General features: G+C 70.4%; 55 protein-coding genes and 1 pseudogene (1 of these 56 cut by a window edge). 17 read left to right on the top strand and 39 right to left on the bottom strand.

Features of this window, described 5'->3' with window-relative positions; genetic code table 11:
• The 5 genes from ACFFCA_RS05500 to ACFFCA_RS05480 form a co-directional block, all read right to left on the bottom strand.
• Nucleotides 1-335, bottom strand: the 5' portion of a protein-coding gene (locus ACFFCA_RS05500) for an NAD(P)-dependent oxidoreductase (RefSeq protein ID WP_375482604.1). Its footprint begins 523 nt before the window's first position; 335 of the gene's 858 nt are visible here — the first part of the coding sequence; the start codon lies at nt 333-335; its stop codon lies off the left edge, out of view.
• The gene (locus ACFFCA_RS05495) at nt 332-1,063 is read right to left on the bottom strand and encodes an ABC transporter ATP-binding protein (RefSeq protein ID WP_375482602.1); all 732 of its coding nucleotides are present in this window, start codon (nt 1,061-1,063) and stop codon (nt 332-334) included. Before ACFFCA_RS05495 ends, ACFFCA_RS05500 begins: the two co-directional genes overlap by 4 nt.
• Entirely contained in the window at nt 1,060-1,890 is an 831-nt protein-coding gene (locus ACFFCA_RS05490) for an ABC transporter ATP-binding protein (protein WP_375482600.1), read from the bottom strand. Before ACFFCA_RS05490 ends, ACFFCA_RS05495 begins: the two co-directional genes overlap by 4 nt.
• A complete protein-coding gene (locus ACFFCA_RS05485) occupies nt 1,887-3,971 on the bottom strand; it encodes an ABC transporter permease (protein ID WP_375482598.1) in 2,085 nt (694 codons plus the stop codon). The genes ACFFCA_RS05490 and ACFFCA_RS05485 overlap by 4 nt, the downstream gene beginning before the upstream one ends.
• Before the next feature lie 61 nt (nt 3,972-4,032).
• The gene (locus tag ACFFCA_RS05480; protein ID WP_375482596.1) at nt 4,033-5,253 is read right to left on the bottom strand and encodes a cytochrome P450; all 1,221 of its coding nucleotides are present in this window, start codon (nt 5,251-5,253) and stop codon (nt 4,033-4,035) included.
• Between the two features lie 206 nt (nt 5,254-5,459).
• Here ACFFCA_RS05480 and ACFFCA_RS05475 point away from each other — a divergent pair, with 206 nt between their 5' ends.
• Together ACFFCA_RS05475 and ACFFCA_RS05470 are read left to right on the top strand one after the other, a co-directional pair.
• Nucleotides 5,460-5,801: a hypothetical protein gene (locus tag ACFFCA_RS05475; RefSeq protein WP_375482594.1), complete on the top strand. Its 342-nt coding sequence runs from the start codon at nt 5,460-5,462 to the stop codon at nt 5,799-5,801.
• A 5-nt stretch (nt 5,802-5,806) separates the two neighbouring features.
• Entirely contained in the window at nt 5,807-7,357 is a 1,551-nt protein-coding gene (locus ACFFCA_RS05470) for a class I adenylate-forming enzyme family protein (protein ID WP_375482592.1), read from the top strand.
• Nucleotides 7,358-7,372: 15 nt separating this feature from the next.
• On the opposite strand, the gene ACFFCA_RS05465 is transcribed toward ACFFCA_RS05470, so the two are convergent.
• Nucleotides 7,373-8,605 carry a CaiB/BaiF CoA transferase family protein gene (locus ACFFCA_RS05465; protein WP_375482590.1) on the bottom strand — a complete coding sequence of 411 codons (1,233 nt, stop codon included), beginning with the start codon at nt 8,603-8,605 and terminating at the stop codon, nt 7,373-7,375.
• Nucleotides 8,606-8,655: 50 nt separating this feature from the next.
• Nucleotides 8,656-9,561 (bottom strand): acyl-CoA thioesterase, encoded by a 906-nt coding sequence (locus tag ACFFCA_RS05460; protein WP_375482588.1) that lies wholly within the window; start codon nt 9,559-9,561, stop codon nt 8,656-8,658.
• 89 nt (nt 9,562-9,650) lie between these two features.
• Here ACFFCA_RS05460 and ACFFCA_RS05455 point away from each other — a divergent pair, with 89 nt between their 5' ends.
• Genes ACFFCA_RS05455 through ACFFCA_RS05445 form a run of 3 tightly spaced genes read left to right on the top strand, consistent with a single transcriptional unit; the run spans nt 9,651 to nt 11,415 of the window.
• Complete coding sequence (locus tag ACFFCA_RS05455) at nt 9,651-10,427, top strand: crotonase/enoyl-CoA hydratase family protein (RefSeq protein ID WP_375482586.1); 777 nt, start codon at nt 9,651-9,653, stop codon at nt 10,425-10,427.
• Between the two features lie 59 nt (nt 10,428-10,486).
• A complete protein-coding gene (locus ACFFCA_RS05450; RefSeq protein ID WP_375482584.1) occupies nt 10,487-10,768 on the top strand; it encodes a hypothetical protein in 282 nt (93 codons plus the stop codon).
• Nucleotides 10,765-11,415 carry a cysteine hydrolase gene (locus tag ACFFCA_RS05445; protein ID WP_375482582.1) on the top strand — a complete coding sequence of 217 codons (651 nt, stop codon included), beginning with the start codon at nt 10,765-10,767 and terminating at the stop codon, nt 11,413-11,415. Before ACFFCA_RS05450 ends, ACFFCA_RS05445 begins: the two co-directional genes overlap by 4 nt.
• 30 nt (nt 11,416-11,445) lie before the next feature.
• On the opposite strand, the gene ACFFCA_RS05440 is transcribed toward ACFFCA_RS05445, so the two are convergent.
• Together ACFFCA_RS05440 and ACFFCA_RS05435 are read right to left on the bottom strand one after the other, a co-directional pair.
• Nucleotides 11,446-12,279 carry an SDR family NAD(P)-dependent oxidoreductase gene (locus ACFFCA_RS05440; protein ID WP_375482580.1) on the bottom strand — a complete coding sequence of 278 codons (834 nt, stop codon included), beginning with the start codon at nt 12,277-12,279 and terminating at the stop codon, nt 11,446-11,448.
• A gap of 37 nt (nt 12,280-12,316) precedes the next feature.
• Nucleotides 12,317-13,225 (bottom strand): TIGR03619 family F420-dependent LLM class oxidoreductase, encoded by a 909-nt coding sequence (locus ACFFCA_RS05435; protein WP_375482578.1) that lies wholly within the window; start codon nt 13,223-13,225, stop codon nt 12,317-12,319.
• A gap of 96 nt (nt 13,226-13,321) precedes the next feature.
• On the opposite strand from ACFFCA_RS05435, the gene ACFFCA_RS05430 reads away from it, so the two are divergent.
• Complete coding sequence (locus ACFFCA_RS05430) at nt 13,322-14,806, top strand: aldehyde dehydrogenase family protein (protein ID WP_375482576.1); 1,485 nt, start codon at nt 13,322-13,324, stop codon at nt 14,804-14,806.
• Nucleotides 14,807-14,808: 2 nt separating this feature from the next.
• Nucleotides 14,809-15,273, top strand: a complete 465-nt coding sequence (locus ACFFCA_RS05425; RefSeq protein ID WP_375482574.1) for a nuclear transport factor 2 family protein — start codon at nt 14,809-14,811, stop codon at nt 15,271-15,273.
• 26 nt (nt 15,274-15,299) lie between these two features.
• Here the strand turns inward: ACFFCA_RS05425 and ACFFCA_RS05420 are convergent, their stop codons facing one another.
• The 5 genes from ACFFCA_RS05420 to ACFFCA_RS05400 all read right to left on the bottom strand — a co-directional run bounded on the left by ACFFCA_RS05420 (nt 15,300) and on the right by ACFFCA_RS05400 (nt 20,902).
• A complete protein-coding gene (locus ACFFCA_RS05420; RefSeq protein ID WP_375482572.1) occupies nt 15,300-16,919 on the bottom strand; it encodes a class I adenylate-forming enzyme family protein in 1,620 nt (539 codons plus the stop codon).
• Nucleotides 16,920-16,942: 23 nt separating this feature from the next.
• Entirely contained in the window at nt 16,943-17,800 is an 858-nt protein-coding gene (locus ACFFCA_RS05415; protein WP_375482570.1) for a mycofactocin-coupled SDR family oxidoreductase, read from the bottom strand.
• 91 nt (nt 17,801-17,891) lie between these two features.
• On the bottom strand, nt 17,892-18,797 hold the full coding sequence (locus ACFFCA_RS05410) for an SDR family NAD(P)-dependent oxidoreductase (protein ID WP_375482568.1): 906 nt from the start codon (nt 18,795-18,797) through the stop codon (nt 17,892-17,894).
• 46 nt (nt 18,798-18,843) lie between these two features.
• Entirely contained in the window at nt 18,844-19,689 is an 846-nt protein-coding gene (locus ACFFCA_RS05405) for an acyl-CoA thioesterase (RefSeq protein WP_375482566.1), read from the bottom strand.
• A gap of 55 nt (nt 19,690-19,744) precedes the next feature.
• On the bottom strand, nt 19,745-20,902 hold the full coding sequence (locus tag ACFFCA_RS05400) for an amidohydrolase family protein (RefSeq protein WP_375482564.1): 1,158 nt from the start codon (nt 20,900-20,902) through the stop codon (nt 19,745-19,747).
• Nucleotides 20,903-21,030: 128 nt separating this feature from the next.
• Here ACFFCA_RS05400 and ACFFCA_RS05395 point away from each other — a divergent pair, with 128 nt between their 5' ends.
• Nucleotides 21,031-21,489 carry an acyl-CoA thioesterase gene (locus ACFFCA_RS05395; protein WP_375482562.1) on the top strand — a complete coding sequence of 153 codons (459 nt, stop codon included), beginning with the start codon at nt 21,031-21,033 and terminating at the stop codon, nt 21,487-21,489.
• On the opposite strand, the gene ACFFCA_RS05390 is transcribed toward ACFFCA_RS05395, so the two are convergent.
• The 4 genes from ACFFCA_RS05390 to ACFFCA_RS05375 are packed head-to-tail and all read right to left on the bottom strand — an operon-like array spanning nt 21,486 to nt 24,522.
• Entirely contained in the window at nt 21,486-22,001 is a 516-nt protein-coding gene (locus tag ACFFCA_RS05390) for a nuclear transport factor 2 family protein (RefSeq protein ID WP_375482560.1), read from the bottom strand. The genes ACFFCA_RS05395 and ACFFCA_RS05390 overlap by 4 nt on opposite strands.
• A 7-nt stretch (nt 22,002-22,008) precedes the next feature.
• The gene (locus tag ACFFCA_RS05385; RefSeq protein ID WP_375482559.1) at nt 22,009-22,860 is read right to left on the bottom strand and encodes a mycofactocin-coupled SDR family oxidoreductase; all 852 of its coding nucleotides are present in this window, start codon (nt 22,858-22,860) and stop codon (nt 22,009-22,011) included.
• Nucleotides 22,861-22,914: 54 nt separating this feature from the next.
• Entirely contained in the window at nt 22,915-23,673 is a 759-nt protein-coding gene (locus ACFFCA_RS05380) for an SDR family oxidoreductase (protein ID WP_375482557.1), read from the bottom strand.
• A 3-nt stretch (nt 23,674-23,676) separates the two neighbouring features.
• Entirely contained in the window at nt 23,677-24,522 is an 846-nt protein-coding gene (locus ACFFCA_RS05375; RefSeq protein WP_375482555.1) for an enoyl-CoA hydratase-related protein, read from the bottom strand.
• 253 nt (nt 24,523-24,775) lie between these two features.
• On the opposite strand from ACFFCA_RS05375, the gene ACFFCA_RS05370 reads away from it, so the two are divergent.
• Nucleotides 24,776-25,570, top strand: a complete 795-nt coding sequence (locus tag ACFFCA_RS05370; protein WP_375482553.1) for a FadR/GntR family transcriptional regulator — start codon at nt 24,776-24,778, stop codon at nt 25,568-25,570.
• 38 nt (nt 25,571-25,608) lie between these two features.
• Here ACFFCA_RS05370 and ACFFCA_RS05365 read toward each other — a convergent pair whose 3' ends face one another.
• The 9 genes from ACFFCA_RS05365 to ACFFCA_RS05325 all read right to left on the bottom strand — a co-directional run bounded on the left by ACFFCA_RS05365 (nt 25,609) and on the right by ACFFCA_RS05325 (nt 35,042).
• Nucleotides 25,609-26,445 carry a mycofactocin-coupled SDR family oxidoreductase gene (locus tag ACFFCA_RS05365; RefSeq protein ID WP_375482723.1) on the bottom strand — a complete coding sequence of 279 codons (837 nt, stop codon included), beginning with the start codon at nt 26,443-26,445 and terminating at the stop codon, nt 25,609-25,611.
• A 31-nt stretch (nt 26,446-26,476) separates the two neighbouring features.
• Entirely contained in the window at nt 26,477-27,616 is a 1,140-nt protein-coding gene (locus tag ACFFCA_RS05360; RefSeq protein ID WP_375482551.1) for an acyl-CoA dehydrogenase family protein, read from the bottom strand.
• Nucleotides 27,617-27,652: 36 nt separating this feature from the next.
• Nucleotides 27,653-28,393, bottom strand: coding sequence for a 3-oxoacyl-ACP reductase FabG (fabG, locus tag ACFFCA_RS05355; protein WP_375482549.1), 741 nt, complete (start codon nt 28,391-28,393; stop codon nt 27,653-27,655).
• 67 nt (nt 28,394-28,460) lie between these two features.
• Entirely contained in the window at nt 28,461-29,237 is a 777-nt protein-coding gene (locus ACFFCA_RS05350) for an enoyl-CoA hydratase/isomerase family protein (protein ID WP_375482547.1), read from the bottom strand.
• 17 nt (nt 29,238-29,254) lie between these two features.
• Entirely contained in the window at nt 29,255-30,739 is a 1,485-nt protein-coding gene (locus ACFFCA_RS05345) for an aldehyde dehydrogenase family protein (protein ID WP_375482545.1), read from the bottom strand.
• On the bottom strand, nt 30,736-32,355 hold the full coding sequence (locus ACFFCA_RS05340) for a class I adenylate-forming enzyme family protein (protein ID WP_375482543.1): 1,620 nt from the start codon (nt 32,353-32,355) through the stop codon (nt 30,736-30,738). The genes ACFFCA_RS05345 and ACFFCA_RS05340 overlap by 4 nt, the downstream gene beginning before the upstream one ends.
• 40 nt (nt 32,356-32,395) lie before the next feature.
• On the bottom strand, nt 32,396-32,809 hold the full coding sequence (locus ACFFCA_RS05335) for a nuclear transport factor 2 family protein (RefSeq protein ID WP_375482541.1): 414 nt from the start codon (nt 32,807-32,809) through the stop codon (nt 32,396-32,398).
• Nucleotides 32,810-32,901: 92 nt separating this feature from the next.
• Nucleotides 32,902-33,882, bottom strand: a complete 981-nt coding sequence (locus ACFFCA_RS05330; protein ID WP_375482539.1) for a MaoC family dehydratase — start codon at nt 33,880-33,882, stop codon at nt 32,902-32,904.
• Between the two features lie 2 nt (nt 33,883-33,884).
• Nucleotides 33,885-35,042, bottom strand: coding sequence for an acyl-CoA dehydrogenase family protein (locus ACFFCA_RS05325; protein ID WP_375482537.1), 1,158 nt, complete (start codon nt 35,040-35,042; stop codon nt 33,885-33,887).
• A 109-nt stretch (nt 35,043-35,151) separates the two neighbouring features.
• Here ACFFCA_RS05325 and ACFFCA_RS05320 point away from each other — a divergent pair, with 109 nt between their 5' ends.
• The 3 genes from ACFFCA_RS05320 (at nt 35,152) to ACFFCA_RS05310 (ending at nt 39,088) form a co-directional block, all read left to right on the top strand.
• Complete coding sequence (locus ACFFCA_RS05320; protein ID WP_375482535.1) at nt 35,152-36,402, top strand: acetyl-CoA hydrolase/transferase family protein; 1,251 nt, start codon at nt 35,152-35,154, stop codon at nt 36,400-36,402.
• A gap of 61 nt (nt 36,403-36,463) precedes the next feature.
• Entirely contained in the window at nt 36,464-37,660 is a 1,197-nt protein-coding gene (locus ACFFCA_RS05315) for an acetyl-CoA C-acetyltransferase (protein ID WP_375482533.1), read from the top strand.
• A gap of 108 nt (nt 37,661-37,768) precedes the next feature.
• A complete protein-coding gene (locus ACFFCA_RS05310) occupies nt 37,769-39,088 on the top strand; it encodes a MaoC family dehydratase N-terminal domain-containing protein (RefSeq protein WP_375482531.1) in 1,320 nt (439 codons plus the stop codon).
• An 83-nt stretch (nt 39,089-39,171) separates the two neighbouring features.
• Here the strand turns inward: ACFFCA_RS05310 and ACFFCA_RS05305 are convergent, their stop codons facing one another.
• The 4 genes from ACFFCA_RS05305 to ACFFCA_RS05290 are packed head-to-tail and all read right to left on the bottom strand — an operon-like array spanning nt 39,172 to nt 43,469.
• The gene (locus ACFFCA_RS05305) at nt 39,172-40,308 is read right to left on the bottom strand and encodes an acyl-CoA dehydrogenase family protein (protein WP_375482529.1); all 1,137 of its coding nucleotides are present in this window, start codon (nt 40,306-40,308) and stop codon (nt 39,172-39,174) included.
• 10 nt (nt 40,309-40,318) lie between these two features.
• Complete coding sequence (locus tag ACFFCA_RS05300; RefSeq protein WP_375482527.1) at nt 40,319-41,278, bottom strand: acyl-CoA dehydrogenase family protein; 960 nt, start codon at nt 41,276-41,278, stop codon at nt 40,319-40,321.
• Nucleotides 41,275-42,300 (bottom strand): acyl-CoA dehydrogenase family protein, encoded by a 1,026-nt coding sequence (locus ACFFCA_RS05295; RefSeq protein WP_375482525.1) that lies wholly within the window; start codon nt 42,298-42,300, stop codon nt 41,275-41,277. The genes ACFFCA_RS05300 and ACFFCA_RS05295 overlap by 4 nt, the downstream gene beginning before the upstream one ends.
• Complete coding sequence (locus ACFFCA_RS05290; RefSeq protein WP_375482523.1) at nt 42,297-43,469, bottom strand: acyl-CoA dehydrogenase family protein; 1,173 nt, start codon at nt 43,467-43,469, stop codon at nt 42,297-42,299. Before ACFFCA_RS05290 ends, ACFFCA_RS05295 begins: the two co-directional genes overlap by 4 nt.
• Before the next feature lie 68 nt (nt 43,470-43,537).
• Between ACFFCA_RS05290 and ACFFCA_RS05285 the strand changes: the two genes are divergently transcribed.
• From ACFFCA_RS05285 to ACFFCA_RS05275, 3 genes are all read left to right on the top strand, one after another.
• Nucleotides 43,538-44,983: an AMP-binding protein gene (locus tag ACFFCA_RS05285; protein WP_375482521.1), complete on the top strand. Its 1,446-nt coding sequence runs from the start codon at nt 43,538-43,540 to the stop codon at nt 44,981-44,983.
• Nucleotides 44,983-46,017 (top strand): LLM class flavin-dependent oxidoreductase, encoded by a 1,035-nt coding sequence (locus ACFFCA_RS05280; RefSeq protein ID WP_375482519.1) that lies wholly within the window; start codon nt 44,983-44,985, stop codon nt 46,015-46,017. Before ACFFCA_RS05285 ends, ACFFCA_RS05280 begins: the two co-directional genes overlap by 1 nt.
• 152 nt (nt 46,018-46,169) lie before the next feature.
• Nucleotides 46,170-46,475 (top strand): acyl-CoA thioesterase, encoded by a 306-nt coding sequence (locus tag ACFFCA_RS05275; protein ID WP_375482517.1) that lies wholly within the window; start codon nt 46,170-46,172, stop codon nt 46,473-46,475.
• Between the two features lie 4 nt (nt 46,476-46,479).
• Here ACFFCA_RS05275 and ACFFCA_RS05270 read toward each other — a convergent pair whose 3' ends face one another.
• Genes ACFFCA_RS05270 through ACFFCA_RS05260 form a run of 3 tightly spaced genes read right to left on the bottom strand, consistent with a single transcriptional unit; the run spans nt 46,480 to nt 49,237 of the window.
• Nucleotides 46,480-46,974 (bottom strand): MaoC/PaaZ C-terminal domain-containing protein, encoded by a 495-nt coding sequence (locus tag ACFFCA_RS05270; RefSeq protein WP_375482515.1) that lies wholly within the window; start codon nt 46,972-46,974, stop codon nt 46,480-46,482.
• Nucleotides 46,975-47,034: 60 nt separating this feature from the next.
• Entirely contained in the window at nt 47,035-48,012 is a 978-nt protein-coding gene (locus tag ACFFCA_RS05265; RefSeq protein WP_375482513.1) for an NAD(P)H-dependent flavin oxidoreductase, read from the bottom strand.
• A 49-nt stretch (nt 48,013-48,061) separates the two neighbouring features.
• Complete coding sequence (locus tag ACFFCA_RS05260; protein WP_375482511.1) at nt 48,062-49,237, bottom strand: thiolase family protein; 1,176 nt, start codon at nt 49,235-49,237, stop codon at nt 48,062-48,064.
• Nucleotides 49,238-49,339: 102 nt separating this feature from the next.
• Between ACFFCA_RS05260 and ACFFCA_RS05255 the strand changes: the two genes are divergently transcribed.
• Entirely contained in the window at nt 49,340-50,113 is a 774-nt protein-coding gene (locus tag ACFFCA_RS05255) for an SDR family NAD(P)-dependent oxidoreductase (protein WP_375482509.1), read from the top strand.
• Between the two features lie 107 nt (nt 50,114-50,220).
• Here the strand turns inward: ACFFCA_RS05255 and ACFFCA_RS05250 are convergent, their stop codons facing one another.
• A complete protein-coding gene (locus ACFFCA_RS05250) occupies nt 50,221-51,489 on the bottom strand; it encodes an ABC transporter substrate-binding protein (protein ID WP_375482507.1) in 1,269 nt (422 codons plus the stop codon).
• Between the two features lie 127 nt (nt 51,490-51,616).
• Between ACFFCA_RS05250 and ACFFCA_RS05245 the strand changes: the two genes are divergently transcribed.
• A complete protein-coding gene (locus ACFFCA_RS05245) occupies nt 51,617-52,438 on the top strand; it encodes an HpcH/HpaI aldolase/citrate lyase family protein (RefSeq protein WP_375482505.1) in 822 nt (273 codons plus the stop codon).
• An 18-nt stretch (nt 52,439-52,456) separates the two neighbouring features.
• On the opposite strand, the gene ACFFCA_RS05240 is transcribed toward ACFFCA_RS05245, so the two are convergent.
• The 4 genes and pseudogenes from ACFFCA_RS05240 to ACFFCA_RS05225 form a co-directional block, all read right to left on the bottom strand.
• On the bottom strand, nt 52,457-53,464 hold the full coding sequence (locus ACFFCA_RS05240) for a phosphotransferase family protein (RefSeq protein WP_375482721.1): 1,008 nt from the start codon (nt 53,462-53,464) through the stop codon (nt 52,457-52,459).
• A 56-nt stretch (nt 53,465-53,520) separates the two neighbouring features.
• A complete protein-coding gene (locus ACFFCA_RS05235) occupies nt 53,521-54,816 on the bottom strand; it encodes an acyl-CoA dehydrogenase family protein (protein ID WP_375482503.1) in 1,296 nt (431 codons plus the stop codon).
• 21 nt (nt 54,817-54,837) lie between these two features.
• Nucleotides 54,838-55,596, bottom strand: a complete 759-nt coding sequence (locus tag ACFFCA_RS05230) for an SDR family NAD(P)-dependent oxidoreductase (protein WP_375482501.1) — start codon at nt 55,594-55,596, stop codon at nt 54,838-54,840.
• A 21-nt stretch (nt 55,597-55,617) separates the two neighbouring features.
• Nucleotides 55,618-55,858, bottom strand: a pseudogene (locus tag ACFFCA_RS05225) (gfo/Idh/MocA family oxidoreductase); the annotation flags it as partial.

Here is a 55,858-nt window from a genome sequence, read left to right as displayed (position 1 = left end):
GGCGAGCCGGTGGTGTGCGACGCGAACACCGACCCCGGGGCCAGGACGTCCGCGATCTCGTCCTCGATCGAGCTGAACTGGGCATCGGAGAACAGGCACGAGATGACCACCTCGTTGTCCCGGCCCAGGTCGGCGATGTCCGCGACGGCTCGGCAGCCCGGGCCGGCCAGGGCGTCCCGGACGGCCTCCCGTCGCGCCTGGACGGTGACCTCGGCACCACGACCGACGAGCATCTGCACCATGGGCGAGCCGATCCGACCGGCACCGATGAACCCGACCCGGCGGCCGGCGAGCGAAGCGGTGGCGGACGGCGCCCGCCGTGGCGCGGCCGTCATGCCGCTGCTGCGCTGCCGAGGTACCGGCTCAGGACCTCTTCCCTCGCGTCGGCGGCCGGACCGGACCACACCGCACGACCCCGCGACATGACGACGCAGTCGTCGGCGAAGGCGAGGGCGCGGTGCACGAACTGCTCGACGATGATGATCGTGACGCCTGCATCACGGGCTCTCGCCAGCCCCTCGAACACGGCGTCGACCATCAGCGGCGCGAGTCCGAGCGACATCTCGTCGGCGATCACCAGCTTCGGGTCCAGGATCAGGGCGCGGGCGAGCGACACCATCTGCTGCTCACCGCCGGACAGCGTGCCCGCGGTCTGCTTGCGGCGCCGGCCGAGGACCTCGAACATCGTGTACGCCTTGTCGATGGCCGCCTGACGCTCGGACCGGGGCAGCGTGCCCGCGGCCATCCGCAGGTTGTCCGAGACGCTCAGCCCGGTGAACACGCCGCGGCCCTCCGGCAGGTGGAGCAGCCCGCGGCGCCGGATCTGGTAGGGCCTACTCCTGGTGATGTCCCTGCCGTCGAACTCGATGCGCCCCTGCTTGACCGGGACCAGGCCGCTGACGGCCCGGGCGATGGTGCTCTTGCCTGCGCCGTTGGGCCCGAGCACGGTCAGCACCCTGCCGCGCCCGACCTCGAACGACAGCTCGGACAGCGCGAGCGCAGGCCCGTACCGGACCTCCAGATCGGTTACCCGCAGGATCGCGTCGGTCTGTGTCCCGGTCACGCCGTCACCTCCACCGCGGGCGCCGCGGGGGGCGCGTCGATCTGCTCGCCCAGGTAGGCGGCGCGCACGTCGGCATTGGTGCGGATCTGCTCGGGCGTCCCCTCGGCGATCAGCGAACCGAAGTCCAGCACGTACACGTAGTCGGCCATGCCCAGCACCATCTCGACGTCGTGCTCCACCATCAGCAGCGAGACACCGCGACGTTCGACCATCTGCCGCAGCACACCCTGCAGCTCCTCGGTCTCGGCCGCGTCGAGACCGGACGACGCCTCGTCCAGGAGCAGGAAGCGTGGTTCACGCGCGAACGAGCGGGCCAGTTCGACCAGCCGGGCGAGCCCCAACGGCAACCCGACGGCCGGACGGTGCTGGATGTCGGTGAGGTTCAACCCCGAGATGATGAGGTCCACACGCTCGTTCTCGGCGCGCGAGGACGGGCGGAAGCCGCCGGCGGTGACCATGTCGGTCCAGATCCGCCGCGGCGTCTGGGCGACCCGGTAGGCGAGCACGACGTGCTCGCGCACGGTCAGGCCCAGGAACAGCTCGGGGTGCTGGAAGGTGCGGGCCATGCCCCGGTGGGCCCGCTGCTGCGGGGAGGCGTGCGTGACGTCCTCGCCGTTGATCAGCACCTGTCCGCTGCGGGGCCGCAACAACCCGGACAGCACGCTGAACAGGGTGCTCTTGCCCGCTCCGTTGGGCCCGATCAGGCCGACGATCTTCCCGCTCATGATCCGGATGTCGACGTTGTTCACCGCCGTCAGGCCGCCGAAGGTGACGGTGATTCCGTGCGCCTCGAGCGCCGGGACGGCGTCGCGCTCCTGCTCGGTCATCGGACCGGCTCCGCGTGCGCGCCCGCCGAGGCGGCCACCGGGCCGCCGGTGTCGTCGGCCCGGGTGTCCTGGCCCGGTCGCAGCACCGCGTCGGTGTCCACGTCGCCCAGGGTGTCGGCGGTCAGGACGGGCGCACTGCCGCCGAAGATCCTGGCGAGACCGCCGAAGATCAGCGACTGCAGGCCACGGGCGTACATCGCCACGGCGCCCTCGGGGTTGGTGGCCAGGCCGATCGCGCCGAGACCGAACAGCACGGACGGGATCTGGAGCCAGGTCGGACCGTGCAGGTAGGTCTGGAAGACCGCGGGCAACACGGTGAAGGCGATGCCCGCGAGCAGGGCCGCCGTCAGCGACCGCACCCCGATGCTGACCAGCACGGCCAACCAGACCAGCCCGCCGAACGTGCCGTACGTGGTGGGGTCACTGCTCTGGTCGTACATCGACAGCATGGCGCCGCCGAGACCGGCGACGAACGCGGCGATGCCCGACAGCACCAGCTTGACCCGCACGACGCTGATCCCCAGCGTCCGCGCGGCCGTGGGGCTGAAGCGGATCGCGCTGATCGCGAGGCCGGACGACGACCGGCGCAGGTTGACGATGACCACGCCCACGATCAGGAAGACGGCCAGGGCGAAGTAGGCGAACTGGTGGTCGGTGACCGCGAACGTCGGGCGCCCGATCCGGACACCGCCCAGCCCCGGGCTGAAGCGTTGATCGGTGAACACGACCTGGTCGACCAGCAGCCCGAAGGACAGCGTCACCAACGCGACGTACAGGTCGCCGAGACGGATGGTCAGCGCGCCGATCAGCACCCCGACGGGCGCCATGATCACGGCGCCGATCAGCGCGGCGACGATCGGATCCATGCCCTGGTTGAGCCACAGCTCGGCGGCGATGAGTCCGCCACCGCCGGCGAAGGTGATCTGACAGAGCCAGATCATGCCGCCGTCGCCGGTCACCAGGCTGAAGGACAGGAAGATGATCGCGAGGGCGAAGCCGCGGGCGATGAGGCCCAGCCAGAAGTCCGAGAAGAACTCCGGCAGGAACAGCAGGACGACCAACGGCACCATCGACGTCAGCGAGCGCGGCGAGAACCACCGCGAGCGTGCTGCCGAGGCCCCGAACCTCGCCGACGCCGACAGGTTGTCCGCCCCCTCGGCCCGGATCGCCGCGTCGAGGGCGCCGCCGCCGGTGCGCTCCTGGCCCAGCTCGCCGCCGCGGATGAGGTAGTAGACGAGGAACCCGACCAGGATGATGAAGGGCACGCTCTGCACCAGGTCGGTGGCCCACTGGGAGTTGCTCGGCAGCCAGTACTGGATGAGGTCGGTGACCACGCCCATGAGCAGGGCCACCGCCACGGCGACACCGAGGTTGCGCAGGCGGGCCGCGACAACCGCGGCGAAGGCGCTCGCCATGAGCAGCGTCATCGAGGAGGTGCTGACGCTGATGGTGGGCGCCGCCATGATGCCCGCGGCGCCCGCCAGCACGCCGCTGACGGCCCACACGCCGAGAGCCACCCGGCTGGGGTTCGTCCCGGACAGCGAGGTCAACGCCTCGCTGTTGACCATGGCCCGGACCCGCAGCCCGACATCGGTGAACTTCATGACGATCGTGCCGAGCACGACCACACCCACGAGGAACGCGTAGATGATGATCTGGTCCAGCGACACCGCGGCCCCGAACACCGTCCAGTGCGCCACCGGGATGGGCGCGAGGCCCGGAGCCTGGTTGATGGAGTCGTTGCCGAAGATCATCAACGCCACGGCCGGCAGGGCGACCGACACGCCGATGCTCGCCACGATCTTGATCAGGGTCGATCTGGTTCGCAGGAACCGGAAGATCCCGAGATAGAGGATGACCCCCACCGCGGGCGCGACCCCACAGAGAGCCACGATCGCCGCAACGGCCAGGTTCCAGTGGTGCGTCTGGTTCGCCCAGTAGAAGAACTTCGCGCAGAAGAACGCCATCGAACCGAAGGCGAAGTTCAGGATGCCCGCGGACTCGTAGGTCACGACCAGACTGGCCGCCGCCAACGCGTAGATCGATCCGAGCGCCAGCCCGATGAAGATGTAGGACAGCATTCAGTCAGTCGACTCTCTCGTGGACGTATCGACAGCAGGGGCGGGTGACGAGCCGAACGGTTCAGACGTCCCAGACCAGCGGCAGGTTCGACAGGCCGATCTGCCCGCCGTGCTCACGGATGGGGATCGAGGTGTCGATGCGGTAGTTCGGAACCCGCTTGTGCCACTCCTCCATCGCGACGTTCATCTCCAGACGGGCCAGGTGCGCTCCGAGGCACCGGTGCGGTCCCGCGCCGAAGGCGATGTGGCGGTTCTCCGCCCGGTCGATGATCACTTCGTTCGCATTCGGGAACTCGCCCTCGTCGCGGTTGGCCGCGACGATCGGCAGCCAGACCATCTCACCGGCCTTGACGTCCACGCCCGCCAGGCAGGTGTCCTGCATGACCTTCCGTCCCGGCGTGACGAAGGCGTAGTACCGCATGAACTCCTCCATCGCCGGACCGATCAGCGACGGGTCCTCGTTGATGCGACGACGGTCCTCGTCGTGCGTGGCGAGGTGCTGGAAGGAATAGGTCAGCTGCGTGGCGACCGTGTCCAGGCCGGCCATGAACATGAGCAGGCAGAACGCCATCATGTCGTCGTTCGAGATCGGCTCGCCGTCGATGGTCCAGCTCAACGCCTTGCTGATGATGTCGCTGCGCGGGTCCTCCCTGCGCTGTGCGATGACGTCGGTGAAGTAGGCATGCACCCCGCCCATCGCCTCCAGGGCCCGGCCCGAGGCCGAGGAGCCCTCGTGCAGGATGGCGGTCTCCCACTCCTGGAACTGGTCCGCGTCGGTGATGGGCATGCCCATGATGTCCATGAAGATCTGGTTCGGGAACTTCAGGGCGACGTCCTGCACGAAGTCGCACTCACCGCGCGGTGCGACCTCGTCGATGATGACGCCGAAGCGTTCGCGGATCTTCGGTTCGAGGGCCTCGACGGCGCCCGGCGAGAAGAGCGGACCGAGCAGCTTGCGCCACTTATTGTGCTTCGGTGCGTCCAGCATCTCCGGGATCCACAGGTACGGCGGTTCCGGGGTGTCGGGCAGGACGGCGGTGCTGGAGAACAGCTGCGGGTTCTGCAGGGCCTCACGGATCGGCTCCATCGCCGTGACGGCCCAGAACGGGTGTCCGGACGCGTCACCGAAGTGGATGTCGTCGGTCTCGCGCAGCTCGTCGATCTTGTCGAAGTGCTCGAAGGGCTTCCGCGCGACCGGACACTGCATCAGGTCGGCGAAGTCGACGACAGGGCCGGTCGCGCGCTTGGTGGTGTTCTTCGAGGAGTCAGCGACTGCAGTCATCGGCGGTAACCTTTCGACTTTTCGGACACGTGAGACAGACCTGGAAGCGTGCTCTCGAGGCGTGGGTCACAGTAGAACAGTTATCTTATTAAGACAACGAGATCCGGCGAGCCGCGTTGTCGTTCACACCCCGCGGCAAGGTTGGCAGGCTTCGTCTAACTGATTAAGCTTTTGGTGGACGTGCGCGAAGCGCGACAGGACCCGACATGGACACACGAGACAAGGGGAACCACACGGTGCGTACGGCAGTCGGTCAGACCCTCAGCAGCGTCACGGACTCAACGACGGTCATCGTCGTGCGGTCACCCGGCGCGGACGTCGAGATCACATGCGGCGGGCGGCCGATGGTCGACGCCAAAGCCGGCGCGTCCGTCGACCGTGTCGAGGCCGATCCGGGATTCGCCGACGGATCGTTGCTGGGCAAGCGGTACGAGGACGCGTCGTCGACCATCGAGCTGCTGGTCACCAAAGGTGGGACCAGCTCGCTGGCGGTCGACGGGCAGCTACTGGTCGTCAAGTCCGCGAAGCCACTGCCCGCCTCGGACTGAACCCGATGAACCTCGCACTGCTGCTGGACATGGCTCGAGACGGCTTCGCGGACCGGGTGCTGCTCGGATCGCACCTCGACGGCATCACAACCGAGGACCTGCACCGGCGCAGCGTGCGAGGTGCGGCAGCACTGCGCAACGCAGGCAGCACCGCACTGATCTATCTCGGTGTCAACGGTCCGGCGTTCCCCGTCTCCATGTTCGCAGCGGTGCGCGCGGGTATCCCGCTCGTGCCGCTGAACTACCGCCTGGGCGACGAACAGCTCGAGACCCTGCTCGCGCACCACCCCGGCGCGCTGGCCGTCACCGAGCCCGAGCGGCTCGACCGCGTACGGACGCTCGGGATCGAGGCCATGACGATCGACGACTGGCTGGCGCGCACCGCCGGGCAGGACCGGGGTGACCTCCCGGACGGCGAGGCCGGTCACGACACCGGTGGCGGCATCGGTGACGACGGTGACGACGACGCCTCGGAGGCAGCGGTCATCATCTACACCAGCGGCACCACGTCCGCACCGAAAGGTGTGGTCGTCAAGCACTCGAACCTGCTGTCCTACGTGTTCGGGACGGTGGAGTTCGGCTCCGCCGACCCTGCCGAGGCCGCGCTGGTCAGCGTGCCGCCGTACCACATCGCCGCGGTGGCGAACACGGTCACCAACCTGTACGCCGGGCGGCGCACCGTCGTGCTCGAGCAGTTCTCGCCGGACCAGTGGCTGGCCGTCGCGCGGCAGGAGCGCATCACGAATGCGATGGTCGTCCCCACCATGCTCGTCCGGATCATGTCGGCCTCCGGTGAGCTGCAGGTCCCGTCGCTGCGGGCCATCGCCTACGGCGGTGCCGCCATGCCGCTGCCGGTCATCGAACGTGCCCTGCGGGCCTGGCCGGACGTCGACTTCGTCAACGCCTACGGTTTGACCGAGACGAGTTCGACCATCGCCGTCCTCGGCCCGGCCGACCACCGCGAGGCGCTGGCGAGCGCGGACGCCGAGGTCCGCGCCCGGCTGTCCTCCGCCGGGCGGGTCGTCCCGGCGATCGAGCTGCAGATCCGCGACGACGACGGCGCGGTTGTCCGGGACGGGCGCACGGGCCGCATCTTCGTCCGGGGCGATCAGGTGTCGGGGGAGTACACCGGTTCGGGCTCGGTGCTCGACACCGAGGGCTTCTTCGACACCCGCGACGTCGGTCACCTCGACAGCGGCGGTTACCTGTTCGTGCACGGCCGCGCGGACGACACCATCATCCGGGGTGGCGAGAACATCGCGCCCGCCGAGATCGAGGACGTGCTGCTGAACCACCCCGACATCGTCGACGCGGTCGTGGTCGGGGTACCGGACGACGAGTGGGGTCAGCGCCTCGAGGCCGCCGTCGTGCTGCGGGTCGGCTCCGGCACGGACGGCGAGGCCCTGCGCCGGCACGTCCGGCAGCACCTCCGCGGCTCGAAGACACCGGAGCGCATCCTGGTCTGGGACGAGCTGCCGCGCACCGAGACGGGCAAGCTCATCCGCCGCGAGGCCGTCCGCCTGCTCGCCGACGACGCCCGGACCGCGCCGGTCTGACCGCCGAGTGCGGCCTCAGGTGACCGCCCCGGCGATCTTGAGCTGGATCGACTGCTCGTCGCTGACACCGAGCTCCCGCAGGATCTCGTCGGTGTGCTCGGCGAACTGCGGCGCCCGCGTGAGCTGTTGCGGCGACTCGTCGAACTGCACGGGACTGGTCACCAGCTCACGCTGCTCGCCGTCCGCGTCGACGACCGTCGAGATGTAGCCGTTGGCCCGGAGCATCGGGTCCTGGCTGACCTCCCACACGTCCTGCACCGGCGCCCACGGTCCGCTCATCGTGGCGAAGAGCGCCGTCCATTCGGCGTAGGTGCGCTCCTGCAGCACCTCGGCGACCAGCCGGCCGGCCTCCGGCGCGTTGGCCATCAGCTTCTCGGCGCTGTCGAACCGCGAGTCCTCGGCGAGGTCCGGTCGGCCGATCAGCGTGACGAAACCCGGCCAGAAACGTCCCGGCTGCAGCATCGTGAGCATCAGCCAGCGCCCGTCCGAGGTCCGGTACGTCCCGCTGAGCGGATTGCGTGCCGCACCGTGCTTGGGCGATCCGGCCTCGGGCAACGGGCCACCCGTGACCATCGCGAGGTTGACCCCGAACTGCATGGCCCACGCGCCGACGCTGAGCAGGGACACGTCGACCACGGACGTCTCGCCGGTGGTGGCCCGCCGGTACAGCGCCGCCGAGATGCCTCCCGCGATCGTCATGCCGCCCATCGAGTCGCCATAGGCACCCGTGGGCATCTGGCACATCTGCTCGGCGTCGGCCGGGGTGACGTGGGCCGCGCTGCCCGCCCGCGCCCAGAACGCCGTCGAGTCGTAGCCACCCTTGTCGGCGTCCTCGCCCCGGACGCCGAAGCCGCTGCCGCGCACGAAGATGATGTCGGGATTGATCGCGCGCACGTCCTCGACGTCGATCCCGAGCTTGCGACGCGCGCTGGGCAGGTAGTTGGTGAGGAAGACGTCCGACTGCCGGATGAGCTGCTCCAGCACCGGTCGGACCTCCGGCTTGGCCAGGTCGAGACCGATGCTCCGCTTGCCGCGGTTCGGGCCCTCCATGATCGGGTAGAAGCTGCTGCCGGGCGCCACCGCGTCCAGCCCCAGCACGCTGACCAGGCCGCGCTGCGCGTCACCGGTCACGGCATGCTCGACCTTGATCACGTCCGCTCCCCAGTCGCTCAACACGGCGGCCGCCGCGGGAACGAAGGTGAACTGCGCGACCTCGAGGATGCGAACACCCGCCATCGGCTTGTCCATACGTCGACCCACTCTCTCGGTTGGTGGTACGTCGTGCACGTTCCGGCGATTCAGCCGGCGAGTCCTTCTTCAGCTCGGTCGCGGTACGCAGCGACGCGCAGCAGCCCTTCCTGCATCACCGTGGCGACCAGCGTTCCGGAGCGGTCGAACATCTGGCCGCGGCTGAGTTGCCGCCCCGACCCGCTCCAACTGCCTTCCTGCTCGTAGCGCCACCACTCGCCGAAGCTCACCGACCCGTGGAACCACATGGTGTGGTTGAGGGTCACGGCCAGCACGCCGTCGTCACCGTGCCGCAGCCCGTGCCGGACCATGCCCGCGGTCAGCAGGAACAGGTCGGAGGTGTAGATCATGCCTGCGCGGTCCAGGTGCGGGTCGTCACCGGGCACAGGGTCGGCGCGCAGCCACACCTGCTGGTGCGGGACCAGCTCGTGGCCGGGCGGGGGGCTCCACCGACCCGGCACCTCCGGGGCACGCACCTCGACGGGCAACCACCCGGACAACCGTTGCCACCACTGGCGCGTGGCCTCGTCGCCGGACCGGCGCGCGAGCTCGCCGAAGGTCGGCAGGTCCTCGGGCCGGCCGGCGGCCGGGGCCACCGGCTGGTGGGCGGGCCCGGACTCGCGCCGGTGGAACGACGCCGTGAGCTCGAGCAGTTCGCGTCCCGATTGGCACACCTGCACCCGGCGGTACGCGAACGAGCCGCGGTCGACGAACGGCGAGACCGCGAGCTCGAGGTCGCGCTGCGGGTCGCCCGGTCGGCCGAACCTCGCGTGCACCAGATGCAGCTCCAGCTCCGGCGACATCGTACGACTCGCGGCCAGCGCGGCTTGACCCATGAGCTGGCCGCCGAAGATCCGCTGCTGCCGGGCACCACTCGGCGCCGGGGCCCGGAACCGCAGGTCTCCGGTGCGCTCGACGCGCAGGGCATCGGCCAACGCGGGGCGGGGCGCTAGCATGTAATCAGTTTACTAATTTCACGAGGATGGGCAATCACGGGGTGGTCCGGTCGCGGCGCCCCGACCGGCCCTCCGCGGAAGGAGACATCGTGGCCGATCCCGCCCAGGATCCCGTGCTCGTCGAGCACCGCGACGGCGTCGTCATCATCACCATCAACCGCCCCGAGGCGCGCAACGCGGTCAACCGCGCCGTCTCCGACGCCGCTGCGGCGGCCATCGACGAGTTGGAGCGCCGTCCCGACCTCAGCGTCGGCATCGTGACCGGTGCGGGCGGCTACTTCAGCGCCGGCATGGATCTCAAGGCCTTCCTGGCCGGGGAGCACGTGGCCCTCGAGGGTCGCGGCATGCTCGGTTTCACCGAGCGTCCGCCCGCCAAGCCGCTGATCGCCGCGGTCGAGGGGCCGGCGCTGGCCGGCGGCTGCGAGATCGCCCTGGCCTGCGACCTCATCGTCGCGGCCGAGGACGCCCGCTTCGGCGTGCCCGAGGTCAAGCGCGGACTCGTCGCCGGTGGCGGCGGACTGCTCCGGCTCCCCCGCCGCATCCCGCAGGCCGTCGCGATGGAGCTCGCCCTCACCGGCGATCCCGTCACGGCCCCGGACGCACTGCGTTACGGGTTGATCAACGCAGTGACCGCGAAGGGCGGTGCGCTGGACGGCGCGCTGGCGCTCGCCGCCCGAATTACGGTCAACGGCCCGCTGGCGGTCGCGGCGACCCGGCAGATCGTCCTCAAGGCCACCGAATGGACCATGGACCAGGCCTGGGCCGAGCAGAGAAAGATCATGGATCCGGTGTTCGGGTCCGACGACGCGCAGGAGGGCGCGCGGGCCTTCGCCGAGAAGCGTCCGCCCGTCTGGACCGGTCGCTGACCGGTCGTTCCGCTGCACCGGCGGTCCTGACCGCCACACCCACGACAGGAGGTACACCGGTGACTGATGCCGACGAGGGACTCGTCGAACGTCCCGAGGACGACGAGGACTACGACCTGCTCACCTACGGCGAGGTCGCCGCGCGCCTGTCCGAGGTGCTCGCCGAGGAGCGTCAACACCTGGACGCGTTGCAGGCCGACGGCGCCCCCGAGTCCGCGGTCACCGCCCAGCGTGAACGCATCGAGGAGCTCGTCGCCGGCCGCGAGCGCTACCGCCAGCAGAAGGCCACCGCCGAGGCCTTCCTGCGCCGTTTCGGCCTCACTCCGCGGAGCGGGACATGAGCAGGCGGTTGATGGGTCTGGACAGGCAACAGCGGCCCGCGCTGGTCGTGGTCGAATGCCAGAACCGGATGACCAACCCGGCCTACCAGGACGACAACCGCGCCGGACTGATGACACAGGTGGTGTCGCGCGGCATCATCGGGCGGATCAACACGTTGGCCGCCGCGTTCCGCGAGCACGGACATCCGGTCGTGTTCGCCACGATCGCGCTGCGGCCCGGGTTCCGCGGTTACCGCGTCAATTGTGTGCTCGCTGCGCAGCTCGTCCGGAACGGGTCACTCGTCCTGGGAGAGCCGGCAGCCCGGCTCAACGACGACCTGGTCGTCGAGCCGACCGACGTCGTCAGCAACCGGATGAGCGGCATGGCCGTGTTCACCGGGACCGAGGTCGACGCGATCCTGCGTGGCTTCGGCGTGCAGACCGTCGTGCTCGCCGGTGTCTCGACCAATATCGCGCTGCCGTCGAGCGCGTGCGAGGCGGTCGGCCTCGGCTACGACGTCGTGCTGGCCGAGGACTGCACAGCCGGCGGCAGCGAGGAGACACACCGGATGCAGGTGACGATGCACCTACCCTTCCTCGCCACCGTGGCGAGCAGCGAACAGATCATCGCCCGGCTCGCAGCGCCGGTCGCTCGGACCGCCTCCTGACGACCGGACGGTCCGCGCGCCTCGGACCCGTCAGCCCTGGCGCCAGTCCGGGTACAGCCCGCGCTCCAGGACCAGGTCCTGCGCCTCGATGTTCTGCCGCTGCAGCGCGTCGGCCTCCGGCCGGGTCACCAGCCAGGTGATGGCCGCGGCGACGGCCTGCGGCGGGCACGCCCGTGCGGGGTCGAAGCCGAACTCGTCGGCGTCAAGGGAGTTGCGCTCGGTGAGCGTGAACCCGGGATTGACGTTGAAGGCCCGGATGCCGCGCGCGCCGTACTCCGCCTGAATGCTGCCCACGAGCGTGTGCCCGGCCGCCTTGCCGATGCGGTAGCCGAGACCGGGCCGCGGCGCCTGCGGGTACCAGGTGTAGCCGGCGTCGGACGACACCGTGACCACCGTGCCGGAACCCTGGTCGAGCATCGCGGGCAGCAGCAGCTGGACGATCCGGATCGGAGCCACCCCGTGTGCCGCCATGAACAGTGCGTACTGCTCGACGGGCGTGTCGAGGATGGTGTCCATGAGGCCCGGCCCGATGTGGCGACCGTTGTTCACGATCACGTCCACCCCGCCCCACTCGCTGATCAGCTGCTGCACGGCCGATTCGACCGAGGGCAGGTCGATGAGGTCCATCCGCAGCCGTAACGCCGCACGCCCGAGACCCTCGATGGCGGCCGCGGTCTCCTCCAGGCTGCCGGGCAGGGGACGCACGTCCCGCTTGTGCACCGTCTGGCTGTGCTCGCTCGTGGCCTCGCCACTGCGCACGGTCCGTGCCGCGATCGCGACGTCGTACCCCTGCTCGGCAAGGGCCAGCGCGATCGCCTTGCCGATCCCGCGGCTCGCTCCCGTGACCAGTGCTCGTGCCGGCATATGTCGCTCCCTCTCGGTGTTGCGGTCGGACCCGGACCTAGGCGGGCGGGCGCAGGGACTGCGCACCGATGCGGTCGGCGGCGAAGCGCTGCAGCTCGGTACCGAGCTGCGCGCGGTCCAGCGTCGGCGGCAGCCGCAGCACCAGCCGGTGGACGCCGATCTCCTGCCGGCGGTCGGCGATGTCCGCCGCGTCGTCCAGATCGATGCCTGCGGTCACCAGGAACGGTTCGGCCTCGCGTCCGGCCGCCCTGCGCGCCTCGAGCACGACAGCCAGCCGTTCCCGCAACTGCGCGTCGTCCGTGCTGCCGATCTCGATCCAGCCGTCGCCCAGCGCACCGGCGCGACGCAGCGCGGCGGGCGAGGTGCCGCCGATCTCGATCGGGATCGGGCGCTGGAACGGCTTGGGCTCGAAGTGGACCGGCGGGATGTCGTAGTGGGTCCCGTGGTGCTCGATGATCTCCTCGGTCCACAGCCGCCGCAGCAGGGGGATGATCTCGTCCGCGCGCCGGCCGCGAGTGCCGGCGTCGAGCCCGACGATGTCGAACTCCTCCTTCAGCCACCCCACCCCGGCGCCCAGGGTGACGCGACCGCGCGACAGCCGGTCGACGGTCAGCACGCCCCGCGCCGTGATCAGCGGGTGACGCAGCGGCAGCACGTAGACCCCGGTGGCGAGGCGGATCCTCTCGGTCACCGTCGCCATGCCGCCGAGCAGCACCCACGGGTCGTAGACCGCCGTGTCCGCCGAGATCGGCGCCCGACCGTCGGCGGTGTACAGGTAGGTCGCCGGCAGCTCACGCGGCAACACGAGGTGGTCCGGGACCCAGACGGACTCGAACCCGAGGCGTTCGGCCTCCTGGGCCAGCGAGGCGTAGTGCCGGGGACTCAGACCGCTCAGCGACAGTCCGTACCTCAACCAGGCCCCCTCGTCGCGGCTGCTGCTGTACACCAGGGAAGTGCTCCGACGGATGCCTTCTCCGAAGCGGAGTACTAAGTTAGCTTAATGAGAGATCTGGACCCGAACGCACCCGAAGGACGGACAGTCATGGCGGACCTCAGCTACACGTTGTTCATCGACGGCAAGTACGTCGACGCCTCGGGCGATGCGACCATCACCGTCATCAACCCGGCGACGGAGGAGCGGATCGGCGTTGTGCCCGAGGGCACCGTCGAGGACGCCAAGCGTGCCGTCGGGGCCGCCCGCCGCGCCTTCGACGACGGCCCGTGGGGACGGTCGACCCCTCGCGAGCGCGCGAAGGTGCTCAGCGCCATGGCCGACATCATGACCCGCCGCTACGCCGAGCTCGTGGATCTCAACATCGCGGAGGCGGGGTCTATCCGTCCGCTCGCGGAATTCCTGCAGGTCGGGGTGCCGATCGAGCACCTGCGCGACTTCGCCGAGCGGGTGCTGTACAAGTACGACTTCGAGACACCGCAGGCGCCCTACATCGGCGCGGGCGGCATGGCCGGCATCGGTCAGGGCATCGTGCAACGCGAGGCGATCGGCGTCGTCTCGCTCATCACCGCCTACAACTTCCCGTTGTTCCTCAACATGTTCAAGCTCGCCCCGGCGCTGGCCGCGGGCTGCACGGCCATCCTCAAGCCCTCCCCGGACACACCGCTCGAAGCGCTCATCCTGGGTGAGATCGCCGACGAGGCGGGCCTGCCGCCCGGCGTGCTCAACATCGTCACCGGCGGCATCGAGGCGAGCGCCGAGCTGACCACCAACCCGGCCGTGGACATGGTCAGCTTCACCGGCTCGGACGCCGTGGGTCGACGGGTGTACTCGCAGGCGACCGACACGCTCAAACGGGTCGTCCTCGAACTCGGCGGCAAGTCGGCCAACATCATCTGCGAGGGCACGGACCTAGAGAAGGTGATGCCCCACATCATCATGAACTTCACGACACACGCCGGTCAGGGCTGCTCGCTGCAGACCCGCACCCTGGTGCACGAGTCGATGTTCGACGACGTGGTGCACGGGCTCAAGACCGCACTGGACGGCATCAAGGTCGGCGACCCGAGCGACCCCTCGGTCACCATGGGTCCGCTGATCAGCGAGGCGCAGCGCGGCCGGGTGGAGGCGCTGATCCGCTCCGGCCTCGACGAGGGCGGCCAGATCGCCTACGGCGGAGGCCGCCCTACGGGTATCGACAAGGGTTTCTTCGTCGAGCCCACCGTCTTCGTCGACATGGACAACTCGATGACCTTGTCGCAGCGCGAGGTGTTCGGCCCGGTCAGCGTGATGCTGCCGTTCGCCACCGACGACGAGGCCGTCAAGATCGCCAACGACAGCGACTTCGGCCTCGGCGGAGGCGTATGGGCGCCGGACCCGGTGCGCGCCTTCGAGCTCGCGCGGCGGTTGCGCACCGGACAGGTCGTCATCAACGGCGGCGGGGGTGGCGGACTCAGCCCGTACTCGCCGTTCGGCGGTTACAAGCAGAGCGGCCTCGGACGCGAGTGGGGCGCCGCGGGCATGGAGGAGTACCTGCAGACCAAGGCCATCACCTGGGGCGTGGCCGGCGCCTGAGCATGGAACTCTGGGAACTCCTCGCCCGCGAACAGATCCGGCACACTGTCTCGGCGTACGCGGTGGCGGGGGACTCGGGCAGGGTCGACGAGCTGGCCGCCCAGTTCACCGACGACGGGGTCCTCGACGTCAGCGGCAAGGAGCAGGCTCGGGGGCGCGACCAGATCGTCGCCATGCTCGCGCGGCACGCGGCGAACGGGGCCCCGCCGCCGGGCGACGGCGACGGTGTGCCGTTCTTCATCCGGCACTTCGTCACGAACATCGCGATCCAGCAGATCAGCCGGACCGAGGCCAGAGCCGTGGCCTACTTCGCCGTCTTCACACCCGACGGCCCCGACCACTGGGGACGCTACCGCGACGTCTTCGTCCCGGACGGGGACCGGTGGTTGCTGCAGCACCGCACCGCACGGGTGGACAGCTCGGTCGAGGGCGGCTGGTACCGCCGGACGTTCGCGCTCGTCGGCTGACCCGTCTGCCTACCACCGGTACCGGGTCACCCGCCGCGGCCCTGCCAGTCCTGCTGTAATCGCCTGCGCAGGACCTTGCCCGTGGCACCGCGCGGCAGTTCGACAACGACCCGGAGCAGTTCGGGGGTGAGCAGCCGGCCGGCACCGGCGGCTGCGAAGTGCGACCTGATCGCGGTGAGGTCGACCGCCGCGCCGTCGCGCGGCACGACGACGGCCAGCACCCGCTCGCCGTACCGCGCATCGGGTACGCCCACCACGGCCGCGTCGGCGACGTCCGGGTGGCGGAACAGCACCTGCTCGACGTCCGCCGCCGCGATGTTCTCGCCCCCGCGGATGATGATCTCCTTCAGCCGGCCGGTGACCACCAGGGCTGCGGTGCCGGTGTCGATGCGGCCGAGGTCGCCGGTCCGGAACCAGCCGCCCGGCAGGTGGGCTGCGAGGTCCTGCTCGGGGTCCGTGTAGCCCACCATCAGTTCCGGCCCGAGGGTCACGATCTCGCCGACGGCGCCGCGTGGCACGTCGCGCCCCACGTCGTCGACGATCCGGACCCGGTTTCCGGGCGTGACCCGGCCGTCGGTGTGGGCGCGCACCTCGAAGGGGTCATCGGCTGACCCGGCCGTGACGGTCGGGTGCTCGGTCAACCCGTACGAGCGGGCCACCAACACCCCGACCGCGTCTGCCCGCTCGACCAGCACGGCGGGGACGCCCGCACCGCCCTGGCTGCTGAAGGCGAGGGGGGCTAGATCGCCCGGGCCGGCGCCGTCGAGCAGAGCCGCCAGGAAGAACGGGACGGAGCCCATGACGGTCGCTCCGACGTCGCGGATGAGCGCGAGGGCGCCGTCGCGGTCCCACGGCTCGAGAAAGCCGGCCGCACGTCGGGTCACCAGCGGGATGAGCGTGCTGACCAGGCCGCCGACATGGCCGGGCGGCAACGGTACGAACGTGCGGCGGACGTCCTCGCCCGACAGGCCGGCCCATCCCGTCGAGACTTCCGTCAGCAGGGCGTTGTGGCTGTGCAGCACGCCTTTCGGGCGGCCGCTGCTGCCGGAGGTGTAGATCAAGGCGCAGGGCGCGTCGGGGTCGAGCGGCCGCGGCACGTACGCGCCCGCGTCCGCACCCGGCAGCCGGTCGAACGCGAGGTCCGCCGGCGCGCCCGGTCCGGTGACCAGCACGGTCGTGAGGGCCGGGACGGCCGCCGCGGCGGCGAGCCGTGTCTGATGGGTGACCCCGCGCCACTCGTCGGGAACGACCAGCAGCCGGGCGCCGGAGTCGGCGAGCGCGGCCTCCAGGTGCTGCTCGCCGGCGGCCGTCGGCAGCGGCACGATCACGATGCCCGTGCGTAACGCCGCCACCATCGTGACCACGAGCTCGACGCTGCTGGGCAGCTGCACGAGCACGCGATCGCCCGGCCTGAGACCGGCGTGCACGAAGCCTGCGGCGACCGCGGCGCTACGCAGATCCAGCTCGCCGAACGTCAGGGTTTGGCGCGTCCCACCGTGGGCGAAGGTGAGCTCGGTGCCGGGTGCCGCGCGCAGACCCCGGGCGATGACGGTGCCCAGGTCGTCACGCTGGTACAGCCCGAGTCGGTACCACTCCAGCCGGTTTCGCGCTCGCGCCTGCTCGAGCGTGCGCGCCGAGACGCCCACGCCCGAGGAGGCGACGACCGGACTCAGAGGCTCTCGGCGAGCTGCTTGATGACCGAGCCGGCGTCCACCCGCAGTTGCAGGCCGGTGACGTAGCGCGACTCGTCCGAGGCCAGGAACACCGCGGCGTTGCTGATGTCGACCGGTTCGACGTACGGGATCGGCAGGGCCTGCATGCTCGGGAAGGCCTGCTCGGCGTCCTCGCGCGAGGGGGACTCGACGTCCGGCCGGAACAGCTTGTACATCGGCTCGTTGTGCAACAGCATCGTGTTGCAGTTGGTCGGGTGCACCGCGTTCACCCGGATCATCCGGGGCGCCATGACGAGCGCCAGCTCCTTCACGTACTGCGCGATCGTGCGCTTGGCCAGGCTGTAACCACGCCCGCCCGGACCGGTGGACGGTCCGTCCGCGGCTCCGGGGATCAACGAGGCGACGGAGCCCGTCGCGATCATCGATGCCCCGTCCTGCAGATGGGGATACGCGGTCCAGAACGCGTTCTGGACACCGACCAGCAAGGTGTCCATGTGCTGGAAGAAGGTCTCGATCGGGAAGTCGCCCAACGCGCAGATGCCGGCGTTGGCGAACACGATGTCGAGGTGGCCCAGCTGGGCCACCCCGTCGTCGACCGCGGCCTGCATCGCCCGCCGGTCCCCGACGTCCGCCACGTGGGTGACGATCCGGCGGTCCTGGGCCTCGACCAGCCGCACGGTCTCCTCCAGGTCGGCCTTGCTCGACATCGGGTAGGGCATGTTGGGCACGTCGGCGCAGAGGTCCACGCCGATGATGTCGGCGCCCTCCTCGGCGAAGCGCACCGCGTGACTGCGACCCTGTCCTCGTGCGATCCCCGTGATGAAGGCGACCTTGCCCTCGAGTCGTCCAGCCATCGGTGTGAGCCCTCCTGTGTGCCGCGGTCGGCGCCGGTCGGCGCGCGACACCTAGCAGCTTACGGAATCAGCTGACTAAGCAAAACAAATGTCAGAGCAGCGTCTCGGTCCCGTTCGGGTTCAGCGTCCAGCCGCCGTCGCCGTCGCGCAGCCAGCCCGAGGAAGCCCAGGTGCCCCCGTCGACGTTGACGGTCACCCCGGTGACGTAACCGGCCATCGGCGAGCTCAGCCACACGGCGACCCCGGCGCACTCGTCGACCAGTCCCTCGCGTCCGGCCGGGATCAGCAACCCCCAACTGTCGTCGGTGTCCGGCCAGGTGTCGGGCGTGACCGGGCCGGTGCCGTTGCCCTTGGTCCCGGGCGAGATCGTGTGGTCGGGGGCGATGCAGTTGACCCGGATGCCGTGCTCGGCCAGCTCCACGGCGGCCGTGCGGGTGAAGTTGACCATGCCGGCCTTGCATGCGGCGTACACGGCGTAGCGGGGCGCGGCACGCATGCCCTCGATGCTGGCCACGTTGACGATGGAGCCGCCGTTGCCGAAGCGGACCATGGCCCGCGCTGCCTCCTGGGACGCGACGAGCATCGACATCAGATTGATGTCGATGTGGTTGCGCATGCTCGCCTCGGGCTGGGTCAGGAACGCGCCCCCGCGGGTCCCGCCGGCGTTGTTGACCAGGACGTCGAGGCGTCCGAACTCGTCGCCCACCTGCTGGACAGCACTGCGCAACGCCCCGGTGTCACGGACGTCGCAGTGGACGGCGAGGGCGCGATGACCGTGCTGGTCCAGGGCGGCGACGGCCGCCGCGCAGCGCTGTTCGTCGATGTCGATCACAGCGACGTCGGCGCCGAAGCGAGCGGCGCCGAGCGCGATGCCCAGTCCGATCCCGCCGCCGCCACCGGTGACGACCACGGTGCGCCCGGTGAGCAGGACGTCGTCGGGGGACAAGCGGGTGCTGGTAACGTCACGGGCGCGGGCCATGAGCTCGACGACGTTCACGGTGTCCTCCTGGGATGGGCCGGCGGGCCGGGATGCACGGGCCGGGTCAGCGATCCGTCGATCTGCGGATCGTCCACGGCCGGGGGCCGCTCCGGCGTCGGTACAGGGACTCCTGCGCGAGCCCGGCCACCAGGACCCCGCTCTCGTCGAACACGTGCCCTCGGTACATGGCCCGCCCGTGCGCGACCGACTCGCCGTGCAGGTCCAGCAGCAGCCACTGCGGTGCGGTCAGGCGGTGGAACCACAGGGAGTGGTCGATGCTGGTCAGCGACACGTTCCAGTCGAAGTCGGCCAGCGTGAAGACGCCCGTGCACATGTCCGAGACATAGGTGATCATGCAGGCCCACAGGTTGGGATCGGACGCGGGGACATCGTCCGCGACGCGCGCCCAGAAGCGCTCCGGGGTGGGGACGACCGGCGCGGACTGCACGTCGCGGAAGACGACACCCACCGCGCGGGTCGAGAGCTCGTGGTCGGCCAGTTCCTCGGGACGAGGAACGTGCGGCGCCGAAGGCCCCTGCACGTCCGGGCCGTCCTCGCCACGGTGGAACGAGGACAGGACGTTCAGCAGCACTTCTCCGTCCTGGATGGCCAGGACCCGTCGCGCGGCGTACGAGCGGCCGTCACGGTCCCGAAAGACGCGCAGCAGCAGGCTCCGGCGCGGATCGCCCTGCCGCACGAAGTACCCGTGCAGCGAGTGGGCCACGAACCCGTCCCCCACCGTCAGTGACGCGGCGCGCAACGCCTGCGCCAGCACCTGACCGCCGTACAGGCCTTCGGGGTCGTCGCACAGCGTGACGGGCCGGAACAGGTCGACCTCGACGGCTTCGAGCTCCAGCAGGTCCGACAGCCGGACCTCGGCGGTCGCGCCGGTTGTCTCTAGCGGCCGCACGCGCACCCCGTCCCGTCGAGACGCGTTCCGCGGGAGCCGCCGCGCACCCGCCGCCTCAGGCCGGGAACTTGAAGAGAGCCCGCGCGTTCGTCTCTACGATCATCCGAGCCTCGTCGTCGGGCACGTTGACGAGGTTCTCGGCGATCCGCTTGCGACTGTTCGGCCAGTTCGAGTCGGAGTGCGGGTAGTCGACCTCGATGAGGATGTTCTCGATGCCGATCTGGTAGCGGTTGTCGACGCCATGGAAGTCGTCGATGAAGCAGCCCCAGAAGTGCTTCTTGAACAGCTCGGACGGCCGTGCCACCTTATCGATGTCCTGGTACCAGCGGTGCCGCTCCCAGGTGTAGTCGATGCGCTCGAGCAGGTAGGGGATCCAGCCGATCCCGCCCTCGGACAGGACGAAACGCAGCTTCGGGTGCCGTTGCAGCACGCCGGACAGCAGCAGGTCCGCCGTCGACCACATGGAGTTCGTGGCGAACACGGCGATGGCCACCGCGAACGGGGCGTGGGGATCGGGCTTGCTCTTGTCGAGGAACGAGAAGCCCGGCACGAAGCTGCCCGACCCGAAGTGCAGTGCGAGCGGGATGTCGGCGGCCTCCACGGCGTCCCACAGCGGTTCCCAGTGGGTGGGGTGGTGGAAGGACGGCAACCCGAGCGGGACCGGCCCGTCCGGGAAACTGATCGCCTTGGTCCCGAGGGTGGCGAGCCGCTCGACCTCGCGGGCGCACGCCACGGGGTCCCAGGTCGGCAGCAGGCCGAGCGGGATGAGCCGGCTGGGCGCTGCGGCACACCACTCGTCGACCTGGAAGTCGTTCCACGCGCGCACGCACTCGAGGGCGAGGTCCTTGTCCTTCGCACGCTGGAACACCCCGCCGGAGAAACCGGGGAAGGACGGGAAGCACAGCGCCGCCTCGACGCCGTCGATGTCCATGTCCTTCACCCGCTCGCCGGCGTCGTAGCAGCCGGGGATCATGTCGTCGTAGCGGACCGGCTCCATCCCGTACTCTTTCGGGTCCTTGCCGGCGACCGCGTTCAGACCGATCTGCGGGTAGATCTCGCCGTCGTAGCGCCAGACGTGGTGCCCGAGCTCGTCCTCGATGATCTGGGGGCCGCGCTCCTTCAGCGCCGCCGGCAGCCGGTCGAGCCACACATTGGGGTGCTCGACGACGTGATCGTCGGTCGAGATGATCTTCATATCGTTCTGCAACGGCATACCGAGAACCTCCTGGACACGTGTTCTGTAAAGGTATAACTGAATTGGCTGCACGCCAACCCTCATTGCTCAATGAGTAAGCTATTTTGATCAGGGCCGCCACCACCGCGCCCTACCGGGAGGTCAGGATGCGATCCGAACCCCGCTTCCGCAGCATCGCCTCCTACCCGGTGGTCCGGGTGCTCGAGACCCTGTTCTCCGACATGGACATCCAGCGACACGTGAACAACGTCGCCATCACCCGGTACTTCGAGGAAGCCCGCTCCGCCCTGCGTCGCGCCGTCGCGCAGGCGTATCCGGGCCAGCTCGCCTCGGTCGTCCTCGCCAGCGTCGAGGTGCACTACCTGCGCGAGGTCAGCTATCCCGGCCCCGTGCAGGTGGGCATCGGGACCGGGCGCCTGGGCACCACCTCGTGGCAGAGTCTGGCGGGCCTGTTCCAGGACGGCGAGTGCGTGGCGCTCTCCCGGGCGACCGACATCCGGCGTACCGCGGACCGGACGGCCGGCCAGCGACTCACCGAACAGGAGCGGGCGGCGCTGGCCGGTTTCGCGGTCGGTGGCGAGGCAGCCGGAACGGTCCGGCCCTAGGCCCGGGACCAGAACGCCTGCCAGGTGGGCCAGTCGCCGGGCAACGCTGCGACGCGCGGATCACGGCCCGGCCAGCGGTCCATGAGCTCCCCGGCCGGGCTCGGCTCCTGGTGGACGCCGTACCAGACCTTCTCCTTGCGGCGGCGGAAGTACCACCGGCCGTCGACGCGTTCGTAGGTGTCCCAGTACTGGATCATCATGACGAACCACCCGTGGCCGTCCGGGTCGCCGACCGGGGCACCGTGCTCGGCCCGGCAGTACACGACGCCTTCGGCATGGTCGTCGTCGAGGACGGTGATCCGGTGGTTGCCGACGAAGTGGATGCTCACGCCGAAGGTCCGCAGCACCTGGTCGAACCACGCCCGCAACGCGTCGCGACCGACCTGGTCCCGGCCCACCTGGACGTCGTGGACGAAGCACTCCATCAGCGCGTCCAGATCGCGCGCATCGACGGCCTCGGCGTAGCGCAGGGCGAGCTGCCTCACCTGCTCGTGGGTGGACTCCTCGGTCATGGCCGCCTCACGGGTGGAAGGCGTTGACCTTGAGGTAACCGGCGGCGTCGACACGCAGCTGGTTGCCGGTCAGGTAACGCGACTCGTCCGAGGCGAGGTACACCACGGCGTGGCTGATGTCGTCCGGGCTCACGTAGGGCACGGGCATCGCGTGCACGACCGCGAAGTGCTTCTGCGCATCCTCACGGGTCGGCTCGTCGAGGTCCCGCCGGAACTGCCGGTAGGTGGAGTCGTTCAGCAGCATGGGGCTCTCCACGTTGGTCGGGTGGATCACGTTGGCGCGGATCTGCTCCGGGGCCAGTGCCGTCGCGAGCTCATGGATGTACTGCGCGACGGCCAGCTTGGCGTACTTGTACCCCGCCGATCCCGGGCCCGCCTCGTCGTACGCGCGTCGGGGTCGGACCGCGACCAGAGACCCGATGGCGATGATCGAGGCGCCGGACCGCAGGTGCGGGTAGGCGGCGTGGATCGTGTTGATCACGCCAAGCAGGTTGATGTCGACCGTGTCGACCCAGACCTGGTTCGAGTCCGAGCCCAGGGACGACACCGCCGCGTTCGCGACGACGACGTCGAGCCGACCCAGTTCGGCGATCGTCCGGCTGACCGCGCCGGCCATGGCCGCGGGGTCCCGCACGTCGGCCTGCACGGCGACGCACCGACGATCGAGCGCCTCGACCGCACGCACCGTCTCGTCCAGCTCGGCGGCGGTGGCCATCGGGTACGGCACGGTCGCGATGTCCTCGCACAGGTCCACGGCGACGATGTCGGCGCCCTCCGCGGCCAGGCGCACCGCGTGGTTGCGTCCCTGGCCACGTGCCGCCCCGGTGATCAGAGCGACCTTTCCGGCTACGCGGTCCATCCCACGCCCTTCCGTCCGATGTTCGCCGCCGACCCTGCGTCGACGGCCGGGGTCTCAACGGTCGATGTCGTTGCCCGACGTCATCCCGCCGTCGACGACGAACTCCGACGCCGTGGCGTAGCTGCTCTCGTCCGAGGCGAGGTAGACGACCAGCGGGGTGACCTCACGCTTGCGCCCGATGCGCGGAATCGGCTGAGCGCCGTAGATGGTCGCCGGATCGACGTCCTTGACCTCGTCGCTGAGCACGAAGTCGGTCAGGATGCCTCCGGGATGGACCGAGTTCACCCGGATCCCGTAGCGGCCCAGGTCACGGGCGGCGGACTTGGTCATCCCGCGGACGGCCCACTTGGTCGTCGAGTAGGCGAACAGCCCGCCCTTGCCCACCAGGCCCGACTCGGAGGAGATGTTGACGATCGAGCCTCCGCCGGCCCGCTTCAGGGCGGGGATGGCGGCCTTCATGCCGAGGAACGGTCCGAGCTGGTTGACCGCGAACAACGTGGTGAAGGTGTCCCGGGTGGTGTTCTCGACCGACCCGACGATCATGATCCCGGCGTTGTTGACCAGGATGTCGAGCCGGCCGAAGTGCGTCTCGGCCCGGTCGACCGCGGCGGCCCACTCGTTCTCGTCCGTGACGTCCAGGTGCTGGTACACCGCGGCGTCGCCCAGTTCCGTGGCGAGCGCAGCACCGCGGTCGTCGAGCACGTCGCTCACCACCACCCGGGCCCCCTCGGCCACGAACGCCCGCGCGTGCGACTCGCCCATCCCCCGTGCCGAGCCGGAGATCAGCGCGACCTTGCCGTCCAACCGGCCCATGTCTCAGTCCACCTCATCGTCGCGGGGAAGGTAGCGCGCCCGCTCTCGGCGCCTCGCTGCCCGGAGGCCGACCGAGAAGTCGGGTTCGCCGACCATGCGGTTCATGTCGGTGACGGCGCGTTCGTAGGCCGTCTCGAGGTCGCCCCACGCGTCGAGGTAGACCTGCCGCTTGATCACCTTCAATGCCGCCGGCGACGAGTGCTGGGCCATGCCCCTGGCGAACTCGTGGACGTGATCGTCCAAGTCGGCGGCACCGACACTGGTGCGCACGAACCCTAGGTCTCTCGCCCGGTCGCCGGACATGACGGGGTTCGCGAGCAGGATCTCCAGCGCGTTCTGCTGGCCGACGATCCGGGTCAGCGTCCACGCCAGTCCGTACTCGGCCGGCAGACCCAGACCGGCGAAGGAGGCCGTGATCTTGTTGTCGTCGACCGAGATGCGGAAGTCGGTAAAGCAGGCCAGCACGAACCCGGCCCCGGCGCAGGGACCGTTGAGCGCGGCCACCGTCGGTTTGCCCAGGGCGAGGGGATAGGTGTGGTTGTGCCGCAGGGACGACGGCGCGTCGTCCGGGAACGGTGGGAGGTCCGCGGCGACGCGCTGGTAGGCGCCGCCGTTCTCGTCGACCTCGTCGAGGATCTGCATGTCGGCGCCGGCGCAGAACGTGTCCCCGGACCCCGTGACGACGATCGCGCCGACGTCGGGATCGTTCTCGGCGCGGTACAGCGCCCAGCGGTACTCGACGGCCATCCGCCCGGTCCAGGCGTTGCGCCGCTGCGGACGGTTGAGCGTGACGGTGGCGACGTTGTCCCGGACGGTGTAGATGATCTCGGCGAAGTCGTCGGGCTGCATTGCTCACCTTCTGCCGGGCGACGGCGGCACCTGTCGCTCAGGCGTTCCGTACAGGTTACTGAATAAGCTGTTTGCTCGATGCTTGTTTACTACATCGCCGCGGTTCCCGCCATGGTCACCCGCTGTGTCGGCCGCGCCCGATGACGAAGAGCTGGGCGGCGTCCGGCGGACCACGCCGTCTTCGCCGCGCAAGAGGAAAATGAATCAACTGTGTGTACGATAAAGGCCGTCTCGCTCAGGACCGAGGAGTGCAATGCCGTCTGCAGTGCGATCACCGCTCAACAAGCAGATCCGAGCGCCTAAGACCGCTGAGCTCATCGCCGCGCAGATCCGGGGTCAGATCGTGCGGCGTGAGCTGCAGCCCGGCATGACCCTGCCGACCGAGGGCGACCTCATGGTGCAGCTCGGCGTCTCGCGTCCCACGTTGCGTGAGGCCTATCGGATCCTCGAGACGGAGTCGCTGATCAGCGTGCGGCGCGGGGTGGGTGGGGGCGCCCTGGTCCTTACTCCGGACGTCTCCGTCGGCGCCCGCTACGTCGGCCTGCTGCTGCAGCTCGACGGCGCGACGATCGCCGATGTCTACGAGGCCCGGATGGCGCTGGAGCCGGTGTGCGCCGGGATGATGGCGGCGCGCCGCAACGGCCCCGACCTCGAAGCCCTCCAGCAGTGCTGTGCCGAGGTCGCTGAACTGATCGCGGTCAGCCCCGACGGCATCCCCGAACCGCATGAGTGGTCCAGCACCACGTACCGCTTCCACGAGCTGGTCCTGCAGGGCAGCGGCAACAAGACCCTGGCCTTGCAGGGCGCGCTGCTGCAGGAGGTCGTGGCGACCCACTACGCGGCCACCGTCCCCGACAAGTTCGCCCAGAACAACCGCCCCGAGCGGTTCCGCCGGGTACTGCTCTCCTTCCGCAAGCTGGCCAAGCTGGTGGCCGACGGCGACAACGAGGGCGCCCACAAGCACTGGCTCAAGCACATGCAGACCGCGGCAGGCACGCTGCTCGGTGAGGACATGAAGAACAAGCGCATCGTCGACCTGTTCAACTGAGGCCCGCGCTCACCTGACGCCGTCGACCGCACGACACGTCACCAGCGCACCGCCATGCCCGCGTCGACCGGGATGGCGCTGCCGGTGATGTAGGCAGCCTCGTCCGAGGCAAGGAACGCGACGAGGTCACTGACCGTCTCGGGCTGCAGCCACGGCACGGGCATCGGGTTCAACCGGCCGGCGATGCGCGCGAACGCCTCCTCGGACTGGTCGGCCTGACCCGGCAGGAACAGATCCAGGGTGGCCTGGTTGCGGGTCATCCCCGTGTCGACCGTGGTCGGGTGGATGGTGTTCACGCGTATCCGGTCCCGTGCGAGTTCCAGGGCGAGCACCTTCATGAAACCGACGAGACCGTGCTTAGCCGCCGCGTAGTGACCGGCGTTGGGGATGGCCCGCAACCCCGACGCCGAGCTGGTGATGACGACCGCGCCGCCTTCGCCCCCGTCGACGATGTGCTGCACGGACGCGCGGACGGTGCGCCACACCCCGCTCAGGTTGATGTCCACCATCTCGTCCCACTCGTCCTCGGTGAGCTCGAGCGACCGGCCGTACGTGGCGATGCCCGCGTTGGCGACGACGACGTCGAGACGCCCCAGGGCGGCCACCCCGTCGTCGACGACCCGGCGCAACCCGGCGAGGTCGCGGACGTCGGCCCTTTGGGCGATGATCTTGCGGCCCTGCGCCTCCACGAGCCGGACCGTCTCGGCGAGGTCGTCCTCGGCGGGCAGCGGGTACCTGACCGTGCCGAACTGTGTGACGGCGTCGACGGCGATGATGTCGGCCCCCTCGGCCGCGAGCCGTACGGCGTGCGCGCGGCCCTGCCCCCGGGCCGCGCCGGTGATGAAGGCGACCTTGCCGGTGAGACGGTCGGCGATCATGAACGGTCCTCTCGTATCGGCACGGCGGTCAGAACCCGAGCTTGCGACCGACGAGATCCTTCATGATCTCGGTGGTGCCGCCGTACAGCCGCTGGATGCGTGCGTCGCGCCAGATCTGGGAGATCTCGTACTCGTTGATATAGCCGTAGCCACCGAACATCTGCATGCAGCGATCGACGACCTCCCACTCGAGCTCGGTAATCCACCACTTGGCTCCCGCAGCGTCCTCTGCGGTCAGCTCGCCGCTGCTCACACCGAGGATGCACTGGTCGAGGTAGGTGCGGGCGACCTGGAGCTTCGTGTGCATCTCGGACAGCGCGTGACGGTTCACCTGGAACGAGGCGATCGGTTGCCCAAAGGCCTCGCGCGTCCGTGCGTACTCGGCCGTCACCGCGTACGCATGCTCGGCGCTGGCCAGGCCGGCGACCGCGATACCCAGGCGCTCCTGCGGCAGGTTGCGCATGAGCGAGTAGAAGCCCCTGCCCTGCTCCCCGAGCAGGTTGCCCGCCGGCACCCGGACGTCGCTGAAGAACAGTTCCATCGTGTCGGAGGTCCGCTGGCCCACCTTGTCGAGCTTCTTGCCGCGCTCAAAACCCGCCATGCCGTCCTCGACGAGCAGCAGGGAGAAACCCTTGTGTCCCGCTTCGGGATCGGTGCGGGCGACGACGATGACGACGTCGGCGAGCAGGCCGCCGCTGATGAAGGTCTTGCTGCCGTTCACCACCCACCCGTCGCCGTCGCGGCGCGCGCTGGTCCGGATCCCGGCGAGGTCCGAACCCGCGCCGGGCTCGGACATCGCGATGGCGCCGAGCAGCTCGCCGGTGGCCATGCCCGGCAGCCAGCGCTGCTTCTGCTCCTCGGTCCCCAACCCGATGAGGTACGGGGCGACGATCTCGTTCTGCAACGTCAGTGCGACACCGGAACGGGTGCGGGCGGCCTCCTCGATGACCACCGCGTTGAAACGGTAGTCGTGGATGCCGGCGCCGCCGTACTCCTCGGGAATCTCGAGGCCCAGCAAGCCGTGCTCGGCGGCCTGTCGCCAGATCTCCCGGCCGACGTGCCCCTGCGCCTCCCACTCGGCGCGGTGCGGCACCGCGTACTTCAGGAAGAAGTCGTGGGCGGTGTCGCGCAGCTGCTCGTGCTCGGTCTCGAAGATGGACCTGCGCATGTCATGCGTCCTTTCGTCGTCGAAGCCCGGTCGCGGTCACATGAACCGCCCGCCCGTGACCTCGTGGACCGTTCCGGTCAGGTAGCTCGACCAGTCGCAGGCCAGGAAGGCCACGACCCCCGCGACCTCGTGCGGCTCGCCCGGTCGGCCCATCGGGATCTCGCTCATCTTCTGGTCCCAGGCCTTCTGCGGCATGGCCTCGGTCATCGGGGTGCGGATCAGCCCGGGTTGCACCGCGTTGACCCGGACACCGAGGTGGGCCAGCTCCTTGGCCGCGGCCTTCGTCAGACCCACGACCCCGGCCTTGGCCGCCGAGTAGTTCGTCTGGCCGGCCATGCCGACCTTGCCCGACAACGACGAGATGTTCACGATCGATCCACGCCCGGCCTCGCGCATGCGGGCGGCGGCTGCTCTCGTGCCCAGCCAGACGCCCTTGAGGTTGACCTCGATCACCGCGTCGAACTCGTCCTCGGACATCCGCCGCATGGTGGCGTCACGGGTGATGCCCGCGTTGTTCACCATGACGTCCAGGGCGGCGCCGTCGCTCTGCGCGAGATCGAGCAGCGCCTCGATGTCGGCCGCACGCCGGACGTCGCAGGTCGCACCCCGGGCGGCGTCGGCACCGCCGAGTTCGACCACCGCCTTGTCGACCGCAGCCTGATCGATGTCGCCGATGACGACGCGGGCACCGTTGTCGATGAGGGTGCGGGCGATCGCGAGCCCGATCCCCTGGGCGCCGCCGGTGACCACCGCGGTGCGTCCGTCGAGCATGGCCATCGGGTCTCTCCTCGTTGTGCCGTCGGGTCGCGCGGACCCGGGTGCGGTTGCTGCGGTGCTGATGCGATCAGCGCGCTTCCCAGGTGGGCCGGGTGGCCGCACCCAGGTCGATCTGGCTGCCGGGGTTGCCGAGCTGCGTGTAGTGCAACGGCACCTCGCGCCCCGCGCCGGGTGACATCGACATCGAGTCCCACATCGCCTTGACCGTCCCCTGCACGGCCAGCGGCGGTTTCGCGGCCAGTCGCCCGGCCAGGACGGCGGCGCGATCCCAGAGCCCGTCCGTCGGGACGACCTCGCTCACCAGGCCGATGGCCTGGGCGCGGGCCGCGGTAATCCGCTCGTCGAGGCCGAACAGCGCCCAGCGCATGGCCTCACCGATCGGGATGCGGCGCATGAGCCCGATCGGCTCGAGCGCGGACACCATCCCGTAGGTCGTGTGCGGGTCGAAGAACGTGGCGTCCTCGGAGCAGATGATGACGTCGGCCTCGTTGAGCCAGTACATCGCGCCGCCGGCGCACATGCCCTGCACCGCGCAGATCAACGGTTTCCAGACCCGGTTCTGCTTCGCGCCGAGGAAGATGCCGGGGTCGTCCGCACTGAAGGGGTTGTCGTGGCGAAAGCGGCCGTCCTTGCGATCGACACCGGTGCAGAACGCCCGCTCGCCCGCGGCCCGCAGCACGATGGCGTGGATGTCGTCGTCGACGCGGCACCGGTGCCAGATGTGCTGGAAGTCGGTGAGCATCTCCTGGTTGAAGGCGTTCATGACCTCGGGGCGGTTCAGGGTCACCGTGGCGACATGGTCCGTCACGTCGAACAGGACGGTCGTGTACTCGGCCTCGGTCATGGTGTCCTCTCGGTCCGTTACAGGGCGACGTGCACGTTCTTCTGGCGCATGAGGGCCAGGAGGCCTTCCCGGCCGCCCTCCTTGCCGTGCCCGCTTGCCTTCCAGCCGCCGAACGGGGCAGCCGGCGGGAGGCCGGCCATGCTGTTGACGGACACGTAGCCCGCCGCCAACCGGGCCGCCACCCGGTGCGCGCGCCGCAGGTCCTCGGTCCAGACGTACCCGGCGAGCCCGAACTCGCTGTCGTTGGCGATGGACACGGCCTCGTCCTCGTCGTCGAACGGCAGGACGCTCAGGACCGGCCCGAACACCTCCTCACGGGCCAGCCGGCTGCCCGGCGCGACGTCGTAGTAGACCGTCGGTTCCAGGTAAAACCCGTCGGCCAGGTCGGCGCCGAGGGCCCGGCCGCCGTGCAGCAGGCGGCCGTCGCCCTCGGCCGCCACCCGGTCGAAGATGCCGAGGATGCGCTCGTAGGAGGCGCGGTTGGCGATCGGGCCCATCGTGGTGTCCGCACCGAACGGCCGCCCCACCGCGAAGCCGGTCGTCGTCTTCTCGACGATGTCGAGGGCCTGCTGGTAGACGGGGCGCTGCACGAGCAACCGGGTCGGCAGGAAGCAGCCCTGGCCGCTGTTCTGGGCGACGCCGAGCACGGCGGCCAGCTTGGCGGCCCGGGGCAAGTCGGCGTCGGCGAAGATCAACGACGCCGACTTGCCGCCCAACTCGAACAGGGTGGGCACCTGGCGCTGCGCGGCCACGGCCCCGATCGACCGCGCCGCGACGTTGCCCCCGGTGAAGCTGATGACGCCCACGCCCGGATGCGTGCACAGCGACTGCCCGACGTCCGGCCCACCGGGCACGACGTTGAACAGGCCCGGGGGCAGACCGGCCTCCGTGGCGTACTGCGCGAACATCGCACCCGACAGCGGCGCGACGTCAGACGGCTTCAGGACGATGGCGTTGCCGGCCGCCAGCGCGGGCGCGACCTTGACGCAGAGGCCCATCGCCGGACCGTTCCACGGAATGATCCCGCCGACCACCCCGTACGGCTCGTGGACCGCGTAGTCGTGGGCTCCCGGCACGGGCGCGACGGTGCCGTCGATCTTGTCCGCCCAGCCGGCGTAGTAGGCCAGCCACTCGGCTGCGGCGAGTGTCCCGGCGACCGCGGTACGGATCGGCATCCCCATCTCGAGGGACGCGACGGCCGCCAGGCTCAGGCTGTTCGACCGGATGGCCTCGGCGACGCGGAACAAGGTGTCGCGTCGCGCTCCGGGCGCGAGACCGGCCCACACACGCTGGGCGGCCGCGCCGGACTGCACGGCGCGATCGACGTCCTGCGCCCCGGCGAGTCGCCACAGACCGAGTGACGAGCCGTCACCCGGATGGATGTGGTCGTGCTGCTCGCCCGAGGCGTCGGCGACGTAGCTGCCGTCAATGTAGACCGACGCGGGCGGCAAAAGGGTGCGTGCGGTGGCCTCGTCCACCGGCACCGTGCGGCCCGCAGTCACGAGGCCGTCCCGCCGGGTGCGGCGGCGACGAGCTCGGCCGCGCCCGGCTCGGTGGAACTCGCCGCCTGCGCGACGAGCCGGAGCACGGCGGGGCGGTCGACCTTGCCGTTCGGCACCCGGGGCAACCTGTCCACCCGCAGGATCTTCCGGGGTCGCTTGTACGCCGACAGCTTGGGGGCGACCGTCGCCATGACCTCGCCGCCGGCGGCGGACGTCTCGACCACCGCGACCGGGATCTCGCCCAACCTCTCGTCCGGCCAGGAGACGACCACGGCCTCGTTCACCCGGTCGTCGCTCTCGAGGGCCGCCTCGACCTCCTCGGGGGCGATGTTAAAGCCGCCGCAGATAATTATGTTCTTCAGCCTGCCGGTGATGAACAGGTAACCGTCGTCGTCGAAGCGGCCGAGGTCGCCCGTGTGCAACCACTCCCCCGTGCTGGTGGGCGCCTCGTCTGACCCGGTCAAGTAACCCTTCATCGCCGACTTCGACCGCACCCAGATCTCGCCGGACGCACCCGGCGCCACGTCCTGGCCCTGGTCGTCCACCAGCCGCAGCTCGACGCCGGGCAGCGGCTTGCCGACCGAACCGGGTCGGCGGCGCCCGGCCAGGACGTCCTTGACGCTCTCGATCGCGATGCCGCCGAAGGACTCGGTCTGGCCGTAGGCCTGCAGCACCGGGATCCCGAAACGTTCCTCGAAGGCGGTCCGCAGCGCCGGGGTCAGCGGCGCGGTGCCGGAAGAGGCGTAGCGGACGCGACCCAGCGTGTCCCCGGGCTCGGTGTCGTCGAGCAGCATGCGCAGCATGGCGGGGTTCAGGGTGAGGTTGTCGATGCCGTGCTGGTCCACCAACCGCTTGGCGAGGGCCCCGTTGAACTTGCGCAACAGCACGATGCTGCGGCCGACGTAGAGCGCGAACAGCAGGCGGACCACACCGGCGGTGTGCGACACGGGGTTCGCGATGAGGTTGGGCGGCTTGGCGCCGTCGGGCAGCGGGCTGGGGCCGGTGTCCGACCGGAACGCGGACACGGTCGAGCGCAGGTTCGACCACGCGTTGTCGTGGGTGAGCAGCACGCCTTTGGGCGCGCCGGTCGAGCCGGACGTCAGCAGGATCAGGGCGGGGTCGGCGCCCGAGACCTCTGCGGGGACGGTCAGCGGCACCGCCTCGACCGTGGCTGGGTGCTCGAGCCGGGGGACGGCCAGGACGGGCACCGGGAGGTCCGCGCCGAACACCGGGTCCTCGGGATCGGCCAGGACGGCGTCGACCGACAGCGTCGACACGACCCGGCGCACCTCGTCGACGGGAGCCGCGGGGTGCATGGGCACCGCCACCCCCGCCCGCAACCAGGCAGCGACGAGGCAGGGCACGAAGCGCTCGTCGTTGCCGATCCTGATCAGAACGCGTGACCCGGCAGCGATGCCGTCCTCGGCGAGCCGACCATCCGTGGTCGCCGCGGCGGCGGCGAGTTCACCGAAGGTCCACACCGGGTCGTCCTCCACGAAGAGGAATCCGTGCTCCGGGCGTTCCAGCGCCCGCCACGCCAGCAGCGACGACAGGGACCCGCTTCCCACCGCGGCACGCAGCCGGTCGGGTTCGGGGACGTTCGCGGTCTCCGGCATGCGCACGTGCCTTTCGTCCGGGGCGAGGACTCGGATGAGGTCAGACCGAGGCCTGATCGGCGACCCGAACCTTCCCCACGACGTGGATGGTCTGCTTCTTGATCTTCCACGCGCCGCCCTGCCGGACGAGGTCCCAGTCGTAGTCGACGGAGAACACCTGACGACGGAAGAACACCAGGAACTTGCAGGTGGACCGCGCCGTGTCGTTGTCGCCGACCTCGGTGAACTGCGAGGTGGGGTGGTGGGCCACGGCATCCGGGGCGTTGTCGAAGAACGACTTGATCTCGGCCTTGCCGTCGTAGACCTTGCCGTAGACGGTCTGGGCGTCGAAGACACCGTCGTCGGTGAACAGGTCCAGAGCGGCGTCCCACTCGCCGTGATCGATGAAGTGGCCGTACTTCGCGGCGACCTCCTGGATGTCGAGCTTGGCGTGCGCGAGGTCGACCGCATCCATCAGAGACTCCCGTGTCGTGGCGTTCCGCAGCATGTGCTGCCGCTAATCAGTTATATCAGTTGCCTCGAAGCGGCGCAGCGAGCCCGTTCCCGTCAGGCGAACAGCGCGGTGAAACGCCAGTCGAGCACCGGGCGTGCCTCCTCGGCCGAGACCAGGCTGCGCAGGTGGACCACCGCGCCGCCCCCAGGACCCGGTTCGACCCGCTCGACACTGACCACGCTGGTGAGCGTGTCCTCCTCGTGCACCGGGCTCAGGTGGTCGCAGCTGTGCCAGCCCAGCACGGTGACCAGCTCGGGCAGGACGCGGCAGACCTGGGAGAACGCCAGCCCGATCGTGTGCCCGCCGTAGACGAGGCGACGCCCTCCCCCCTGCGCCCGGTCGTGATGGACCTTGGCGATGTTCAGGGTCAACCGGGCCAGCTCGGGCGCCGAGGACACGACGTCGCCGCCGCCCACGGCCCACGCCGATCCGGGCTTCGGTGAGGCCACGGTCCCGACGCGTTCACGGTAGGCCTGCAGGTCCCAGTCCGCGTACGGAGCGACTGCGTCCGGGATCGACGGGACGCTCAGCTCGTCGAGCGGGTCCGCGTGTCCCGTCAGCACGGCCTGGCCCCTGAGCGGCAGCATGGCGCAGCGCAGGAAGTCGAGCACCAGTCGGTCGTGCTGATCCCTGGTGGTCATGCGCAACGCGGCCAGACCGGTACTCGCCCTGCCGGCCCGTGGCTGGTTCTGCCGCAACCCGACGACCTCGGTCACGGTGTGCAGCGTGTCCCCCAGCGCCGGCAACCGGTGCAGCACGAGACCCCGGTAGAACAGGTTGGCCTTGACGTGGTGCGTGGCCAGGGTCGACTGGCCGATGGCGACGTCACAGACGAGCCCGGGGTGGGCGAGCGGCGCCCGACCGGTGACCGCCCGTGCCAGCTCGTCGTCCAGCGCGAGCCGGAGCCGGTCACCGACGATGGACTGGTGCACGGCGGCATGGCCGGCGCCGAGGGTCACCGCGGGCGCCCGGTCGAAGCGCAGGCCGTGCTCCAGCTCCTCGAACCACGGCCCCTCGGCCACCGGGGGCGCCACGCCTACAGCGCCAGGCCGCGACTGATGAGCTGGCCGACGATCACGTTGCGCTGGATCTCGTTCGTCCCCTCGCCCACGATCATGAGCGGGGCGTCCCGGAAGTAGCGCTCGGCGTCGTACTCGGTGGAGTAGCCGTACCCGCCGTGGATGCGTACCCCGTTGAGCGCGACCTCCATGGCCATCTCGCTGGCGAACAGCTTGGCCATCCCCGCCTCCATGTCGCAGCGCAGCCCCCGGTCGTAGAGGTCCGCGGCGTGCGCCACCAGCTGGCGGGCGGCCGAGTACTTCGTCGCCATGTCGGCGAGGTAGTTCCCGATGGACTGGTGCTGCCAGATCGGCTTGCCGAAGGTCTCGCGCTCCTGGGAGTAGCGCAGGGAGTCCTCGAGCGCCGCACGCGCGACACCGAGCGCTCGGGCGGCAACCTGGATGCGGCCCGTCTCCAGGCCCTTCATGAACTGGCCGAAACCCCTGCCCTCCTCGCCGCCCAGGACCGCGTCGGCCGGGACGCGGCAGTCCTCGAAGCTGATCTCGCAGCTCTCGACACCCTTGTACCCGAGCTTGGGCAGGTCCCGGGAGACGGTGAGGCCGGGGCTCGGGTTGGGGACGAGCACCACGCTCATCCCCCGGTGACGCGGGGTGGCAGCGGGGTCGGTCTTGGCCAGGACGGCGACGACCCCCGACCGCCGCGCGTTGGTGATCCAGGTCTTGGCGCCGTTCAGCACGTAGGAGTCGCCGTCCCGGCGAGCCACCGTCGTGATCGCCTGGAGGTCCGAACCGCCCCCGGGCTCCGTCAGCGCCATCGTCGCGCGGAGCTCGCCCGTCGCCATCGACGGCAGATACGTCTTGCGCTGCTCCTCGGTGCCGAAGGCCTGCAACAGCTTGGCGACGACGGTGTGGCCGCCCATCGCGCCGGCGAGGCTCATCCAGCCGCGCGAGAGCTCCTCGGTGATCTGCGCGTAGCAGGGCATGGACACCGGCGCGCCGCCGTACTCCTCGGGCACCGCGAGCCCGAAGATGCCGAGCTCCTTCATCTGGCCGATCAGCCGCTCGGGGTAGGTGTTCGCGTGCTCGAGCTCATGAACGGTGGGCAACACCTCGCGTGCGACCCAGTCGCGGACGGCCAGCGTGTACTGGCGTTCCTCGGGGTTCAGCTCGGCCATCAGGTCTCCTCCGCGACGCGCGCAGTACGATCAACTCAGTTAACTGTAATGGACCTGATCGGTCACCGACTGGCCGCGGTCCCGCACCGCTTCGCAGGAAGGCCGCGCCGTGTCCTCGATCGATCTCACGGCGCACCTGCGCCCGGGTGACACGATCATCTGGGGCCAGGCCTGCGGCGAACCGCTCACCCTGACCCGGGCCCTCGCCGCCCAGGCCCCGTCGATCGGATCGCTGCGGTGCTTCCTCGGGCTCGGCAGCGACGGCGGGACCCGGCTGACCGGCGTGCCGGACCTGCGGTTCGCCGCCTACGGTGGCGGCGGGACCACCCGGGAGCTCGACGCCGCCGGACGTCTCGACGTGCTCACCACGCGCTACAGCGACCTGCCCGGGGCCTTCGCCGCGCGGACGTTCCCGGTCGACGCGGCCTTCGTGCAGGTGACGCCCGGACCGGCGCCGGACACGTACCACTTCGCCGCGGCGGCCGAGTACCTGGTCGCGGCGGTGCGGGCGAGCCGGGTCGTGATCGCCGAGGTCAACCACGGCGCCCCCCACACGCCCGACGCGCCGGTGTTGCGGGCCGACGAGATCACCGCGCTGGTGCACGCGGACCATCCACCTGCGACCGTCGCCGCGCCCGCGCCGACGGCGGTGGACGAGGCGGTGGCGGCCCACGTCGCCGCGATCGTCGAGGACGGGGCCACGGTGCAGATCGGCATCGGCTCGCTGCCCGAGTCCGCGGTCCGCGGCCTCGTCGGCCACCGCGACCTAGGGGTGCACTCCGGGGCGATCGGAGACGCGGTGGCCGACCTCGTCGAGTCCGGCGCCGTGACCAATGCGCGCAAGAAGCGGGACGCGGGGACGTGCGCCGGAGGGGTCCTCGTCGGCACGGAACGCGTGCTCCGGTTCGCCCACGACAACCCGGCCATCGCGTTGCGCGACACCTCCTACACCCACGATCCGGCCGTCCTGGCCGGACTGCCCGGGTTCACCTCGATCAACGCCGCGGTCGAGGTCGACCTGACCGGTCAGGTCAACACCGAGGTCGCGCGCGGGCGCTACGTCGGCGCCGCCGGGGGTGCGCTCGACTTCGCCCGCGGCGCCGCGCTCTCGGCGGGCGGCGCTCCGATCACGCTGCTCCGGTCCACCGTCGGCGGACGGTCGACCATCGTCGCCGAGCTCGACGGTCCCGTCGCGATCCCGCGCAGCGAGGCGGGCTGGATCGTCACCGAATGGGGCGCGGCCGACCTGCGCGGTCTCACCCTCAGCCAGCGACGGGAACGACTCGTGCAACTCGCCCATCCCGACCACCGGGAGGACCTGCTCCGCGCATCGCACGGCCCCGGAGAGCGTCGGCCGTGACCACGCGGACACCCGGTCCAACGGACCCCGTACCCACGACCACCGACAGGGAGTCGAGCAGATGAGAAGAGCGGTCGTCATCAACCCGCGCCGCACCGCGGTCGGCGTCTTCGGCGGAGCGTTGCGGTCAGTTCCCGCCGAGGAGCTGGCCACCATCGCGATCAAGGACGTGGTGGCGGGCACGGGGGTGGATCCGGAGCGTATAGACGACGTCGTGTTCGCCCAGTCCTACGCCAATTCCGAGGCGCCGTGCATCGGCCGGTGGGCGGCGCTGAACGCCGGTCTGCCGCTGGGCGTGCCGGGCATGCAGCTCGACCGGCGTTGCGGCGGTGGGTTGAACGCCGTCATCACCGCCGCGATGGAGGTGCAGACCGGTGCGGCGGACATGGTGCTCGCCGGCGGGGTCGAGAGCATGAGCAACGTCGAGCACTACACCCAGGGTGCCCGGTGGGGCAGCCGCTCCGGTGGTCTCGCGCTGCACGACCGCCTGGATCGCGGTCGAGAGCGTTCGCAGCCCGTCGAGCGGTTCGGCGTCATCTCCGGCATGATCGAGACCGCCGAGAACCTCGGCCGCGAGTACGGCATCGCCCGTGAGCAGGCCGACGAGTACGCGGCGCGCAGCCAGCAGCGCGCCGCGGCGGCGTGGGATCGCGGCGCGTTCGCCGACGAGCTGATCCCCGTCGAGGTGACCCAGCGCAGGGGCGACCCGGTGCTGTTCGAGCACGACGAGGGAGTTCGGCCCGACTCGACCGTCGACACCCTCGCCCGGTTGCGACCGATCATGCGCGACGGCACGGTGACGGCCGGCAACGCCAGTCAGCAGAACGATGCCGCCGCGGCGTGCCTCGTGGTGGCCGAGGACGTCGCCGAGTCGCTGGGACTGGAGCCGATCGCCGCGCTCACCGGATGGGCCGCGGCCGGGTGCGACCCGTCGATCATGGGAATCGGGCCCGTCCCGGCCGTCGCCAAGCTGTTCGCTCGGACCGGTCTCACCTGGGACGACCTGGACCTCGTCGAGCTCAACGAGGCGTTCGCGACGCAGGTCCTGGCGGTCCTGAAGGGTTGGGGTTGGGACGACCCGTCACGGCTGAATGTGAACGGGTCCGGCATCTCGCTGGGCCATCCCGTCGGCGCCACCGGGGTGCGCATCATGACCACGATGCTGCGCGAACTGCGCCGGCGCGGCGGCCGGTTCGCGCTGGAGACCATGTGCATCGGCGGCGGCCAGGGGCTGGCCGCCGTCTTCGAGCGGGTCTGACGCAGACCGCGCTTCCTCAAACAAGCCCTCGGGCCTTAGGGTATTGAGTTAACTTATTAAAAGTATTGTCGGCGGATGCCGCTGAGTTCGTCGTACACGGAGGTTCACGTGGTCAATACCGACCTGGCCCAGCGATCGCCCGAACCACTCGGTGAGGACGAGCCGCCCGCGGCGGAGGCACCCACGGCCGCGCCGGACGAGTTCGGCAGGCTCACCGACGAGGCCTTCGCCCGTGCGCGTCGCCGGCTCGGCGTACCGCAGCCGCTCGTCCGCAAGTGCCACAACCTCGAGGTCACCCGGGACGCGACACGGCACTTCGCCAACGGCTACGGCGACGACAACCCGCTGTTCGCCGATCCGGAGTACGCCCGGAACACCCGGTGGGGAACGGTCATCGCGCCTCCGGGCTTCTGCTACACGATGGGCGAGGACGCGGCGCCCGCCCCCGACGCCGAGACCAAGGCGCTGCTCAAGGGCGATCCCTTCGCCGGGTTGGGCTCTTACCAGGCGGTCATGGACTTCGAGTGGTACCGGCCGCTCGTCCTCGGCGACACCTGCAAGCTGCTGCTCACCGAGGTCGGGGTCCAGGAGAAGCCGAGCCGGTTCGGCGGGCGCACCGCGCACGTGACCCGGGACTTCCTCTACGCCAACGGCGCCGGCGAGCCGCACGCGATCAGGCGGGGGACCTGGATCAACGCCGAGCGCAACGCCACCAAGGAACGCGGCGACAAGAAGCCGCAGGCCGTACCCGAGCCCTACGACCCGGACGTGCTGGCCGAGATCGACGCCTGTTACGCGGCCGAGACGCGGCGGGGGGCCGAGCCGCGGTACTGGGAGGACGTCCGGGTCGGCGAGGCCCTGCAGCCGCGCGTCAAGGGCCCGTTGACCACCACCGACGTGGTCGTCTGGCACATCGGGTGGGGCATGCAGCTCACCCCGCCCGGCGCGTTCGGCATCTCCTACCGCACCCGGCGCAAGGCGCCAGGGCTCTACCCGCCCAACCACCTCAACATCCCCGACACCGTGCAGCGCCTGCACTGGGAGCCCGACCGGGCGCGTGAGCTCGGGCTGGCCACCTCCTACGACTACGGCGCGATGCGCGAGATCTGGTTGACCCACGCCATCACCGACTGGATGGGCGACGACGCCTGGCTGTACCTGATGCGCTGCGAGCACCGCAAGTTCAACTACATCGGCGACACCTCGTGGATCCACGGTCAGGTGGTCGACAAGCGCGTCGACGGCGACCATCACCTCGTCGACCTCGAGCTGACGTGCACCAACCAGCGTGGCGAGGTCACGACGCCGGGCACGGGCACGGTCATCCTGCCCAGCCGCGACCACGGACCCGTCTCGTTGCCCACCCCGCCTGCGGACACGCTGGAGGGGATCGTGCAGTCCGAGCTGTCGAGGTTCGCCATCAGCTGAGCCGGCCGGGTCCGGCGCGTCCGGGGCGCCGGACCCGCCCGGACGGGTGCGACCCTGCCCTGGCCGGCCCTGTTGCCTCCCGGTCACGGGCGGGGCAGGCCCAGGCCCCGTTCCCCGATGATGTTGCGCTGCACGTCCTTCGTGCCGGCCCCGATCGTCACCTTGTAACCGTCCAGGTAGCGGTCCAGCACCAGGGCGTCCCGGCCGAGCACCACCCCGTCCACGTCGGCCCCGTCGACGACCAGCCGCTCCACCTGCTGCCGCAGCTGGGAGTAGTACAACCGGATCATGGAGGCGCTGGCCCCCGGGTCCAGGCCGCGCGCGCTGCGCGACACCATCCGCAGGGTCATGGCGTACATCGCGCGGACCTCGGCACGCGCCACCGCCAACGCCGCCACGACGACCGGGTCGCGCCGGTCCGCCTCGGCGAGACGGTCCTCGACGTAGCGGGCCAGCTCGAGCTGCTCGCGCAGAAACCCCGTGCCGCGTTCGAACCCCAGCGTCGACATGGCGACGCTCCACCCGTTGCCGAGTCCGCCGACGACGTTGCGCAGCGGGATGCGGACCTCGTCGTAGAAGACCTCGCTGAACTCTGTGGTGCCGGCCATCGTCCGGATGGGGCGCACCTCGACGCCGGGCAGGGACATGTCGCAGATGACCCAGGTCAGCCCGCGGTGCCGCTCGGAGTCAGGGTCGGTGCGCACCAGCAGTTCCTGGTAGTCGGCGAGGTCGGCCTCACTCGTCCAAATCTTCTGCCCGGTGACCACGATCTCGTCCCCGTCGAGCTCGCCCCGCGTGCGCAGGGACGCCAGGTCGCTACCCGCGCCGGGCTCCGAGAAGCCCTGGCACCAGACCGCCTCGCCCCGCAGGATGCGCGGCAGGTGGAACGCCTTGTGCTCGTCGTCGGCCCGGGCGATCAGGGTGGGTCCGGCGTGGTTGACACCGACGAACCCGCAACCGATGTCCGGCGCGCCGGCACGGACGTACTCCTCGTACCAGATGAGCTGCTGGCCCAGGCCGAGCCCCACGCCGCCGTACTCGCTGGGCCAGCTGACGCCGGCGTACCCGCCGTCGTACTGCGTGCGCTGCCAGGCGAGGTCGAACTCGCGGCCGGCCCGACGGTCGACCATCGGCCGGGGTTCGCGCGGCACGTGATCGTGCAACCAGTCCCGGACCTGCGCGCGGAACTCGGCGTCGGTGTCCACATCCGTCAGCTGCACGGTCGCTCCCTCACCACGGACTCCCTGCCGCCAGCAGACCCTCGCGCCGACCGGCGGTCGTGCCGAACGTGGTGAGCAGCACGTGCGCACGCTTGAGGTACCGCTGCGCGGTGTGCTCCTCGGTGAACCCGATCGCGCCGTGGTTCTGGATGTTGTCGCGAGCGTTCGTCAACGCCGCACTGCCGGCCACGGTCAGGGCCGCGGTGGCGTCGAAGGCCGCAGCCGGAAGGGACTCCTGCACCTCCACCGAACCCAGCGACGTCGCCGCCCAGGCGGCCTCGGCGCGGACGGCCATGTCCGCACACCGGTGCTTGACCGCCTGGAACGTGGCGATGGGTTTGCCGTACTGCACGCGGTCGGTGGCGTACTGCACGGACATGTCCCGCACGCGCTCGGCGACGCCGGTGAGCATCGCAGCCAGCAGCAGCTGCGCAGCGTTCACGACACGGTCCGCGAGCGCGGTCGGCAGGGCCTCGCCCGCTCCGAGTCCGACGGTGACGAGCTGGTGCTCCGGGTCGACGCCCGGCTGGGTGTCGAGGGTGGTGAGGTCCGCGGCGGCGACGAGCGAGACACCGCCCGACGTCGACCGCACGAGGCCCCAGCCGACCGTCGAGCCGTCGCTCCAGTAGTGCCCCCGACCCTGGCCCGCAGGTTCGACCCACACCGCGCGGGCGGCGCCCCCGGCCAGCTCCGGCACGAGCTCCGGTCGACCCATCTCCAGGACGGCGTGCGCCGCGAGCGCGGTGGCCAGGAACGGACCGACACTCAGCGCGCGACCCAGTTCGCGGAACAGGACGATCTGTGCGGTGATGTCGTAGCCGACCCCGCCGGCCGATTCGGGCAGCGCCAGAGCGAGCCAGCCGAGCTCGGCGCACTGCTTCCACGGGTCCTCACCGGCACTGCCGGCGAGCACACGGGCCGCCGTCGCGGCGATCTCGAGCTGGTCGTCGTCCTCGGCAAGATCGATCATGACACCGCGCCGAACTCCCGGTCCGCCAGCTCCTCGCGCAGGCGTTCGGGGTCCCCGAGGAACTGCCGGTTGAGCAGCGCGCGCTTGAGATAGATGTGCAGGTCGCATTCCCACGTGTACCCGAACCCGCCGTGCAGCTCGATCGCGTCCCGCACGGCCTGCACACCGACGTCGGCCAGGTGCGCCTTGGCCAGCGCCGCGGCGTCAGTAGCGTCGTCGAGGCCCTCGTCCAGCGCGTAGGCGGCGTACCAGGCCAGGCCCTGTCCCGGTTCGACCAGCAGGGCCAGATCCGCCAACTGGTGCTTGACCGCCTGGAAGGCGCCGATCTGCTGCCCCCACTGCTGCCTGGTCTTCGCGTAGGCGACGCTGCTGTCCAGGGCGTGTCTGGCGACGCCGAAGGAGTCGGCCGCGACCAGTGCGTGCCCGGCGGCGCGCAGCCATTCCGCGGTGGCGTCGTCCGCCCCGGTCAGCGGTTGCGCCTCGCCGACCGGCACGACCGAGTCGATCTGCCGGGTGGGGTCGATGCCCGGCAGCGCCTCGGCGGTGACCTCGACTGCGGTCAGCAGGCCGAGCGAGCCGTCGATGCAGGCGACGAACACGTCGGCCGACCGTCCACCGAGAACGGGCGTTCCCCGCTCGTCCCAGATGAGCGACGCGCGGGCGGAGCCGTCCGCCAGCGGGCCCAGCCAGCGGGCACGCTGCCGCTCGTCACCCGCGCGGGCGATGGCCAGCGTCGCCAGCCAGTGGCCGATCCACGGGCCGGTTCCGGCCGCGCTGCCGAGCGCCTGCGAGGCGACGGCCAGTTCCAGCACGCCCATCCCCAGGCCACCGTGCGCCTCGGGAACGGCGATGCTCGCGACGCCCAACCCGGCGAGGCCCTGCCAGGTCGCAGCGTCCCAGGTCGGGTCGCCGGCGGCGGCCTCCCACCGGGCCAGCAGCCCGCTCGGCGGGCACTCGGCGAGCAGGTAGGTACGGATGGTGTTGCCGAGCAGGTACTGCTCGGGACTCAGCTCGAAGTTCATCGCGCCATCGCCTCGTCCCGCGGCAGCCCGAGGCCGCGTTCGGCGATGATGTTGCGTTGGATGTTCGAGGTGCCCCCGGCTATCGCCACCCCCAGCGAACCGAAGAACTGGTTGAGCCACCGCTCGTCGCCCGGTCGGTCCGAGGCGGCGGGATCCAGGTAGCTCGACGGGCCCAGCAACTCGAGCGCGATCCGCGAGACGCGCAGGGCCACGTCCGTGTGCAACAACTTGTTCAACAGCTGCAGCAACTGCGGGTCGTCACCCGCCTCGCGGGAGGCCTGGATCATCGCCGAGTACCGCTGGGACTCGATCCAGCCGCGCAGCTTCATCAGCTCGCTGCGGACGAGCGGGTCGGACAGGCCCCGGCCACCGGCCTGCTCGGAGCGCCGCGCGAGCTTGACCAGGCTCGCGTACAGGGCGGTCGAGGTCTCCGGTGCCGCCAGGGTCGTGCGCTCCGCAGCCAGCGTCGTACGTGACACCGTCCAGCCCTGACCCCGCTCGCCGACGAGCATGCCCAGCGGCGTCCGGGCGCCAGTCAGGAACACCTCACTGAACTCCGACGAGCCGGTGATCTGGCGCAGCGGTCGGACGTCGACGCCGGGCTGTTCCATCGGCAGCAGGACGTAGGACAGGCCGGCCCGGCGAGGCCGGTCGGGCTCGGTGCGTACGAGCGCGAACATCCAGTCCGCGCGATCGGTCTCGGAGGTCCACACCTTCTGGCCGTTGATCACCCATTCGTCGCCGTCGACGACGGCGGTGGTGCGCAGCGACTCGAGGTCGCTGCCGGCATCGGGCTCGCTGTAACCCTGGCACCAGCGGATCTCACCGGCGACGGTGGCCGGGATGAAGCGGTTCTTCTGTTCCTTCGTACCCCAGCGCAGCAGGGTGGGCACGACCAGCGCGACCCCGACACCACCGAGCTCGCGCGGGGCCCGCACCCGGCCGAATTCCTCGCGGACCACCTGCGCCCGGAAGGCGTCCGCCTCGCGACCGGCGCCCCCGTACTCGACGGGCACCGTGCGGTAGAGCAGCCCTGCTGCGACCGCCTCCCGGCGGAACAGCGAGACGTAGTCGCGGTCCGAGGCGCGGGTCGGGTCCCAGTGCGCGGCCAGGAATTCACGCACCTCGACCCGGAACGCCTCGTACGGTGCCCCGTAGGACAGATCCATTCCGTGCCACCCATCCACCGCGAGACCCGTGCTGCGATAATCAAGTTACCTATTGTACTTTATTGGCTATGAGCGAGATGCGGTCCTTCGGCGCCCTCGTCGCCGACTCCGCCGCCGAAAACCCGACCGCGCCGGCCCTCACGTGCGGCGCCGACGTGCTGACCCGGGACGAGCTGGACCGCCGGACGAACGCGCGCGCCCGAGCCTATGCACGGGCCGGCGTCGGTGAGAACTCCCTGGTCGTCCTGCAACTGCCGAACTCGGTCGAGCTGGTCGAGTGCGCCGTCGCCACCTGGAAGCTCGGGGCCGTGCCGCTCGTGATCCCACCCGCGATGCCGGACAGCGAGCGCGCCCCGATCCTCGAAATCGGCGCGCCCACGCTGGTCGTCGACGCTCCTGACCACTTGTGGTCCGGCGAGAGCGACGCCCGGATGGACTACCCGACCGCGCCCAACTGGCGGGCCTCGACGTCCGGCGGCAGCACCGGTCGACCCAAGCTGATCTACTCGACACGTCCCGGCTCGGCCGACCCGGACGAGCGCACGCTGCACCTGCGACGTGGCGGGGCCGTCGCGGTGCCCGGCCCGCTGTACCACGGCGCACCCTTCATGTTCATGACCTTCGGCCTCCTGCGCGGCAAGCACGTCGGCCTGCTGCCCAGGTTCGGCGCCGAGGAGACCCTGGGGCTGGTCGACGCCATCCGGGCGGACTACCTGCTCCTGGTCCCGACCATGATGAATCGCATCTCGAAGCTCCCGCCCGAGGTGCGCGACCGGTACGACGTGTCGTCGCTCGAGACCGTGCTCCACCTGGGCGCGAGCTGCCCTCCGGAGCTCAAGCGGGCGTGGATCGACTGGTTGGGGCCGCGCCGGATCCACGAGCTGTACGCCGGGACCGAGGGACAGGCGACGACGTGGATCCGCGGCGACGAATGGCTCCGGCACCCCGGCTCGGTGGGACGGCCCGCGGGCGGCGCGGACATGCGTGCGCTCGACGACCGCGGTGCGGTGCTGCCGCCCGGTGAGGTCGGCGAGGTCTTCCTGCGACCGCCCCCCGGCGCGCAGCGCGCGTACCGGTACGTGGGCGCGCAGGCGCGCTCGCACGGCGAGTGGGAGACGTTGGGCGACATCGGGTGGGTCGACGACGACGGCTACGTCTACATCCTCGACCGGCGGACCGATCTGATACTCAGCGGCGGCGCGAACGTGTATCCCGCAGAGGTCGAGGCCGCACTCGAGAGCCACCCCGGCGTCCAGGCAGCGGCCGTGATCGGGCTGCCCGACGACGACCTCGGGCAACGGGTCCACGCCGTGGTCGAGCTGACCGCCCCGGCCCGTGCCACCGTGACGGAGGATGTCCTGCGTAGCTATCTCGCCGACGTGCTGGTGCGGTACAAGACGCCGCGAACCTTCGAGTTCGTGCCGGGTCCACTGCGCGACGAGGCCGGCAAGGTCCGCCGCAGTGCGCTGGTCGCCCAGCGCGTCGCCGGCGCGGACCCGACCGGGGCACGCTGATGGAACTCGGCGTCATCCTCGGCACGTGGAACGGCAACCGGGCCGATGCCGACGCCATCCTGGCCACCGTCCAGGAGGCCGAGCGCCTCGGCTACGCGATCGCGTGGGTACCGGAGCTGTACGGAGCGGACGCGGTCAGTGTGATGTCGTGGCTGGCGGCGAACACGTCCACGATCCGGATCGGGTCGGCGGTCATGCAGATCCCCGCCCGAGCGGCGACCACGACCGCCATGAGCGTGGCCTCGTTGGTCGCGCTGTACGGCGACCGGATCGTGCTCGGCCTCGGGGTGTCCGGCCCGCAGGTGTCCGAGGGCTGGTACGGCTCGACGTGGGACGACCCGGTGGGCCGTACCCGGGAGTATGTCGAGACGGTCAAGCTGGCGCTGAGCCGCGAACGCGTGACGTACGCAGGCAAGCACATCAACCTGCCCGGGCGTGCGGACTACCGCCCGCTCAAGCTCGTCCTGCGCAACGAGACCCACATCCCGGTCTATCTCGCGGCGATCGGACCGCGCAACGTCGCGCTCGCCGCCGAGATCTGCGACGGGTGGCTGCCCGCACTCGTCTTCCCCGAACGCTTCGGTCCGCTGCGCGACCGCTTCACCGACGCCCTCGAAGCGGCCGGTCGGCGCCGCGAGGACGTCGTCATCGCGGCGTCCACCGGTGCCGTGATCAACGACGACCTGGCGATCGCCAGGGACGTCTACCGTCCCTACGTCACGTTGCTCATCGGGGGCATGGGAACCCGCGAGCAGAACTTCTACCGCAACCTGGTCACCGCCTACGGCTACGGGGAGGTGGCCGAGGAGATCACCGAGCTCTACCTGGCCGGTCAGGTCGCCGAGGCCCAGGCGCGGACCCCGGACGACTTGATCGACGGGGTCGGCCTGGTCGGCGACGAGGCCCGCGTAGCGGAGCGGCTGGAGGCCTACCGCGCGGCCGGCATCGACATCTTCTCGGTGGCGCCGTCGGGACGGACCGTCGAGCAGAAGCTCCAGGCGCTGCGGACGGTGGCCGCGGCGGCCGGGTTGTGAGCCACCCGGCCCACCCATCCGCGGATCGGCCCGAGCGGTACCCGCTGCACAAGTCCCTACCGCTCAAGCAGGCCGACCAGGGGCCGTCCGGCGACGTCAGCAGCAGTGCGATCGGTCAGCTCTTCGAGGAGGCCAGGTTCCACGCTCGCAGCATGGTCACCGTCGACGAGCTGCGCCGGTCCGACGTGGGCTTCGTGCTCGCCTTCGTGCGCGTCGACCTGCTCGCACCGGTCCGGTACCCGGGCGAGGTGGACGTCGCGATCGGCGTGGCCTCCATCGGCCGCACGTCCCTGCACTACGAGTCCGCCCTGTTCCAGGACAGCCAGGTGGTAGCCGTCTCCCGCGCGACGGTGGCGGTACGTGACACCGCGACGGCCACCGCGCTGGTGATCGGGCCGTCCGTGCGGGCGGCACTCGAGCCCCTGATGCTGCGCGAGCCCGGATGCGCCCGGCGGTGACCGTTCAGGCGGGGCGGCGTCGCACGAGCACGTCGATCCGGCCGCGCTGGCACACCTCGCCGCGCTGGTTGAGCAAGGTGAACCGGCGCTCGACGATGCCACGGTCCGGTTTGGACGCCGACGGGCGCACCCCCAGGATGGCCAGCTCCAGATGGATCGTGTCGCCGATGAACACCGGTGCGGTGAAGGTCCACTCCGTGATGCCCAGCATGGCCATGGCGCTGCCGGAGAAGACACCGAGACGATCGAGCAGGCCGGTGGCGATGGAGAGGCCCAGCAGGCCGTAGACCACCCGTCGGCCGTACACCGAACCCGCCGAGAACTCGGCGTCGGTGTGGATCGGGTTGAAGTCACCGCTCAAACCGGCGAACCCGACGACATCGGCCTCGGTGACCGTACGGGCGGCGGTGACGAAGGTCTGGCCCGCCTCTAGGTCCTCGAGATAGTGCACGGCCTGCCGGCCCGAACTCTGCGCAGGCCCCTGCGTCGGTGTCGTCACGGTGCTCCCTCGTGTACGTGTCGTGTTCGTGCGTCGTGGAGACGTGCCACAGGCGCGAGCTCAGACGATGGTGGTCCGCAGACGCCCCGAGATGATGACCTCGGCCTCGTCGACCAGCCGTCGCACGAGGTCCGCCACCGTCGGTACATCGCGGATCAACCCTTGCGACATGCCGGCACTCCAGACCCCGCCGTCGACGTCACCCTCGTCGTAGACGCGCCGGCGACCGCGGGCGCCCGATGCGAGGTGGGCGATGTCGTCGAAGACCGCGTCGGGCGCTGCGGAGACCCGCAGGATCTCCTGGGACGTCGCGTTGCGGGCCACCCGCGCAGTGTTGTGGAAGCGGCGGTACAGCAGGTCGGTGGATCGTTCGTCGGCCTCGACGATGCGCCGCTTGACGTTCTCGTGCACGGGCGCCTCGACGGTGGCCATGAAGCGCGTGCCCATGTTGACCGCGTCGGCCCCGAGCGCGAGCGCGGCCACGATGCCGCGGGCGTCGGCGAAACCGCCGCTCGCGATCAGCGGCAGCCCGACCCGGTCGGCCGCGGCCGGGACGAGCACGAGGCCGGGCACGTCGTCCTCTCCGGGGTGGCCGGCGCACTCGAACCCGTCGATGCTGATGGCGTCGACGCCCTTGCGCTCGGCGCTGACGGCGTGCCGCACCGCGACACACTTGTGGACCACCTTGACACCTGCGGCGTGGAAGGACGGCAGGTGCGGGCTGGGGTCGCTACCGGCCGTCTCGACGATCCTGATCCCCTCGTCGATGATCACGTCGCGGTACTCGTCGTAGGGCACGGGGTTGATCGTCGGCAGGATCGTGAGGTTGACCCCGAACGGCCGGTCGGTGATCGTGCGGCACCTCGCGATCTCCTTCGCGAGGTTCTCCGGTGATCCCGCCGTCAGCGCGGTCAGGAAACCCAGCGCCCCGGCGTTGGCCACCGCACCGATCAGGTCGGCGGTGCCTACGGCGGTCATCCCGCCGCACACGACGGGGTGATCGATCCCGAACTCACGGGTGAAGCGTGTGGAAAGCACGTGCGTCCTCGTCCCCGCCGTGACGGCGGCTCGTCGCGATGTCCGGTGGTCAGACCTCGACCAGGACCGCTCCCGCCTGGCCGCCACCGGCGCACATCGTGGCCACACCGAGGCCACCGCCGCGCCGGCGCAGATCGTGGACCAGGGTGGTCAGCATGCGGGCACCGGACGCGGCGATCGGGTGTCCGAGGCTGCATCCGCTGCCGCTGACGTTGACCACGGAGTCGTCGATGTTCAAGGCCCGCACGGTCGCGACCGGAACCGATGCGAACGCCTCGTTGATCTCCCACAAGGCGATGTCGTCGCGACCACGGCCGCACCGCTCGAGCAACCGGGTGATCGCGTCGATGACCGCCATCCCGTTGCGCCGCGGCTCGACACCCACGTTGGCCCATCCCAGAACGGTCGCGATCGGGTCGAGCCCCTCGGAGCGCGCGAGATCGCCGGCGACGACGGTCAGCACGGCGGCCGCGTCGTTGACACCGCTGGAGTTGCCGGCCGTGATCGAGAACCCCGGGATCTCGGGGTGGATCGGCTTGAGGGCGGCCAGTCGCTCCATCGTGGAGTCGCGACGGGGGTGCTCGTCGATCGCGAAGTCCTGGAAGCTGCCGTCCTTCTGCAGCGCCTTGACCGGGACGATCTCGTCCCCGAAGTGGCCGGCATCGATCGCCGTGACGGCGCGCTGGTGCGAACGCAGTGCCCATGCGTCCATGTCGGCGCGGCTGATGCCGGCCTCGACGGCGGTGTTCCACCCGACCGTGATGGTCATGTCGCGGTTGGGCGCCTCGGGAACGTCAGGGTGGGCGGGGCTCTGCCAGCCCTCGACCCACTCGTCGGCGGTACCGGGCACGCGTTGCCGCTGCTCGGGGTTCATGGAGTGCGAGTGGGCGCCGCCCGCGATGACGGCGCGGTCCATGCCGGCGATGATCGACGCCGCGGCCATCTGCACCGAGGTCAGGCTGCCCGCGCAGTGCCGGTTCACGGCGGTGCCGGGCACGTGCGCCAGACCCGCCTCGACCGCCGCGTGCCGGGCGAGGTCGCCGCCCCCGTAGTTCGACTCGGCCAGCACCACGTCGTCGAGCAACGCGGGGTCGATCCCCGAACGCGCCACGGTTTCGGTGACGACAATCCGGGCGAGCTCCTCAGGCAGCGTCTCGCTGAGCGAGCCCCGCCTGGACGTCCCGACCGCGGTGCGGACGGCATCGACGACGACGGCAGTGGGCATGTGCGACCTCTGGTGAACGGGCCTCGAGGGGAGGCCGAGGTGGGTATATAAGTTAACCGTAATCGAAGTCCAACGCCCACACCAGGAAGCAAGGGAGCTCGGATGGAACTCAAGGGGGCAAGCGCTGTGGTCACCGGCGGTGGCGGCGGCCTCGGTGCCGGCGCGGCGCGCCGCTTGGCGGCGGCCGGGATGCACGTCGTCATCGCCGACTTCTCGGCCGAGAAGGGGCAGGCACTGGCCGCGGAGTTGGGCTCGTCAGCGACCTTCGTCGCGACCGACGTCACCGACGACAACTCGCTGCAGGCCGCGGTCGACGCTGCCGGTTCGATCGGTCCGCTGCGTGTCGCGGTCTCGGCGCACGGTGGCCCGACCGCGGTCAGTCGCATCCTCGACCGCGACGGCAATCCGTACGCGCTCGACCTCTTCCGCCGGACGCTCGAGCTGTACCTCACCGGCACCTTCAACGTCCTGCGCCTGTCCGCTCAGGCCATGGCCCGGACCGAGCCACTCGACAGCGGTCAGCGCGGCGTGATCGTGAACACCGCCAGCATCGCGGCCTTCGAGGGGCAGATCGGCCAGTCGGACTACTCCGCGGCCAAGGGTGGCGTCGTCGGTCTGGGCCTGGTGGCCGCACGCGACCTCTCGCCGATGGGCATCCGGGTCATGACGATCGCCCCCGGCACGTTCTTCACACCGGCGTTCAAGATGGACGAGGCCGACGCCCAGGCGAAATGGGGTAGCGCGGTCCCCAACCCGAAGCGGATGGGGCGGGCCGACGAGTACGGCCTGCTGGTGCGCCAGATCGCCGAGAACGACTACCTCAACGGCGAATGCATCCGGATCGACGGTGCGCAGCGCTTCGGCCCCCGCCAGTAGACCGGTACCGCGGTGGCGCACGCGGCACGGACGAGGCCTCGATCGGTGACCGATCGAGGCCTCGTCGCGTGGTGCCGGCCACGCGGTGCGCCGGCTGGGTGTGTCGGTTACTTCCCCTTGATGGTCATTCCGGGAATGATCGATCCGCACAGCGGTGACGCGCCGGACTCGGGCACGAACTTGGCCCCGTCGAACTTGATGAAGTAGAGGCAGCGGCCCTGGTCCTGTCCACCCATCGTCGACTTGATGTCCGCGAAGTTGGTCGGAGACTGCAACCCGGCGCCGTCCCACGTACTGCTGCGCAGCTTGGTGATGAACTGCTGGCTGGACGCATCGGCACCGGCCAACGTGAGACCACGGATCATCAGGTCGGTCGTCAGCCAGCCGATGTACTCGCCGAAGGTGGGGATGCCGTTGATCCCGGCGTACTTCTTCAGCGACGACGCCAGCAGGGCCGCACCGGGCTTGTTGGTCTCCACCGGTGCGATCAGGGTGGCGAAGTCAACGCCCTTGGCGGCGTCGCGCGTCGCTGAGTCGCTGATGACGTCCTGGCCGTACCCGGTGGCCAGGGCGAGCACCTTGTACTTCACGCCGGCGGCTCGCAGCGCCTTGGCCATCGCGTAGCCGGTGCTCTGCACGGTCGACAGGTAGACCGCGTCTGCGCGGAAGGCCTTGATCTTCTGGACCAGGGGCCCCACATCCGTGCTGCCGAAGGCGAGGGAGTTGTCGTAGGTGGCGGCCAACCCCTGCTTCTGGCTGCCCTTCGCCACGGCTTCGGCGTTCTGCGCCGAGGACGGGCTGACGCCGTAACCGACCGCGAACACGCGCTTGGCGCTCTTGAGCTTGAAGAACTGGGGGTAGGTCGTGGACACCACCGAGTAGTTGCCGTAGCCGTAGGCGTCGAAGACGTTGGTAGCGCTCTTGTCGAACCACTCCGGGCCGGCGTCGAAGGAGACGCCCGTGGTGGGGATGCCGGCCTTGGTCGTCGTCGGCGCGGCGGCGGAGAAGAACGAGCTGTTCTCCATGATGCCGTACACCTTGTCCTGCTGGATGAGCTTCTGGGCGGCGGCCACGGCGCCCGGGCCGGTGGACGTGTCGTCGGCGACGACGTAGGTCAGCTTGTGGCCCCCGACCCCGCCCTTGGCGTTCGCGAGCCCGATCCGTGCCTTCACCCCCTTCTCGACGGTGCTGAAGCTGGACGAGGCAGCTCCCGTCACGGAGGTCAGGACGCCCAGCTTGATCGGCGCTCCGGAGGCGGCCGTGGCGTTGCGGGTGGACGTTGCCTTCCCCCCTCCACGGCTGGACGAACTGCAGGCACTGAGTGCCAGCAGGCCGGTGATGGCCGCCGCGATGACGACGGTCTTCCGTGTTCGCATGACATTCCCTTCGTGTGACGTGACGCACCTGGGCCTCGCCAAACTAATCTAGTTATCTAATTTAGAGAAGACAGCTGAGATAACGTTCCTGACACGAGGACGACGTATTGCGGTTACAGTCGGCGCCGTGACCCGCCATTCCGTCGCGAACCGGAGCCTGCTGTTCGTCCCGGGAACCCGTCCGGACCGGGTCAGCAAGGCGCTGATCAGCGGTGCGCACCTGGTGGTCGTCGACCTCGAGGACGCCGTCGCGCCGGCGGACAAGGACGCGGCGCGCAATCGTGTCGCCGCGCTCGCGGACCTTCCTGAGCTCGTCGTCCGGGTCAACGGCGTGCACACCGAGTGGTACGCCGCGGACCTCGCTGCCCTGCGCGACGCGGCGCGACCGCCCCGCGCGGTGCTGCTGCCCAAGGCCGACGCCGGCTCCGTCGAGCTGGCCGGTGCCGACCTGCCCGCGACGGTCGAGGTGCTGGCCCTCGTCGAGTCGGCGCAAGGCATGCGCGAGGTGTACGACGTGGCCGAGCACCCGCGCGTCAGGCAGCTCGTGTTCGGCAGCATCGACTACGCGCTCGACCTCGGCATCATGGTGAACGGGCCGGCGGAGCACGAACTGCTCCCCGCGCGCAGCAGCCTGGTGCTCGCCTCCCGCACGGCCGGCATCGCCGCGCCGATCGACGGCGTCACCACCGAGCTGGACGACCTCGGCGTCACCGAACGCGACGCGCGGCGGGCGCGCGCTCTCGGCTTCGCGGGCAAGCTGGCCATCCACCCCGCGCAGGTGCCGGCGATCCACGCCGGGTTCCGGCCGGGCGACGCGGAGATCGCGGATGCCCGTGCCGTCGTCGCAGCGGCACAGGACGGCAGCGCGGCGCGCGCCGGCAGCCGCATGGTGGACGCTCCGGTGCTGGACCGGGCACGGCGCCTGCTCGCCGAGGTCGAGGGCGGTTGACCCGTCGACCCTCTGTCGCTACGCCCCGGACCCGGCTTCGACGCGGTGCCGGAAGTCGGTGGATTCGGCCAGGTCGGCCGCCGCCAGCATCAGGTCCTCGACGGTGCGGCCGAAGCTCTGCAGCAGCGGGTCGTCGCCGGCGTTCTGATACCCCTGCTCCAGGACGATGCCCAGCTTCCACCGGGCCAGGACCAGGTAGTAGTCGAAGTCGTCGACCTGGCGACCGGAGACCTCGGAGTAGCGGGCGAGCAGCGCGTCGCGCTCCGGCATACCGACCAGCGAGATGTAACCCGCCGAGCGGGGTGGCCCCGCGGCCGGCCAGTCGCGCAGTGCCCACGCGAGGTCGAGCTTGGGGTCGCCGATCGTGCCCATCTCCCAGTCGACGAGCGCCGCGAGCGTCCCCGGGGCGCCGTGCCGGAACATCACGTTCGCGAACTGGTAGTCGCCGTGCATGATGCCGGGCACGAAGTCGATCGGGCGGTGCGTACGCAGCCACGCGGTGGCGACGGCCATTCCCGCGATCGCGTCCCGGCCCCCGGTGCGCTCCCAGAACGTGAGCCAACGGTCTACCTGGCGGTCGTGGAAACCCTCGGGCCGACCGAAGTCGGTCAGTCCCGCCGACCGCCAGTCGACCCGACCGAGCAGCGCCGCACCGTCGACCAGCCCGGTGGCCAGCCCGGCACGAGCCGCCACGTCCGAGTGGAACGGTTCGGCCAGCCCGTCCGGGTGACCCATGGGCGACCAGCCGTCGACGAACTCCATCAGGTAGAACGGACGGCCGAGCACGGCCGGGTCGTCGCACATGGCGACTGCCCGCGCGTGCGGCACATCGGTGTCCGACAACGCGGACAGGATGCGCCACTCCCGACGGATGCCGTCGTCGCGGGCCGCTACGGCGGTCTGTGGCGGCTTGCGCAGCGCCATGCGCACACCGTCACGCTCGACCTCGAAGATCTCGTTCTGACTGCCTCCGGACACGTACCGCACCGTCGGCGCGCCGTGACCGGGCACCTGCTGCGCATCCATCCACTGCCCCAGCCGCTGCACGTCCGGCGTCAGTGGGCCCCCATCGACTCCGTCGCTCACACCTGCACCACGGCCAGCTGTTCCTTCAGCCATCGCTCGGCCTCGACGCGTCGGGTCGGTACGTGCTCACTGGGCCACATGCCCTGCGCGGGGACGTAGTCGCGCAGGACCTGCCGGGCCACGGTCGTCTGGTGCACCTCGGTGGGGCCGTCGGCCAGGGCGAGCAGCATGCCGTTCCCCAGGAACTGCGTGAGCGGGAGGTCGAAGGTCGTCCCGAGCGCTCCGTGCACCTGGATCGCGCGGCGGGCCACTCCTTCGAGGACGCGAGGAGTGAGCACCTTGATCGCTGCGATGTCCTTGCGGACCCGCTGGTAGTCGTTGAACCTGTCGATCTGCCAGGCGGTGTAGAGCACGAACAGCCGGAACTGCTGGATGTCGAGGTAGGACTCGGCCACCATGTTCTGCACGGCCTGCTTGTCGGCCAGCAGCTCGCCCTTGGTCGTGCGGGACACCGCCCGCTCCGCCATCATGTCCAGGCACCTCTGGGCCGCGCCGATCGAACGCATCGCATGGTGCACCCGGCCGCCGCCGAGGCGGGTCTGGGCCACGCCGAACGCGTCACCGCGCTCGCCGAGCATCGCCGTGGACGGCACGCGGACGTCGTGGTAGCTGATGAGCGCCTCGGACCCGTCGTCCTCCGGCTCGGTCAGATGCGAGAGGTTGCGGTCGATGACGATGCCCGGCGTGTCCGCCGGGACGAGGAACATGGACATGCGCGACCGCAACGGTCGGTCCGGGTCGGTGACCGCCATGACGATCAGGAACGACGCCCAACGTGCGTTCGACGAGAAGAACTTCTGCCCATTGATCACCCAGTCGTCACCGTCGCGGTCGGCGCGGGTGACGAAGACGCCGGGGTCTGCTCCGCCCTGGGGCTCGGTCATCGAGAAGCAGGACACGATGTCGCCCTCGAGCAGCGGCTGCAGGTACTCGGCCTTCTGATCGGCGGTGCCGTAGTGCGCGAGGATCTCGGCGTTCCCGGTGTCCGGGGCCTGCGTGCCGAAGATCCGGGGCGCCCAGATCGAGGTGCCCAGCACCTCGTTGAGCAGGGCCAGCTTGAGCTGGCCGTAGCCCTGGCCACCGAGGTCGCTGCCCAGGTGACAGGCCCACAGGCCCTTGCTGCGCACCTGATCCTTCAGGTGGCGCACCACCGCTCGGCGCTCACCGTCGAGCGGCGCGTAGTTGTCGTGGCGCCACAGCACGTCCAGCGGGTGGACGTTCGCCACCACGAAGTCCCGGGCCCAGTCGAGCAGCTCCTGGAACTCGGGTTCCACGCTGAAGTCGAAGCTCATTGTGCGTCCTCTTCCTGGTTCCTAGGGAATGCCGCCGTCGACCCGGACGATCGACCCGCTGATGTAGCTGGACGCCGACGACGCCAGCAGCAGGGCCGCGCCGACGATCTCGGGCGGTTCGCCGATCCGTCGCAGCGCGATGGCTTCGGCCGCAGCCTCGGCAGCGGGCATGTCCCAGGCCTTGGACACGTCGGTGCGCATGGAGCCGGGCATCAGCGTGTTGACGCGGACCTCGGGCCCGTAGAGCATCGCCAGACCCTCGGTCACCGCGTTCAGGGCGGCCTTGGCACCCGCGTACGGGACGGCGCCGGTCGGCGGCCGCAGCGAGCCGGTCGAACTGACGTTGATGACCGAGCCGCGGCCGGCCGCGCGCATGCGTTCGGCGAACAGGACGGCCAGCCGGAAGGGACCCTTGAAACACAGATTGACCACCGAGTCGAACATGGCCTCGGTGACGTCGCCGATGCGGTCGTACAGCGGCGACATCCCCGCGTTGTTCACCAGGACGTCGCAGCGACCGAACTCGTCGTAGACGGTCTCGACGAACGGCTCGGCCTCGTCCCACCGCCCGGCGTGCAGGCCGTACGCAAGCGCCCGGCGACCCGTCGTGCGCTCGATGTCCGCGGCGACCTCTGCGCACCGGTCGAGCTTGCGGCTCGCGATCACCACGTGCGCGCCGGCCTCCGCGAACGCGCGCGCCATCTGCTCGCCCAGACCCCGGCTGCCGCCGGTGACGACCGCGACCTGGTCCTGCAGCGAGAACAAGCCGTCGACGGTCACCCAAGCAGATAACTACGTAACCTATTTAGCGTCAAGGCCGACCGGAACCCACCCCGCCCCCGCCGACGACCGCCGCGCGGCCTCGATGACGGACTGCACCCGAAGGCCGTCCCGAAAGGTGGGCACGAGAGTGTCCTCGCCGCGGAAGGCCGGTAACCAGTCCTCGAGCATGAGGGCCATGCTCAGGATCATCGTGCGGGCCCCGCGCGGGGGCAGTTCCGGGCGCGTCACGGGTTCGCGGGGCGGACGGGCCCACGGGCGC

Source organism: uncultured Jatrophihabitans sp. (assembly GCF_964252635.1).
In the GTDB taxonomy this organism is placed as follows: domain Bacteria; phylum Actinomycetota; class Actinomycetes; order Mycobacteriales; family Jatrophihabitantaceae; genus Jatrophihabitans.
Note: the sequence above shows the minus strand (reverse complement) of the source record. Positions and strands in the feature narration are given on the sequence as shown.

Excerpts from the sequence above, each read along its gene's own strand:
- ACFFCA_RS05490 (WP_375482600.1), bottom strand. The coding sequence starts at position 1,890 with ATGACCGAGCAGGAGCGCGACGCCGTCCCGGCGCTCGAGGCGCACGGA.
- ACFFCA_RS05485 (WP_375482598.1), bottom strand. The coding sequence starts at position 3,971 with ATGCTGTCCTACATCTTCATCGGGCTGGCGCTCGGATCGATCTACGCG.
- ACFFCA_RS05480 (WP_375482596.1), bottom strand. The coding sequence starts at position 5,253 with ATGACTGCAGTCGCTGACTCCTCGAAGAACACCACCAAGCGCGCGACC.
- ACFFCA_RS05475 (WP_375482594.1), top strand. The coding sequence starts at position 5,460 with ATGGACACACGAGACAAGGGGAACCACACGGTGCGTACGGCAGTCGGT.
- ACFFCA_RS05470 (WP_375482592.1), top strand. The coding sequence starts at position 5,807 with ATGAACCTCGCACTGCTGCTGGACATGGCTCGAGACGGCTTCGCGGAC.
- ACFFCA_RS05465 (WP_375482590.1), bottom strand. The coding sequence starts at position 8,605 with ATGGACAAGCCGATGGCGGGTGTTCGCATCCTCGAGGTCGCGCAGTTC.
- ACFFCA_RS05460 (WP_375482588.1), bottom strand. The coding sequence starts at position 9,561 with ATGCTAGCGCCCCGCCCCGCGTTGGCCGATGCCCTGCGCGTCGAGCGC.
- ACFFCA_RS05445 (WP_375482582.1), top strand. The coding sequence starts at position 10,765 with ATGAGCAGGCGGTTGATGGGTCTGGACAGGCAACAGCGGCCCGCGCTG.
- ACFFCA_RS05440 (WP_375482580.1), bottom strand. The coding sequence starts at position 12,279 with ATGCCGGCACGAGCACTGGTCACGGGAGCGAGCCGCGGGATCGGCAAG.
- ACFFCA_RS05430 (WP_375482576.1), top strand. The coding sequence starts at position 13,322 with ATGGCGGACCTCAGCTACACGTTGTTCATCGACGGCAAGTACGTCGAC.
- ACFFCA_RS05425 (WP_375482574.1), top strand. The coding sequence starts at position 14,809 with ATGGAACTCTGGGAACTCCTCGCCCGCGAACAGATCCGGCACACTGTC.
- ACFFCA_RS05415 (WP_375482570.1), bottom strand. The coding sequence starts at position 17,800 with ATGGCTGGACGACTCGAGGGCAAGGTCGCCTTCATCACGGGGATCGCA.
- ACFFCA_RS05400 (WP_375482564.1), bottom strand. The coding sequence starts at position 20,902 with ATGCCGTTGCAGAACGATATGAAGATCATCTCGACCGACGATCACGTC.
- ACFFCA_RS05395 (WP_375482562.1), top strand. The coding sequence starts at position 21,031 with ATGCGATCCGAACCCCGCTTCCGCAGCATCGCCTCCTACCCGGTGGTC.
- ACFFCA_RS05390 (WP_375482560.1), bottom strand. The coding sequence starts at position 22,001 with ATGACCGAGGAGTCCACCCACGAGCAGGTGAGGCAGCTCGCCCTGCGC.
- ACFFCA_RS05385 (WP_375482559.1), bottom strand. The coding sequence starts at position 22,860 with ATGGACCGCGTAGCCGGAAAGGTCGCTCTGATCACCGGGGCGGCACGT.
- ACFFCA_RS05380 (WP_375482557.1), bottom strand. The coding sequence starts at position 23,673 with ATGGGCCGGTTGGACGGCAAGGTCGCGCTGATCTCCGGCTCGGCACGG.
- ACFFCA_RS05375 (WP_375482555.1), bottom strand. The coding sequence starts at position 24,522 with ATGCAGCCCGACGACTTCGCCGAGATCATCTACACCGTCCGGGACAAC.
- ACFFCA_RS05370 (WP_375482553.1), top strand. The coding sequence starts at position 24,776 with ATGCCGTCTGCAGTGCGATCACCGCTCAACAAGCAGATCCGAGCGCCT.
- ACFFCA_RS05360 (WP_375482551.1), bottom strand. The coding sequence starts at position 27,616 with ATGCGCAGGTCCATCTTCGAGACCGAGCACGAGCAGCTGCGCGACACC.
- fabG (WP_375482549.1), bottom strand. The coding sequence starts at position 28,393 with ATGGCCATGCTCGACGGACGCACCGCGGTGGTCACCGGCGGCGCCCAG.
- ACFFCA_RS05350 (WP_375482547.1), bottom strand. The coding sequence starts at position 29,237 with ATGACCGAGGCCGAGTACACGACCGTCCTGTTCGACGTGACGGACCAT.
- ACFFCA_RS05340 (WP_375482543.1), bottom strand. The coding sequence starts at position 32,355 with ATGCCGGAGACCGCGAACGTCCCCGAACCCGACCGGCTGCGTGCCGCG.
- ACFFCA_RS05335 (WP_375482541.1), bottom strand. The coding sequence starts at position 32,809 with ATGGATGCGGTCGACCTCGCGCACGCCAAGCTCGACATCCAGGAGGTC.
- ACFFCA_RS05325 (WP_375482537.1), bottom strand. The coding sequence starts at position 35,042 with ATGGCCGAGCTGAACCCCGAGGAACGCCAGTACACGCTGGCCGTCCGC.
- ACFFCA_RS05315 (WP_375482533.1), top strand. The coding sequence starts at position 36,464 with ATGAGAAGAGCGGTCGTCATCAACCCGCGCCGCACCGCGGTCGGCGTC.
- ACFFCA_RS05300 (WP_375482527.1), bottom strand. The coding sequence starts at position 41,278 with ATGATCGATCTTGCCGAGGACGACGACCAGCTCGAGATCGCCGCGACG.
- ACFFCA_RS05295 (WP_375482525.1), bottom strand. The coding sequence starts at position 42,300 with ATGAACTTCGAGCTGAGTCCCGAGCAGTACCTGCTCGGCAACACCATC.
- ACFFCA_RS05290 (WP_375482523.1), bottom strand. The coding sequence starts at position 43,469 with ATGGATCTGTCCTACGGGGCACCGTACGAGGCGTTCCGGGTCGAGGTG.
- ACFFCA_RS05285 (WP_375482521.1), top strand. The coding sequence starts at position 43,538 with ATGAGCGAGATGCGGTCCTTCGGCGCCCTCGTCGCCGACTCCGCCGCC.
- ACFFCA_RS05280 (WP_375482519.1), top strand. The coding sequence starts at position 44,983 with ATGGAACTCGGCGTCATCCTCGGCACGTGGAACGGCAACCGGGCCGAT.
- ACFFCA_RS05275 (WP_375482517.1), top strand. The coding sequence starts at position 46,170 with ATGGTCACCGTCGACGAGCTGCGCCGGTCCGACGTGGGCTTCGTGCTC.
- ACFFCA_RS05260 (WP_375482511.1), bottom strand. The coding sequence starts at position 49,237 with ATGCCCACTGCCGTCGTCGTCGATGCCGTCCGCACCGCGGTCGGGACG.
- ACFFCA_RS05255 (WP_375482509.1), top strand. The coding sequence starts at position 49,340 with ATGGAACTCAAGGGGGCAAGCGCTGTGGTCACCGGCGGTGGCGGCGGC.
- ACFFCA_RS05250 (WP_375482507.1), bottom strand. The coding sequence starts at position 51,489 with ATGCGAACACGGAAGACCGTCGTCATCGCGGCGGCCATCACCGGCCTG.
- ACFFCA_RS05240 (WP_375482721.1), bottom strand. The coding sequence starts at position 53,464 with ATGGATGCGCAGCAGGTGCCCGGTCACGGCGCGCCGACGGTGCGGTAC.
- ACFFCA_RS05235 (WP_375482503.1), bottom strand. The coding sequence starts at position 54,816 with ATGAGCTTCGACTTCAGCGTGGAACCCGAGTTCCAGGAGCTGCTCGAC.